We start from the raw sequence: 57,425 nt of genomic DNA, 5'->3' as shown, positions 1-57,425 counted from the left end.
CTGGCAAGCATCCTTGAGCGCGCAGGCACCGCAGGAAGCGGTGCCGCAAGCGGCAGCGTTCGCCTTGGCCTCGGAGGTCTCCGCCACCGGCTCGGCGACGGGCTCGGAGTGTCCGCCGCAGTTGCAGTCGTTACCGCATCCGCTCTGCTGCGGGAGCGCGGCGGCTGCGCGGGTGCCGATGCCTCCACCGAAACCGGCAGTGAGGACGGCGACGACGACGGCGATGATCGCGACGGCAATGCCGAAGACTCCGCCGATGGTCAGTGCTGCGACTCCGCCGATGACCAACATTCCAGCGGCCGCGAGCATGGTCGGACCGGCCACCTTGTTGGCGAGGGCGAACGACTCCTCGCTCCGCAGGGAATCCTCGGTGCGGACACCGGCCCAGCGGTTGCGCGGGAGTTTGCCGATCAGTCCGGCGACAGCAACTCCACCGACGGCGACAGCGAGCACGAATAGCACCACAGCGACAACGATCACCCATACAGGATAGGCGCGAGTGGAGTTGATGGTATGCCCGGGTCGTGCAGGCTCTACCCTGGTTATCGGTATTTCCGTCAGCCAAGTAGATAGCGACCACAGTGACCGAGTCTCCGCAGTCCCCCGATTCACCAGCCGACGCAACTCCGCAGCACCGCTACACCGCGGAGCTCGCCGGCCAGATCGAGCAGCACTGGCAGGACCGCTGGAGTGAGGAAGGCACGTTCAACGCGCCCAATCCGGTCGGTCCGCTCTCCTCGCCCGACGGTGTTCCCGCCGACAAGCTCTTCGTGCAGGACATGTTCCCGTACCCCTCGGGTTCGGGCCTGCATGTCGGTCACCCGCTCGGATACATCGCTACGGACGTCTTCGCGCGCTTCCATCGCATGCAGGGGCGCAATGTCCTGCACACCCTCGGCTACGACGCGTTCGGTCTCCCGGCCGAGCAGTACGCCGTGCAGACGGGTACCCACCCGCGGACGACCACCGAGTCCAACATCGCCAACATGAAGCGCCAGCTGCGACGCCTGGGTCTGGGCCACGACGAGCGTCGTAGTCTCGCGACGACGGATGTCGACTTCTACCACTGGACGCAGTGGATCTTCCTGCAGATCCATGGCGCCTGGTACGACAAGGAAGCCGGCAAGGCGCGTCGTATCTCCGAGTTGGAAGCCGAGTTCGATTCCGGTGAGCGCGCTCTGGAAGACGGACGCGAGTGGGCTTCGTTGGACGTGGCCGCGAAGGCCAAGGTTCTGGACTCGTACCGCCTTGTCTACCAGTCGGATTCGATGGTCAACTGGTGCCCCGGTTTGGGTACCGTCCTGGCCAACGAGGAAGTCACCGCCGACGGTCGTAGTGACCGCGGAAACTTCCCAGTCTTCCGTAAGCATCTCCAGCAGTGGATGATGCGCATCACCGCGTACTCCGATCGCCTGGTCGACGACCTCGAGTACTTGGATTGGCCGGACAAGGTCAAGGCCATGCAGCGCAACTGGATCGGACGCTCGTACGGTGCCGAAGTTACCTTTGCTGCAGGCGAGTACGGCGTCGATGTGTTCACTACCCGTCCGGACACGCTGTTCGGCGCCACCTACGTGACGCTGGCTCCTGAGCACGACTTGGTGGACAAGCTCGTCGCGGACGAGTGGCCCGAAGGTGTCGACGCGCGCTGGACTGGCGGTGCCACGACTCCGGCGGAAGCTGTTGCTGCATACCGTAAGTCGATTGCCGCCAAGACCGACCTGGAGCGCCAGGAAAACAAGGAGAAGACGGGCGTCTTCCTCGGTTCCTACGCCGTCAATCCGGTCAACGGACACAAGGTTCCGATCTTCATCGCCGACTACGTTCTGACGGGTTACGGCACCGGTGCGATCATGGCAGTTCCGGGACACGATCACCGTGACTGGGAGTTCGCGAACGCGTTCGGTCTGGATATTCTCGAAGTTATTGCCGGTGGCAATGTTTCGGAGGCTGCGTACTCCGGTGACGGCCCGCTGGTGAACTCCGACTACCTCGACGGGCTGGACGTTGCCGAGGCCAAGGCGACCGTCATCAGTCGCCTCGAGGAGAGCGGCCAGGGCAAGGGCACCATCCAGTACAAGCTGCGCGACTGGCTTTTCGCGCGTCAGCGTTACTGGGGCGAGCCCTTCCCGATCGTCTACGACGCGGACGGCAACGCACACGCTCTGCCGGATTCGGCTCTGCCCGTAGTGCTTCCGGAGGTCGAGGACTACGCACCGGTGTCCTTCGATCCGGACGACGCCAACTCCGAGCCCTCTCCCCCGCTGAACAAGGCGACCGACTGGGTCAACGTCGAGCTCGATCTCGGTGACGGTCTGCAGACCTACCACCGCGACACCAACGTCATGCCGCAGTGGGCAGGTAGCTCGTGGTACCAGCTGCGCTACATCGACCCCACCAACCAGGACGCCTTCTGCGACCCGCAGAACGAGGCGTACTGGACGGGCCCGCGTCCGGAACTGCACGGCCCCAACGATCCCGGTGGAGTCGACCTGTACGTCGGCGGCGTCGAGCACGCAGTGCTGCACCTGCTGTACTCGCGCTTCTGGCACAAGGTTCTGTTCGACCTGGGCTACGTGTCCTCGAGCGAGCCGTACCGTCGCCTCTACAACCAGGGCTACATCCAGGCATTCGCGTACACCGATGCCCGCGGCGTCTACGTGCCGGCAGATGAGGTCGTCGAGCGTGACGGCAAGTTCTTCTTCGAGGGCGCCGAGGTCAACCGCGAGTACGGCAAGATGGGCAAGAGCCTCAAGAATGCCGTTGCGCCGGACGAGATCTGCGCCGAGTTCGGTGCAGACACCTTGCGTGTGTACGAGATGTCGATGGGCCCGCTGGACACCTCGCGTCCGTGGGCTACCAAGGACGTCGTCGGTGCTGCGCGATTCCTGCAGCGAGTGTGGCGCGTCGTCATCGACGAAGAGACTGGCAAGCCCCGTGTCACCGACGAAGCTCCTGGTGAAGAGACTTTGCGTGCGCTCAACAAGGCGATTTCCGGTGTCATCGAGGATTACACGGCGCTGCGCGACAACACGGCCGCCGCGAAGCTGATCGAGTACAACAACCACCTCACCAAGGCGTTCCCGGGCGGTGCGCCGCGTGCTGCTGTCGAGCCGCTGGTGCTGATGCTCGCTCCCCTGGCGCCGCACCTCGCGGAAGAGCTGTGGTCGCGTCTGGGTCACACGGAATCCCTTGCGCACGGACCCTTCCCGGCAGTCGAGGAGAAGTGGCTCGTCGAGGATACCGTCGAGTACCCGATCCAGGTCAACGGCAAGGTTCGTAGCCGCATCAGCGTCCCGGCGGATGCCGATCGCAAGGCTGTCGAAGAGATTGCGCTGGCCGACGAGAAGATCGTCGCTCTGCTCGAGGGCAACGCACCCCGCAAGGTGATCGTTGTGCCGGGCAAGATGGTGAACATAGTTCTGTAGGGCCTTCGGCCCCTGTGCGCCGTTTTGGTAGTTATCGCTACCGAAACGGCGCACAGTCGTTTCTGGGGATGATTCCCGACGTTGACACCGAGGGGGGAACCTCAAAGGCGGGATCGTCAAGTACGGTGTGGTCGGTATTTCGAAGATGGGAATGGCTCCACGTTCAAGTTCGAACCGAAAATCGTTGCCGTTGCTCATAATCCAAGGCCAGGTTCGAGTTTGTGACGCCAATCAGTCGTTGTCCTGAATGTCCCGCTCCACGGAACATTTGGTAGCGCGTGTTCGATGTGAGGGCTGTGATGCACGTAACACGTTGCCGAGAGCGGTAGCTGTCGTTCCACTGCACTTCCCCGCAAGGCCCCCGTCGGCGGTATTCGACAGGGGGTCAATCGAATTTGTAGGTGTCCCGAAAGGATCTTCCAGCCATGGCGTCTCACGTCCACAGCTCCGGTTCGTCTCCTAGTGCGCCCGAACCGACATCGATACCGGAGCGTTGGACTCCGCGACTGGTGTTCTCTCTGGCGTCGATCGTTCTACTTCTCGAGATGCTCGCGGTGAGCTACATGATGATTTCCACTGCGCTGCCGGCCATCTCGGCGCATTATCAAACGACGCAGGGAGCTTGGCTGCTCACGTCGTTCTTGCTGCTGGGGGCGGTCGCGTCTCCTCTGCTCGGAAAGCTCGCCGACATGTACGGCAAGCGAAAAGTTCTGCTCTTGGCGGTCGCCGGCGCAGCGGTCGGATCCTTCATTTCGGCGGTTGCGCCGAGCTATGCCGTCCTGATTCTGGGCCGGTCATTGACGGGTCTGCTCGTTCCCTGCCTCTTCCTGAGCTACTCCCTCATTCGAGATGTCTTCCCGCCGAAAACTGTTGCGCTGGCAGTCAGTATCGCGACTTCCGGTATGGGTCTGATCGCGATTCCGGCGCCGTTCGTCTCCGGTTGGTTGATCGACAACCACGGGTTCCGGAGCATCTTCTGGTTCTTTGTCGTCGGGCTGGTTCTCCTCGGCGGCATGATCTTCGCTTCGACGGCGGAATCGACTGTCCGACTTCGCGCTTCGCTGGACCTGATCGGCGCGGTACTGCTCGGATCGGGCATCGCCGGAATTCTGATCGGCGTCAGCTTCGGACCGACCTGGGGCTGGAAGAACGGTTCGACACTGGCCTACCTGATCGGCGGCGTCGCACTGTTGGTGGCTTGGGTTGCCTCTGCCCGAGCCATCCGCGAGCCCTTGATCGACCTGCGCTACTTCGGCAAGCGTTCGGTGATGCTCACCGCCGTCGGTGCCGGTTTCTGCTACGGCGCATCGGGAGTCTTCACGATTTTGCTGCCGATGATGGTGATGACCCCCGCAGTTCTCGGCCTGGGATACGGATTCGGCGTGACGGCAGAGGGATTCGCGATCTTCCAGGCGCCCCTTGGCGGCATGGTGGTGGTCGGTGGTTTGATCGTGGGCTTCCTCGTGGGGCGCAACATCCGGCCCCGTCTGCTGATGATCATCGGAATGATCCTCATGGCAGTCGGATTCACGTTGACGGCCACCATTCACGACAACAAGCCTCTGCTCATCATCTTTGCCGGAATCTTCGGTGTCGGTATGGGTATGGGCTACGCCTCCATCCCGAACCTGCTCATCGAGGCAGTGCCGCCGCAGTTGCAGGCAACCACGGCGAGCATGGTTGCGGTCTTCCAGAGCATCTTCCCCGCAGTGCTTCCCGTCATCGCCTTCACGGTCTTGAACTCGCACATCGCGATGGCGATGGAGGGCGCTGTCTTCTACACCGACGAGGGCATGCGTATCGCGTTCCTGATCGGTGCTGCTGCAGCAGTTCTCGGCGCGATCGCGGCCGTGTTCCTGCCGCGAAACATCGTCCAGATCGGCGCAGAAGACGGTGTGCAGCAGGAGACGTCCCTCCTCCCGGCTCACTGATCACACGATGATGTGCGGCTACTGGCCAACGTCCGTAGCCGCACATCGCCGTGGTGCACTTCGACGTCATGCAAGATGAATCTCCTGCAGAGAGATCTCACCCCGCAGCGGACGCTCTGCGACCTGTGCCAGATCAGATACGAATGTGTCCGCGATCGATCGGGTGGTGGTGAGTTGTACCGACAGAACATTGTTCGCTTGACTGCACACAGTTGCGCCGTGCCGGTACGCCACCAGCGCCACTGGATCGACGCGTTGGAAAGTCGCGGTGACGTGTAGGCCGACCTGTGGTGTCACCGGAACGAACGGGCCGTGGTCCGTCTTGATGCGAACTATCCCGATGATCTTGTTGAGACGCTTGATCAACATGGCGTCGGAGATCGTTGCCGGGCAACGGTACGCGATCGACATTCCGGTGACTCCCGGCGATGTCACGGATACCCATGTAGACAGGCTGACGACCTCGACGCCGAGCTTCCACCCCAGCGACGAAATACGTGCGAGAACCGCCGCGGTATCGTGGCATTCGACCACCATGGTGCCCACCCGACTCGTATCGGTGCCCACCCGATCCGCTTCACCCATTTCCTCGACCTCCTCCGCCTAGAGAGGAAGTCCGGGCGCATCGACCCCGATGATTCTCGATCCCCGGAAGAAGTCGAGAAGCTCTGCGTTGCCGTGTGCGCCGATACCGCTTCCGCCCCAGAAACTCTGGGTCGAGTGGTCGTCTAGGTCCAGGAGGCTGGTGCTGTTGATCTTGTTCTCACCGCAATCGATTCGGGTCGCAAGTTCACGAGCGGCGTCGACGTCGGCGCCGAACACGTATCCGGCCAGGCCGGTATCGAGAGCGTTGGCCTCGAGCAGAGCTTCCTCGTCGGTTGATGCTCGGTGCACCGTCAGGATCGGCCCGAAGGTCTCCGATTTGGTCTGCTCCGACGAGATTCCGTGCACCACTGTCGGTGGGAAGAACCATCCGGAATCGTCAGGCACGGGGGTGCTCGAGACGGCCGTGCCGCCCACGCCACGGAGGAACTCGACGGTGTCCCGCATCCGTTGGAGTTGAGGCTCGTTCGCCTGCGGACCCATCGTGGTGTTGGCGTCATCGGTTCGGCCGAGTGCGATTTCGGCCGTGCGGTCGAGTATTGCGTCGACAAGCCGGTCGTGAAGGTGCGGCGGCACGAAGACGCTTCCCGGACTCTCACACCATTGCCCGTTAAGTTTGGTGAACCCGTCGACGAGTGCGGTGGCAGTCAGATCGATGTCGGCGTCGGCGCGGATGATCACGGGGTTGTTGCTGCCGAGCTCGAGTTGAAGAGCCTTGAAATCGGTAGAAGCTGCAGCGGCGATGGAACTACCGGCCGCTCGGCCGCCGGTGAACGCCAGTGCTCGGATTCGTCGATCGGAGGCCAGTAGATGCCCGACGTCCCCGCCTCCGTGAACGAGTTGAAACAGAGCTTTCGGCGCGTCGACTTCGGCGATGGCACGTGAGATCGCCTCGGCAAGCACGTTGGGTCCTGACGGAGCCCAGTTGGAGGGCTTGGCGATGACCGGAGCACCTGCGGCCAAAGCGAATGCGGTCTTCTTGGCGGTGATGAAGCTCGGTGCGTTCCACGGTGCGATCACAGCGGTCGGGCCCCACGCCAGCCGACGTAATTGTGCACCTGACGCCAGCTGCTCGAACCCGGAGGAGTTCTTCAGATGCGTTGCAGCACTGCGGAACAGATCGGGAAGTCCGCCGGCGAAAAGTGTGCTGATCGAAAGCGGAAGGCCGTTGTTCTTGGAGTCCTCACGAGCGATCGCCGCAGTCCGTTCTTCGACAAGTTCAGCCGTTCTCTCGAGTAGGCGCACCCGGTCGGCGACCGATCGACGGGTCCAGACACCCGATCGGTGAAGTTCTGTCGCGGCGGTGATCGCCCTCTCCGCCTGTTCGGTGGAGGACGAGAGTTGGGCTTGCAGTTTCTCTCCGGTGTCGGGATCGGTGAGAAATTCGCCGAGGTCGATAGCCGGTGTTTCGACGTTTCCGTCGATCGTGTTGTTCTGGGGCACGAGTGAGCATGAAGTGGTCATGACTGTCCTTCGTGGCGAAATCGTTTGTAGGTCAGATGTTGTCGAGGTAGCGTTCGCGTTCCCAGTCGGTGACCGCGGACATGAAGGAATCCCATTCGTCCTTGGCGACCGCCGCATAGTGCGATACGACCTCGGCGCCGAACGCCGCGAGTGCGAACTCACTGGCCTCGAGCGCACGCGCCGCTTCGTCCAGTGTGCCGGGCAGCGGTTGTTGCTTCACCTTCTCGAGTGTGTCTGTGTCGCTGTACCCGTCGCGTCGTACCGGTGCGCCGGGATCGAGCTTTCGTGTCAGACCGTCGTTCATCGACGCCAGAACGGCGGCGAGTGCGAGATACGGATTTGCGTCCGCCCCTGGCAGTCTCATTTCGAGACGGTTGGCGGACGGTGCACCGGTGATGAGTCGGCAGGTGGTAGTCCTGTTGTCGAAACCCCAGGTCAAGCCGTTCCCCGAGAAATCGTGGCTGGCTCTGGTGCGGCGCATCGAGTTGATGGTCGGCGTGTAGAACAGCATGAGTTCCGGGCAGTGCTCGAGAACTCCGCCGACGGCGTGCAGCAGCTCGGCGCTCGCGGTGTTTTCTGCGCTTTCGTCGTGGAATGGGAAGGTGTCGTCGCTCCGCATGGACGCGTGAATATGACACGACGAGCCCATGCCGTCGGTGCTCGGACGTGCCATGAAGGTAGCAGTGAGCCCTTCTGCCGCAGCGACGTCGTGGACGACCTGCTTGAATAGCACATGGCGGTCGGCCATCTCGAGGGCGGTTCCGTATTCGAGGTTGATCTCCCACTGGCCCAGGCCGTATTCGACCTGAGAGACCTCCACGGGAATCGCGCTCTCCTCCAACGCGGTTCGTACCTTGCGGAAGAAAGGTTCCATCGCGTTGCCGGCGGTGATGGTGTAATCCGAGGGCACCAGGGTGGTGGGTTCGAGATCCCGATAGCCGCTGCGCCGCAATGCGTCGGGGGCACCTCGGTAGAGGTGGAACTCGAGTTCCGTTGCCGCGTAGACGGTGTGGCCGTCAGCTTCGAGCTTGTCGATCTGTTTGCGCAGGATCGTGCGCGGTGCGATCGGGACCATCTCGCCGGTATGTTCGTCGACCGAGTCAGCGATGACGATGGCAGTGGACTCGAGCCACGACGCGCGTCGCAGTGTTCCCAGGTCAGGTTGCAGGCGGAAGTCATGCCAGCCGGTGTGTCCGCCGGCGTAGTCGACAACGAGTTTGTCCATGCGTTGGCTGGCATCCCAGGCATACACACAGGTGCACACATGCAGACCCTCGTCGATGTTCGCGAGGAAAATTCGCGTCGGGACTCGTTTGCCGATCAACCGTCCGTAGAGGTCGATACCGGCGATGAGGACGGTGTCGATGTCGGACTCGGCGAGCTCGGCCGTGGTGAGCCGGCCTTTCATCGGGCAAGCCATCCGCCGTCGACGGGCAGCTGGACTCCACTGATGTAGGAGGCGTCGTCGGAGAGCAGGAAGGAGACTGCAGCACCCATGTCCTCGGGGCGGCCGACGCGCGGCACCAGGAGCCTGGACTTCATGAAGTCGAGAACTTCGCCGGAGGAGACGTCGATGCCAGGCAGGAAGGCGGTGGGGACCGGCCCGGGGGCGATCGCGTTGACTCGTACGTTGTACCGCGAGAGTTCGACGGCCAGAGCCTTCGTCAGCATCTTCACTCCACCCTTCGACGCGTTGTAGTGGACCTGTGCGAAGCCCTGGGAGGACACGACAACGTCCGCTTCCACCGTCGACAAGTTCACCACAGCGCCGCTGTTGCCGTCGCGGAAGTACGGGGTGGCGATCTGCGTGACGATGAACATGCCCTTGAGATTGACGTCGAGGACGAGGTCCCACTCTTCGTCGGTGAGGTTCTCGAGAGAACTCATCGTGATCAGGCCGGCGTTGTTGACGAGGTAGTCGAAGCGTCCCCATTCGGCGACGGTGGCTTCGAAAGCGGCGCTCACGGCGGCGCGGTCGCGCACATCGGCCTCAAGGGCGAGCGCGGGTGTGCCGTACTGCGATTCGATCAGTGCGACGGTCTCCTTTGCACTTTCGATGTGAAGGTCCACGACCGCGACGCGGGCACCGTCGGAGGCGAGGCGCAGCGCGATGCCGCGGCCGATTCCGGAGCCTGCACCGGTGATCAGGGCAACCTTGTTCTCATGCGTACGTGACATTGTTGTCTTCCATTCTGTGATGATCGATCTGGTGAGAAGAATTGGTCCGACGGGAGGTTGCAGCGTCGACGAGCCACGCGAAGAGCGGATCGATGTCGGCGAAGAATTCGGGGTGCCACTGCACGCCCACCACGGGGCGATCGTCGGCCTGGATGGCTTCGGCGACGCCGTCGAGCGCGCGTCCGACGATCCGAAGCCCGCTCCCCGGGGTGTCCACGGCTTGGTGGTGAAGGCTGTTCACGTGAATGCTGTTGCCGAACAGACTGTGTGGGACGGAACCGGATTCCAGAGCGACCTGTTGCGGTCGGTACGAACGCGGATAACCGAAGAAGCTGTGTGCCTCACCGGCGTCGGTCGGAAGGTCGGCAATCAGAGTGCCCCCGCGGGCGACGTTGACGACCTGGTGTCCTCGACATACACCCAGGATCGGCAGTCCGATTTCCCAGGCTGCATCGACCAGGGCGAACTCGAATTCGTCCCGAGCGGGGTCGATCATCGAGGAGTTTGGTCCGGGGGTGCGGCCGTATCGCCTGGGGTCCACGTCGGAACCACCGCTGAGGACGAGGGCATCGAGATGCTCGACGATTCGGCGCGGATCACTGTGGATGCTCAGCAGGATCGGTTGACCACCGGCAGCGCGGATTTTCGAGGGAAAATCGGTGAAGAACATTTCCATCAACGCGTCGCCGACGACGTTGGGTAGTGACGGCCCGCCGCGGTCGACGCGGCCGGTGACTCCGATCAGGGGCATGGCGGGGAGTGCCTCCGCCGTCATCGTGAATTGGGTCATAGGAGCGAGCATAGAACCATTGAATGGCTTTTCGCTAGAGTTTGGCTTGTAAAGTTGGGGTAACGGGTTCGAAGTGCCGCGCGCTGCTGTATCTATTCAAGGACAGTTGCGAATGGGAGCGTTCGATTTCGTAGGTCAAGACGAAGCGTAAGTGTCGGTCCAGGCACCGAGTAGGGGGTACGAGACGTGCAGATCGACAAGCTGCCGGCCATCGAATTCATGGTCAGTGCACCGACGTTGGGGGAGGATATCGCTCGACGCTTGCGACTGCTCATTCACAGCGGCGCGCTCAGCCCCGGTGATCGCCTGCCATCCGAGCGTGAACTGTCTCAGCAACTCGAAGTCGGTCGAGTCAGTGTGCGAGAAGCGGTCCGAATCCTTCAGGCAATGGGATACATCGAGGTGCGACGCGGTGCAACGGGTGGATCGTTCGTTTCGGAGTTGACCAGGCCTTATGAAGACTGGGTTGGGCAGTTGAAAGCGCGAGAAGCAGACATCGACGAAATCGTCGACCTCCGTATCGGGTTGGAAATGCGCACGGCAAGCCTCGCGGCGGTCCGGCGAACCGATCGTCATCTTCTCGAGTTGCTCGAATCCATTGAGCAATTGGGGGTTTCCGGAAGTCGGGGATCGTTCCGGGCTTGTGACGCCAGGTTCCACGGCGGTATCGCCAGAGCGGCGGGAAACAGCAGGTTGGAGGCCGCTGTGGTCGAGGCTCGCGGCGAAATGTTCGTCCCCGTCGATCATCTCGTGTTCGAAGACCAGGTCGAGGCTTCGAGGGTGGAGCACAAGGAAATCTTCGAGGCGATCAAGCGGGGCGACAGCGCTCGCGCGGCGGAGGCAATGGAACGTCACATTCTGCACGCAAAAGACGAGCTCAAACGCTTGGCGCTGCAGGAAGAAGGCTGACGGGAGCGCGAAGAACGGACGGTTCGTCCCGTTTTTCGCAAGTAAAAGTTTTGTGAATTGGGTCCCGAATCGACTTCAATGGTTCTAACATCGCCCGTATGACCCATACTTCCGTCAATGCTTCACGTGATGCATCCGGCGATGACCGAACTCTTCGAGGCTCGCTGGGTACCGGCTCGATAGTCCTCATGGTCGTTGCCGCAGCTGCTCCCCTGACTGTGATCAGTGGTCTTGTGCCGCTGGGTATTTCCGGTGGCAACGGTGCGGGCTTCCCCATGACCTTCGCCGTGACAACCGGTGTACTTCTGCTCTTCGCCGTCGGGTTCACCGCGATGTCGCGTTACATCCCGGGAACCGGAGCGTTCTATCTCTACATCGGACATGGTCTCGGCCGTGGTGCCGGCGTCGGCAGTGCGATGTTGGCCCTCGTCAGTTACAGCACAGTGCAATTGGCCGTATACGGCTACCTCGGCCCGGCAATGAGTTCGTTGATCACCTCCTACGGTGGTCCGGAGGTGCCGTGGTGGATCTTCTCGCTCGCCTCGTTGGCTCTGGTAGCCGTCCTCGGATTTCGTCATATCGAATTGTCGGGCAAGGTGCTCGGCATCCTGTTGATCGCAGAGGTCGGGATCGTAGTCGTACTCGACGCTTTCATCGTCGCCGACGGTGGTCCGGAAGGCCCGTCGACAGCAATGTTCTCTCCGTCGGAAATATTCTCCGGATCCCCCGGCGTCGCATTGGTATTCGCGCTTGCCGGTTACATCGGGTTCGAGTCGACGGCGATCTTCCGTGACGAAGCGAAGGATCCCGCGCGGACTATCCCGCGAGCGACATACGCCGCCTTGATCCTCATCGGCGGCTTCTACGCTCTCTCCAGTTGGGCGGTTGTGACAGCCTGGGGCGACAAGGGTGCAGTGGACATTGCGGGTACTGACCCCGACGGCATGCTGATCACCACTGCCACCGACTTTGCCGGAACGGTGACAGCCCACCTGATTCAAATTCTGTTGGTGTCCAGTCTCTTTGCCGCAGTTCTGTCTCTCCACAATGTCTTGGCCAGATACATCTTCGTTCTGTCGAACACCGGCGTTCTGCCGGGCGCAGGTGGGCGGACGCACCGCGTGCATGGTTCGCCGCACATCGCGTCAGTGGTGCAATCCTGCTGTGCTCTGGTACTTCTCGGAGCTTGCATCGTCATCGGTCTGGATCCGGTGACACAGATCTTCGCGTGGTTCGCCGGCGTTGCAACGGTGGGGATCGTGGCTCTCATGTTGCTCACGTGCCTTGCGGTGCTCGTCTTCTTTCATCGTACGAAGGTCGATCAGCGATTCTGGCACACCAAACTTGCCCCGAGCTTGGGCCTTGTCGGGCTGATCGGATTCGCGATCGCCATTGCCGGAAACCTTCCGCTCCTACTGGGCGGCAACATTCTGGCCGTGGTGATGACCGGGGTGCTGGTGCTCGCGTTTGTCGGTGGATTCCTCTATGCGCGACGACGGAAGCAAGTGAGCTTCGAACTTCCGTCGTGAGAGGGCTTTCGGTGAAATGATGGGTGCACCCGCACTCGAGAAAGCAGGACTCCCATGACGTTCGCGGATCTGGACGGTGACGAACTGTGGAGTTACCTGACGGAGCGTTCAGGATTGCCCGGCCCGCGCGCGAACCTTGGGCTCATGCTCGAGTTCGCGCGCGGCGCCGATGACGACGACATCCTGCTGGCGGCGGAGTCCGAGGACGAATACATCCGCTGCTGTGGGATCGTCGGGCTCGGATTCATCCTTGTTCGTTCACGCGACAAGGCTGTTCTGAACAGTCTCACGGAGGCAACCACCAGTGCGTCGTGGCGTGCACGTGAAGCTGCCGCGATGGCCGTTCAGGCGATAGGCGACACGGATCCGCAATTATTTCGGGCGATCATCGAGCAGTGGTCACGCTCCGCCCATCCATTGACGCTGCGCGCAGCGGCTGCGGGGATCTGCGAGCCACGGTTGCTGAAGGACAAGACCAACGCTGCGCTGGCCGTTCAGGTGTGCCGAGACGCTACCGAGTGGATCGTCTCGCAACCGGCTGATTCCCGTCGTGACGCCGACACACGGACTCTCCGGCAGGCGCTCGGATACTGCTGGAGTGTCGCGGTTGCGGCGGATCCGGAGAATGCCCTGCCGGCATTCGTCTCCCTGGGGGCGTCGGACGACACCGATGTCGTCTGGATCGTGCGGGAGAACCGGAAGAAGGCTCGCCTGCGCAAGGTGCTCGAAAGCTGACCCGTGGAACAGAGTCGTAGGTTATCCTCAGAATTAGAACCTGTTCTAACTACGAGGGGTAGACCATGGCACCGTCCGCAGAGGTAATCCGCAAGACCGTCGACGCCTACATCGAGACCGTTGCGACGGGCACTGCTGCCCAGGTTGTGGCCCTGTACGCAGAGGGTGCAACGGTTGAAGACCCGGTTGGTACCGACGTGCGCACCACCCGCGAGTCCATTCTCGAGTTCTACTCCGTGATCGAGAATTTCGACCAGGAAGCTCACCTCCAGACCCTCCGCATCGCCGGAAACGAAGCGGCATTCCACTTCTCGCTGATCACCAAGCTCGGCGAGCAGACCCTGACCATCGCACCCATCGACGTCATGACCTTCGACGACGACGGAAAGATCCTGTCGATGCGCGCATTCTGGAACCAGGAAGACATGATCACCGCCTGACATGACGGTCAAGACGATCGACGTCGACGGATTCTGTTGGCAGATCGACGATTCCGGTTCCGGGACAGCTGTGGTCATGTGCCACGGCTTTCCCGGCCTCGGATACAGCTATCGCCATCAGTCGGCAGCGTTGGCGGAAGCGGGTTTTCGGGCGATTGCACTCGACATGCCCGGTTACGGCGGCACTACCCGCCCCGACGCGATCGAGGACTACACCAACGACGCCGTCGCGAACCGGCTGATCGACCTACTCGACGCTCTCGGAATCGACAAAGCGGTGTTCGTCGGACACGATTTCGGCGCTCCGGCCGCGTGGACGACAGCGCTTCGTCACCCCGATCGCGTTGCGGGACTGGTCTCCTTGGCGGTTCCCTATGCGCCGGACAGATTCCCGGCCAAGCCCTCGGCCATCTACGCCGCCTTGGCGCGCAAGCACTTTCTGCACATTCACTATTTTCAGGAACCGGGTGTCGCGGAGCGCGAACTCGACGCCCGTCCACGTGAATTCCTTCAGCGGCTCTTCCACGCCTTGTCCGGGGCTTACCGGTACCTCGATGTGTGGAAGAACCCCTCCGAAGGAAACGGCTATCTCGACGTACTTCCCGAGGCGCCGGCGTTGCCGTGGTCGTGGCTCACCGAGGATGATTTGGATGTCTATGTAAAGGCCTTTACTGCAACAGGTTTCACCGGTGGCTTGAACTGGTACCGAGCGTATGACGCCAATTGGGAACGCAGCGCGGATCTGGACGGAGCGCACATCGAGGTCCCGACGCTCTTCGTTGCGGGCGCGGAAGACCCGGTCATCGCGATGAGCGGTCCCAAGGCATTGGACCGAATGAAGGACACCGTCCCCGATCTGCGGGGTGTACATCTCCTCGGCGGTGCGGGGCACTTCGTACAACAAGAACACGCTGCCGAGGTCAATGAACTTTTGATCTCTTTCCTTCGGTCGCTCTAGGCGAAACCGGGCCGAAGGTCTAGCGTTGCGCAGATGCGCACCAGGATCTTCGATCGCGGTATTCGGGTAGGTATCACCGGTGCTCTTGTTGCCGGTTCGCTTCTGGCTCTGGGCGTGTCCGGTGCCGCCGCCGCTCCGCCTTGCCCTGGATCGTCACCCGCCATACTCAGCGCCCAGATTCCGGGTGCGGCCCTCGAGGGTGTCACGGTGGACGGGCAAGGGCGCCTGTATACGACCGACCTGGTGAGTGGGCGGATCTTCCGCGTCGACGGGCCTGGTCAGGCCGCAGTTCCGATCGCGACGGTTCCCGGCGGTGCGGGCGCACTCGCGTGGAGCCCGGACGGTTCACTGCTGGTGGGTACCGGAGCAAACGCCGGCGTGCTGATCGGCGATCTGACGCGTGCTGCGTCGGTCGCGCGGGTGGACGTGAACTCGGGCGCCGTGACGCCGATAGCCGGTGGTCTGAGCGCTGCAAACGGCCTTGCCGTCGCGCACGACGGGACGATCTACGCCACCAACGATTTCGGTTCGCTGATCGGAAAGGTCAGCCCGAATGGTTCCGTCGACCCGGCGTGGGCAACCTTCCCGAGTGCAAACGGCGCTGCCCTGAGCGCCGATAATCGCTGGCTCTACGTTTCGCGCACGTTCGCAAACCCGGGTGTCAGCCGCATCTCCGTGGACAATCCGGGATATTCGGAGTCGTTGGTCGATCTCGGTGGTTTCGAAACCTTTTCTGCCCCAGATGGTTTGACCTTGGACTCGCGAGATCGCGCAATTATTCCCACGGACATCAGTGGTGAGGTGTGGCGGATCGACGGACCCGGCCAGTACTGCTCGCTCACCAGCGGACTGCAAGCGTCGAGTGTGTTGACCTACGGGCGTGGCAATTCCGGGTTCGCGGCCGGGCATCTCTACCGCGCCGGGTTCGACGGAAAGATCTTCGAGATTCCGGCCGGCTTCGACGCGGGCGCCCAGGCCGCAACCCCCTGACGCGACACCCTGACGCGACTTGCCCACTACTGATGCCGGGACTGCCGGAATCGTCCATACTGGTCTGCATGGCGGAAACGAGTGAGATCGACGAGGCCGAAGTGGCCCTTCCCGCGATACCGCAGCCGTTGCTGACCCCGCTCACGGAAGCTGCGATCTTCCTGGTTTTCACCATCGACGAGGGTGGTGAGCAGGCAGTTCACGACGTTCTGGCGGATATTTCCGGGCTGCAACGCTCGATCGGATTCCGGGTTCCCGCCGGTGGCTTGGCTGCCGTCGTCGGCATCGGTTCGGATGCGTGGGACCGACTTTTCGACGGTCCACGGCCGGCGGAATTGCATCCGTTCGTCGAGTTGACCGGTGACAAACACCACGCCCCGCGCACGCCGGGCGATCTGTTGTTTCACATCCGGGCCCGTCAGATGGACCTGTGCTTCGAGTTCGCCACGGTCGTGACCAACAGGTTGGCCGGGGCCGCGTCGGTGATCGACGAGGTCCACGGGTTCAAGTATTTCGAGCAACGCGACCTCATGGGTTTTGTCGACGGTACCGAGAACCCGTCCGGGCAGGCCGCTTACGTCGCGGTCACCGTCGGTGACGAGGATCCGGATTTCGCAGGCAGCAGTTACGTCATCGTCCAGAAGTACCTCCACGACATGTCGGAGTGGAACTCCCTGCCCGTCGAGGAGCAGGAGAACGTCATCGGACGCTCCAAGCTCGAAGATCTCGAGATGGACGACGACACCAAGCCGGCCAACTCCCACACCGCACTCACCGTCATCGAGGACGAATCCGGTGAGCAGATCCAGATTCTGCGGGACAACATGCCGTTCGGCCACGTCGGTTCCGCTGAGATGGGTACCTATTTCATCGGTTACTCGGCGTCGCCTACGGTCACCGAGCAGATGCTCACCAACATGTTCATCGGGAATCCCGTCGGCAATTACGACCGCATTCTCGATTTCTCCACCGCCGTCACCGGAATCAATTTCTTCGTTCCGACGGCGGACTTTCTCGACGATCCCCCGGACTTGCCGACCAGGCTCGTTCCCGAAGCGACGTTCACAGCGCCCATCTCTGACGGTTCTCTCGGAATCGGCAGCCTCAAAAGGAGTGCCCAGCAATGACAAACCTGCACCGCGACCTAGCACCCATTTCGGCAGCAGCCTGGGCCGAGATCGAAGAAGAGGCGAGCCGTACCTTCAAGCGTCACGTCGCCGGTCGTCGTGTCGTGGATGTGGAGGGACCGTCGGGTGACGATCTCGCGGCCATCCCACTCGGGCATCAGGTGCCGATCAATCCCTTGGCCGACGGCGTCATCGCACATGCTCGTCAGTCCCAGCCGATCATCGAACTGCGGGTCCCTTTCACCGTCAGCCGTCAGGCCATCGACGACGTCGAACGCGGCGCCAAGGACTCCGACTGGCAGCCCGTCAAGGACGCGGCCAAGCAGATCGCGTTCGCCGAGGACCGCGCCATCTTCGAGGGATACCCCGCAGCCAGCATCACCGGCGTGCGGGCCAGCGGTTCCAACCCGGAACTGAAGCTACCCATCGACGCCAAGGACTACCCGGAAGCCATCAGCCAGGCGATCACGTCGCTGCGCTTGGCCGGTGTCAACGGACCGTACTCACTGCTCTTGAATGCAGATGCGTTCACCGCGATCAACGAGACCTCCGATCACGGCTACCCCATCCGCGAGCACCTGCGACGCGTCCTCGACGGCGAGATCATCTGGGCCCCGGCCATCGACGGCGCTTTCCTGCTGTCGACGCGTGGCGGTGACTACGAATTGCACCTCGGCCAGGACCTGTCCATCGGCTATCTCTCGCACGATGCGAACTCCGTCGAGCTGTACTTCCAGGAATCGATGACGTTCCTCATGTACACCAGCGAAGCTGTTGTCTCACTTGCGTGAGACCTTTCGAAACCTCTGATACCAGGGTGGGCGAGGCAGTTCGCCGATGTCCTGGAGATGGGCGACAAAGGCCTGGGCATCCGCATGCGAAGACGACTTCGGTCGTCCGTCCGCCCACGCTGTGAACAACTGAAGATAACGATCGCCGAGAGTGTGGCGCACGACCGGAAGGTGGTGCGCCACTTCTCCTGCGCGCTTTCGGAGCAGCGCCGCCGAGACAACGGCGGCTTCGTCTTTGTCGAAGCCTTCGGGCAGTTCGCCACCCGCCACCAGTGCGCGAATCAGCGCCTCTTGACGCTCACCGAGCGTGCTCATGTGCGTGACCAATCGGTGCCCGCGGTGATGCGATCCAGACCAGCTGCGTCGGCGATGGCATCGAGCTCGTCGAGCAATTCCAGTGCCGGCGGATAGTTTCCGTCGCGCTCGAGCATGATGGCGGGATGGTGACCGGCGGCGGTGAACTGCGCAAGGAGTTCCAGCACGGCTTCGGGTACCGGATCGGTGTGCGTGTCGTGGTATTTGCCGTCGCTGACGCTGCCACCGGCGATGTGGCAGTATGCGATTCGCTCGAGTGGTAGCCGGCTCAGCTCGGCCCAGGGATCACGCCCTCGGTTGAGGGCATTGGCATAGACGTTCGCGATGTCGAGAACCAGCAGGGCTCCGGTGCGCTCGACGATTTCCGCGAGAAACTCCCCTTCGGTCAACTCGTCGTCCGGCCAGTCGAACAGGGCGGCAACGTTTTCGACGGCGAACGGCACCGGTAGACCGTCCTGAGTCCGGGTGATGTTGCGTACCAGGGCGTCGACGGCTTCGTAGGTGCGCGGAAGTGGGAGCAGGTGGCCGGCCTCGATGCCGCCTGCACGCACGAATGCGATGTGCTCGCTCGCCAAGGGAGCGCCCAGTAGCTGAGCTGCATGCGCAAGGTGATCGATCCGTGCCTGATCTACCGCCTCGGCCCCGCCAAGTGAGAGCGAGATTCCGTGCGGGATCACCGGAACTCCGAGCGAGCCGAGGTGCGGCGGTATCTCGTTTCCGACGGATTCGGCAATGACTTCGCAGAATGCCAGGCCGTCGAGCTGCGCGATGATTCCGGAGACCTCGGGGCGCCAACCGATTCCCAGGCCGTACAGGGTCATTCGAATCACCTCCCGTGTGCAACTGCTAACGGCGACTATAGACGGATCAGGCGGGCAGCCAGTTGGGTCCCGGACCGTTGCCTTCTTCGAAGATCAGCCACGTTTTGGTCGAGAGAACCCCGTCGAGTCCCTGGAGTTCTTCGAGAACGGTGTGGCGTAGTTCCTGGTTGTCCGGGGCACGGACCAGCACCAGAACGTCGAAGTCGCCGCCGAGGAGGGAGAAGTGCTCGACAAACGGCAGGGCCTTCAAGGACGCCGCCAGACCTCGCCACGAGTGCTGCCGGATCGAGAGTGCCACGTACGCCGAGGAGCCGAGTCCGGCCTTCTCATGGGCGATCCGCGTCGTGAATCCGGTGATGATTCCGGCGTCCTCGAGCCTTTCGATGCGGACGTAGGCGTGAGCGCGGGATATGTGCGCCTTTTCAGCCAGTGCACGCATGGAGATGCGACTGTCTGCGACCAGTTCGGCGATGATGCGGCGGTCGATCGCATCGAGAGCGTGCGGTTCGGTGGCCATCTGTCCATTCCTGGTTCGGTAGTCGAGTCGGTTGATGGACATATTGCTGCCCGAATCCTCATGATAGGCCGTTTGTCTTGAATCCTCGACGCTTGCTGCCATTACGTCGCCGAAGTGCGAATACTGATGGACACAACGTCTTCTGGAGGTAGAAGTGACACTTGTCGAGCCCTTGGGGGAACTGCGGTATCAGAAGTTCCTGCCGGCCGATTCTGCGGTGCAGTACCTCGACCCTGCCGGAGAACTGACGCGCAGCGAGGCCCGCTACGCAAAACCGAGCGACGATCGCCTGATCGCGATGTATCGAAAGATGTTCCTGGGCAGGCGTTTCGACCAGCAGGCTACGGCACTGACCAAACAGGGGCGCCTGGCCGTGTATCCGTCCTCGCGAGGGCAGGAGGCATGTCAGATCGCGGCAGCGATGAGTCTGGAGCCGAGTGACTGGCTCTTCCCCACCTACCGGGATTCGATGGCGTTGGCCGCCCGGGGTGTCGATCCGGTGCAGATTCTGAGCATGCTCGCCGGCGACTGGCACTGCGGATACGACCCGGTCGCACTGCGCAGTGCGCCGCAGTGCACCCCGCTGGCAACGCAATTGCTGCATGCAGCGGGGGTGGCCTACGGGGAGTCTCGACGGGGCTTGAACACCGTCGCCTTGGCGCTCTGTGGTGACGGCGCCACCAGTGAGGGCGATTTCCACGAGGCGCTGAACTTCGCCGCCGTCTTCAAAGCGCCGGTGATCTTTCTGGTGCAGAACAACGGATTTGCGATTAGCGTGCCACTGTCGCGCCAAAGCGCAGCACCGACATTGGCGCACAAGGGCGTCGGCTACGGGATCGGCAGCGAGCAGGTAGACGGCAACGATCCCGTCGCGATGATGGCCGTCATGGACGAGGCAGCGCGCTTCGTTCGCAGCGGAAACGGACCGGTGATCGTCGAGGCACACACTTATCGCATCGAGGCACATACCAATGCCGACGACGCCACCCGCTACCGCGACAGCGCCGAGGTGGAAGCCTGGCTCGGGCGAGATCCGTTGCCGCGTCTCGAAAAGTATCTGCGCGCACACGATCTGATCGACGACGCGTTCGTGGAATCGCTGACTGCAGAGGCAGAAACCGCGGCCGCCACACTGCGCGCCGGCATGAACGTCGACCGCCCGCACGATCCGCTCGATCTGTTCCGGTACGTCTTCGCCGAGCAGACACCGCAATTGCGTGAGCAACAAGCCCAACTCGAAACCGAACTTGCTGCCGAAGCCGCTGACACAGGGGGACACTGACCATGCCCATGCTCACGATGGCTCAGGCCCTCAACACCTCGCTACGCGACTCTCTGGCTGCGGACGACAACGTTGTCGTCTTCGGTGAGGACGTCGGCACCCTGGGCGGCGTTTTCCGCGTCACCGACGGCCTCACCCGCGACTTCGGCGACGACCGATGCTTCGACACTCCCCTCGCCGAGTCCGGCATCATCGGATTCGCAATCGGCATGGCCATGGCCGGTTTTCGTCCGGTCGTGGAAATGCAGTTCGACGCGTTTGCCTATCCGGCGTTCGAGCAGATCGCCTCCCATGTGGCGAAGATCCGCAACCGCACCAAGGGCGCGCTGTCGATTCCGATAGTCATTCGTGTTCCTTTTGCCGGCGGTATCGGCGGGGTGGAGCATCACTGTGATTCCAGTGAGGGCTACTACGCGCACACACCCGGACTGAAGGTTGTGGCGCCGTCCACGGTGGAAGATGCGTACTCGCTGCTACGTTCGGCAATCGAGGACCCCGACCCCGTGATCTTCCTCGAGCCCAAGAAGCTGTACTTCGCGCGAGCAGATGTCGAACTGACCGCACGTGAGCCGATCGGTCGCGCCGTCGTCCGTCGCCCCGGTCGTGACGCGACGCTCATCGCCTACGGTCCGTCCGTGGACGTTGCACTGAGGTCCGCCGAGGCCGCTGCAGCCGAGGGCCGGGACATCGAGGTGATCGACATCCGCTCGATAGTGCCGTTCGACGACGAGACGGTCACCGCATCGGTGCGAAAGACCGGACGCTGCATCGTCATCCAGGAAGCGCAGGGTTTTGCCGGTGTGGGTGCAGAAATTGCTGCCCGCGTGCAGGAACGGTGTTTCCACCATCTCCATGCCCCGGTGCTCCGGGTCGGCGGCTTCGACATCCCCTACCCCGCTCCCAAGCTCGAGCGTCACCACCTGCCCAGCATCGACCGGGTCCTGGACGCCGTCGACCGTCTGCAGTGGAACGACGCCCCGGACACCCGTTGGGCGGTGACGGCATGAGCAATCAGGTATTCATGCTCCCCGATCTGGGTGAAGGTCTGGCCGAGGCCGACATCGCGGAGTGGCACGTCAAGGTCGGCGACGTGGTCACCATCGATCAGATCGTCGTCGAGGTCGAGACCGCGAAAGCTGCTGTGGATGTGCCCATCCCGTTCGCCGGAACCGTGATCGAACTCCACGGCAAAGCCGGAGACACCCTGAAGGTGGGCACACCGCTGATCACTGTGAGTGGTGGCGAGAGTGTCGACGCGGTCGTTTCGGCCAACCACGAGCGCTACCGCGAAGAGGAACGCGCCGGTTCGGGCAACGTCCTGATCGGCTACGGCACCAGCGAGGATGCACCTCTGCGCCGCCGCAGAGCGGCTCCGTCGGTACGCGTGATCTCGCCGATCGTTCGTAAACTGGCCTCTGACAACAGTATCGACCTAACCACGATTTCCGGTTCGGGCGCCGGCGGAGTCATCACGCGCGCCGACGTCGAGGCCGGGTCGAACACCGGCACGGAATTGGAAACGTCACACGCGGCCGACCAGCGGATCCCGATCAAGGGACTACGCAAGGTGGTTGCCGACAAGCTGTCCACCAGCCGCCGTGAGATCCCGGACGCAACAACCTGGGTTGACGTCGACGCCACCGAACTCTTGGCGGCGCGAGCCGAGATCAACAAGTCACTGCCCGATTCCGACAAGATCAGCCTGATGGCGCTCCTGGCTCGGCTGACGATCGCTGCGTTGGCGCAGTACCCCGAACTGAACTCGTCGGTCGATACTGCTCGAGGCGAGATCGTCCGACACGCCCGCACCCACCTGGGGATCGCCGCGCAGACACCGAAGGGATTGATGGTACCGGTCATTCGAAATGCGGACGCCCTGAGCACCGTCGAACTCGCACAAGCACTTCGGGTGACCACCGACCTTGCCCGCGACGGCAAGCTCGAACCCGCCCGCCTGACCGGCGGCACGTTCACGCTCAACAACTACGGGGTATTCGGGGTCGACGGATCGGCTCCGATCATCAATCACCCCGAGGCGGCAATTCTGGGGATCGGACGCATCATCGACAAGCCGTGGGTCGTGAACGGCGAGTTGACCGTTCGTAAGGTCACTCAGATCTCGTTGAGCTTCGACCACCGCGTCTGTGACGGGGGCGAAGCCGGCGGATTCCTGAGGCTGTTCGGTGACTACATCGAGAACCCGATCCGCGTCCTGGGAAGGCTCTGATGACCAAGGCTCCGATGACAACTGCAGAACCCCACAGCGACGTCGTGATCCTCGGTGGAGGATCGGGCGGCTATGCCTGCGCCATCCGCGCCGCCCAACTCGGATTGTCGGTCACGCTGATCGAAGCGGACAAGGTCGGCGGAACGTGCCTGCACCGCGGATGCATCCCGACCAAGGCACTGCTGCATTCCGCCGAGGTGGCCGATTCGGCACGCACCAGTGAGCAATTCGGTGTCCGGGCATCTTTTGCCGGCATCGACGTCGCGCAGGTGCACGACTACAAGAACGGGACAGTCGAGCGGCTGTACAGCGGTCTGCAAGGCTTGTTGGCGCAACACAAGATCACCATCGTCAACGGATACGGGACGTATGTCGGTGGGCGAAGCATCGACGTCGACGGAACCCGCTACACCGGAACATCACTCGTTCTGGCCACCGGCTCGTATCCGCGGGAACTCCCCGGCATCGAACTCGGCCGACGGATCGTCACCAGCGACCAGGCACTCGAACTCGACCGGGTGCCCACCAGCGCAACGGTACTCGGTGGCGGTGTCATCGGCGTCGAGTTCGCAAGCCTCTGGCGCTCGTTCGGCGCCGAAGTAACGATCGTCGAGGCACTCCCCCGACTGATCGCCGCCGAGGACCCGTGGTCGTCGAAGCAGCTCGAACGGGCCTATCGTAAACGCGGAATCGTGTGCAAGACAGGTACGAAGATGGTTTCCGCGAAAGAAGCAGCCGATTCGGTCCGCGTCCAACTGGGCGACGGAACGATATTCGACACCGACCTACTGTTGGTCGCCGTCGGCCGCGGACCCCGCACGGACGGTAGCGGTTTCGCAGAAAACGGAATCAACCTCGACAAGGGGTTTGTCGTCACCGACGAACGCCTTCGCGCGTCCGTGGACGGTGTGTACGCGGTCGGTGACATCGTGCCCGGTCTTGCATTGGCGCACCGAGGCTTCCAGCAGGGAATCTTTGTGGCCGAACAGATTGCCGGCAAGGATCCGATACCGGTCGCCGAACATCTGATTTCTCGCGTGACGTACTCACATCCCGAAGTTGCATCGGTCGGACTCGACGAAGAGGCGGCGCGCACGCAGCACACCGACGTCTCCACCGTCATCTACGACCTGGCAGGTAACGGCAAGAGTCAGATCCTGCGAACTACCGGTGGAATCAAAGTGATTCGAAGCGGAACGAAAGGCCCTGTTGTCGGAGTTCACCTGGTGGGAGACCGCGTCGGCGAACTGATCGGTGAGGCGCAGTTGGCCGTTGCCTGGGAAGCACTTCCCGATGAAGTGGGGCGTTTCATCCACGCGCACCCCAGTCAGAACGAAGCGTTGGGCGAGGCCATGCTCGCACTCGCGGGAACACCACTGCACGCCCACAACTGACCCGAAGACAGAAAAGGAGATTCAATGAGTATCGACGACGAACTGCGCTGGGACGGTGAACTGACCGTCACTCGCCATGATCGGGAGACCGGCACGACTTTCGTGATTCGAATCGACTCCACCCGTCTGGGACCGGCGTCGGGTGGCACGCGGGCCGCTCACTATCCCTCGATCGGCCACGCTCTCGCGGACGCCGGGAAGCTCGCCGGTGCAATGACTTTGAAGATGGCTGTCTCCGACCTGCCGATGGGTGGCGGGAAGTCGGTGATCGCACTGCCAGCACCGCGCAATCAGATCGACGCCGCAACCTGGTCTCGTATCCTCGGCATCCACGCCGAGAACATCGACAAGCTCGAAGGAAACTACTGGACCGGTCCCGACGTCAACACCAACTCTTCCGACATGGATCAGCTCAGTCGCACCACCAGATACGTCTTCGGGCGTTCGGTTGACAACGGTGGCGCCGGTTCCAGCGCGCACGCCACCGCTCTGGGTGTGTTCGAAGCGATGAAGGCCACGGCGCGTCGCCGAGGACTCGGAACACTCGACGGCCGAACGGTACTGGTACAGGGGCTCGGCGCCGTCGGCGGCGACGTCGTCCGTCTCGCAGCGCAGGCTGGCGCACGTCTGCTGGTTGCCGATACGGACCCGCAGCGCCTCGAGGCGGCTTCTCTCGCGGGGCACACGGTCGTTCCTGCCGGCGAGGTCCTCCGAACACCGTGTGACCTCTTTGCCCCCTGCGCGATGGGAGGCATCATCGATTTCGCTGCGGCTGCGTCGATTCCGACTCTGGCCGTGGCGGGCGCAGCAAACAACATCTTGACCGATGCCGCTGCCGGTGAGGTTCTGCGAGACCGCGGGGTTCTCTGTGCCCCTGATTTCGTCGCGAACGCAGGCGGAGCCTTTCACCTCGTGGGGCGAGAAGTCCTGGGGTGGAACGAAGACGACGTCGTCGAACGAACCCGCGGGATCGGTCGAACCTTGGACGAGGTGTACTCGTTGAGCGAGGAACGTGGCATCACTACCGAGGCCGCAGCGCTTATGCTCGCCCGGGCGCGGCTATCCCCCGCATCCACCGCCGCCGCCACATCCGCCGCCCCCGCTGCAGCTGCTGCCTCCCCCGCCTGAACCGCCACCGTCCGAACCCCCGCTACTTCCGCTGCCGTCGGCACCGATTCCGGCGGCGGAGGCCAAGGCGGGATTGATCATCAGCATCGCCGAACCGGCGAAGAGAGCAGCGGACATTCCCGCCAAACGCGGTCCGTAGGCGGAGAAGGCAGGCTTGTTGCGCGGGGACAGGTAGGCGTGTGCCGTGGTCAGTTCCGAACGTGCCGCCTTGCCAGAGGTGGTTCGATCGAAGTTGAGCCCGAGCAGCGGGATGCTGAACCCGGTGACGAGTACGGCGAGAATCAGAAACTCGACGGGCTTGTCGTTGTGCAGTCCGAAAGCAATGCGGACGATACCCACGGCCACCAGGATCTTCAGCGGAACTGTGGAGAGAAAGATTGAACGCCTGGCGCTGTCGGAGGTCAGGTATCCCCGGTCCGCCAAAGAGTTTCGTAGGCGAGCTGTTTCCACCGTCATACGCTCGGCGAGTTGCCGCCGACGATGGGGTAGAGCCTGCTGGGCCAGGCGCTGGTACACGGTGAGGGTGTACCAGTCCAGGGTCTCGTCGCCAGGGCCCGACGGGCGCAGGACAGCGCCGTCGGTGGTGATCAGGTCAGCGCTACGCAGGATTGCCAATGATGCTGCGATGGCGCGTGACTCGCCGGTGAGCATTCCGACTTCCGGAGGCGTCAGTTGCTCGGCGGAATACCCGTGCTCGGTTGAGTACCCGTGCCGGCGTGCCTGGATCATCAGACGCCACCCCAGAGTGAGAACCATGAGCGTGGCCGAAACGGCTATGTAGCCGTAGAGGAAATCCTCGCTGGGGATCCCCCAAGTGTCGACTGCATGCGTGCTCATCCCCCACACCCCCCGCCGCCGCAACTGCTCCCACTGCCGCCACCGCCGTCCGAACCGGATGATCCGGATGAGGAGCCACAACTGTAGTAGCTCGAACTTCCGCCACCCGGGCTGTACGCGGCGCCCGCAGCTACCGCTCCCGCCAGCGCCGGATCGATCAGAACCAGAGCGCCCGCACCGAAGAGCGCCGCCGACAGCCCGGCGAGCGAGGGACCGTAGCTCGTGTACGCGGGCCGCAGTTTCGGTGAGAGGTACGAGTTTTCGTGCTTGAGGCGTCGAAGCTCGCTGTCTCCCAAAGCTGTCCGACGACGCTTGATGCGAAGAAGTGGAATCATCAGAGCGAGAACGATGATGGTGAGGAGCAGGAACCCGACCGGCTTACCGCCGGCGATTCCGGCGACGAGACGGACTACGCCGAGAGCAATGACCGCCACGATCGGAACGGTCCGAAGGGCAGCGGTCAGACCGTCCTGCTGGCGTTGCAAATATCCCTCGTCGATCAACGTCGTACGTAGTTGTGCGAGTGCGACGTTCAGCCGTCCCATCAGACGCACCTGCCGCAGCGGGACCTTTCCGTTGCCGAGCCGCTTGTGCACCGTACGGGTGAACCAGTCGAGACGATTCTTGTCCTCCGCAGTGAGTGCCAGCTTGGTCTTGCCTTCGGTGCTGATCAGCTCGGCGCTGCGCAGAATAGCCATCGACGCCAGCACCGCTTGGTAGTCACTGGTCAAGGCACCGATCTCGGGAGGAGTGAGCGGCCGACGGAGAGCGTCGACGACCACCGGTGACCGGCGCGCAGTCATTCGGCTGTACAGCGAGAGTCCGATCGCGACGGCAGCCGCCACCAGGTACCACTGAAGGAAAGTCTGGCTGGGGATCCCCCATGTATCCGTATGATCATGCATCGCACACCACCTCTCGATGAACTCCTGAGACAAGTCCAGTCTCTTTGTCCGACAACTGATGTCAGTATCGGGCCAGTGCCCGGAAAAGCGATATCCGGATGGCCATCGTCACCATTCCGTTACCGCCGAACTGGGGATTTACCGGCCGGTAGGTCGAAGCACGATCTCCGTGGGGTGTGCGTCGGACGGTGTTTCGACGGCAGTGAGTACGGCACGCGCCACAGTGGAGGCTTTCAGGAAGCGCTCAGGGTCGTACTCGTCGCCCTCACCCGCGACGATGTCGCGCTGCATGTCGGTGTCGATCCGTCCGGGGTGAATGGAGGTGACCCGCAGTGCCGGCTCTTCCAGGCGCAACGCATCTCCGAAAGCGCGCAGGGCGAACTTGCTGGCCGCATACGAGCCCCAACCGGCGTTGGCGCGCAGTCCGGCACCCGAATTGATCAGTACGACGTGGCCACCGGCTGCCCTGAGGGCAGGAAGGAGGACACGCGTGAGTTCGGCGACGGCGATGACGTTTGCCTCGAGGGTGCGTCGCCACTGATCGACCGAGGATTCCTCGATGGTTCCGATGTCGGCCACGCCGGCGTTGTGTACCAGCACGTCGAGCGTCGTGATGGACGAGGCGGCGGCGGCGACGGCGTCGTAGTCCGTGAGGTCGAGGGGTAGGGGCGTCGATCCGGGCAGTTCGGCGCAGATCGGCTCGAGGGCTTGTGCGGATCGTGCACCGAGCAGCAGGTCGTGTGTCGGCGCCAGTTCGCGTGCGATGGCAGCTCCGAGGCCGCGACTGGAACCGGTGATCAAGGCAGTAGGACGCATGGTGCGAGCCTATCGAGTGAGGATTGTTCGGCCAGACGAACTTGTGTATTTGTTTACCCACATATTAGAGTTCGACCATGACGACACCCGACGCGAAGAACTTCCGCCGCCTGGGAATTGCCGCCCTCGCCGCCCTGCTTCTGTCCAGCTGTTCTGCGGTGAGTTCTGGCTCCGACGACGACCGCCCGGTGGTGCTCACCACGTTCACCGTGCTGTCGGACATCGCCCAGAACGTTGCCGGCGATCATCTTCGCGTCGAGTCGATCACCAAGGCGGGGGCCGAAATTCACGGCTACGAGCCGACGCCCGGAGACATTCGGCGGGCGAGCGAAGCCGATCTGATCCTCGACAACGGCATGAACCTCGAGGCGTGGTTCGCGAAATTCGTCAACGGACTGGACGTGCCACACGTCGTGGTCAGCGACGGCGTCGAAGGCATTCCGATCGCCGGCGACGCGTATGCGGGCAAGCCCAATCCGCATGCATGGATGTCTCCGTTGAATACGCAGATCTACGTCGACAACATGGTGACTGCTTTCAGCGACCTCGACCCGGACAACGCCTCGGCATTTGCGGAGAACGGCGCGAAGTACAAGACGGAACTGCAAGCAGTGCAGGACGGCCTGGTCAGTGGCCTGGCGGCATTGCCCGCAGGTCAGCGCGCACTTGTCAGTTGCGAGGGTGCGTTCTCCTATCTGGCCAGGGACGCGGGACTCAGCGAGGCGTACATCTGGCCGGTCAATGCCGAGCAGCAGGCGACGCCGCAGCAGATCATCGCCGCGATCGACTTCGTCCGAGCCAATTCCGTTCCCGCCGTCTTCTGCGAGTCGACGGTCTCGGATGCCCCCATGCAGCAGGTTGTCGGGGCGACCGGCGCGAAGTTCGGCGGAACGCTGTACGTCGATTCGCTGTCCGAAGCCGACGGTCCCGTGCCCACCTACCTGGACATGATTCGCCACGACACCGACGTCATCCTCGGCGGTCTGACCGGCGGTAAATCATGAACGAAGCCATTCGCGTCGAAAACGTCAGCGTTCACTACGGCGAGGTCCACGCACTGGACCACGTCGATCTGACGTTGAACTCGGGTAGCGTCTGCGGACTGATCGGCATGAACGGTTCAGGAAAGTCGACTCTGTTCAAAGTGATCATGGGGATGATCAAGCCGGACAACGGTTCTGTCAGAATCGCCGGTCTCGACGCAGCCACTGCGCGCAAGAGCGGCCGCGTCGGATACGTGCCGCAGAGTGAAGACGTCGACTGGACCTTCCCGATCAGCGTCCGTGACGTCGTGATGATGGGCAGGTACGGTCACCTCGGATTCTTGCGACGTCCGCGGCGTGCAGATCGCGAGGCGGTGGCAGAGGCCCTCGAGCGGGTGGAACTCACCGAATTTGCGGATCGTCAGATCGGTCAGCTCTCGGGTGGTCAGAAGAAGCGCGCGTTCGTCGCACGCGGCATCGCGCAGGACGCGTCGATACTGTTGCTGGACGAGCCGTTTGCGGGCGTCGACAAGCGTTCCGAGGCAACGATTTCTACGCTGCTACGAGAGTTGGCTTCCGACGGCCGGTCGATCTTGGTCTCGACCCACGATCTCCACGCTGTGCCGAAACTCTGCGACGAGGCGGTACTGCTCATGCGCAAGGTCCTGGTGCATTCCGACCCGGACACCGTGCTGCAACCGGAAAACCTCGCCCTGGCTTTCGGTCTCGACGTGATGGACAGGACCTGATCGATGAACCTCGTAGAACTCCTACTTGATCCTCTCCAGTACGGATTCATGGCGCGCGCGTTGGCCGTTGCGGTTGTGGCAGCGATTGTCTGCGCGGTGCTCAGTTGTTGGTTGGTGCTCATCGGGTGGTCGTTGATGGGCGATGCCGTCTCGCACGCCGTGCTGCCGGGTGTTGTCCTCGCTTACGTCGTCGGCGCTCCATTTGCGATCGGGGCCTTGATCTTCGGGTTGATCGCCGTAGCGCTGATCGGACTGATCCGTAACACCAGCCGCGTCAAGGAAGACGCCGCGATCGGTATCGTCTTCACGACTCTCTTTGCGTTCGGTTTGGTTCTCATCTCGGTGACCCCCAGCCAGACCGATCTCAACCACATCATTTTCGGCAACCTGCTGGGGGTGAGCTCGTCAGATCTCCTGCAGGTCGCGATACTCGGCGCGTTGGCGTTGAGCATTCTGTTGATCAAGCGTCGTGATCTGACGTTGTTCGCCTTCGACCCGATCCATGCGAACGCGATAGGTCTTTCGCCCAAGCGCCTGGGTGCGCTGCTACTCGGCGTCCTCGCACTCACGTCCGTTGTGGCGTTGCAAGCCGTCGGCGTCGTGCTGGTGGTGGCGATGCTGATCATCCCCGGCGCGACGGCCTACCTCCTCACCGACAAGTTTTCGCGGATGCTGGTGATAGCTCCCGTCGTTTCCGCAGTCTGCGCGATTGCCGGTATCTACGTCAGCTACTACCTCGACACGGCCTCCGGTGGCATGGTCGTCATGACGCAGGGCATCGTGTTCGCTCTGGTGTACCTGTTCAGCCCCTCGCAAGGGGTGATCGCGAAATGGACTTCGCAGCAGCGTAGGACCCGAGCGGAATACAGCGCCGCGGGGCGTACGAGCCTTCCTGATCGTTCGTCCAGTTAACAATCCGCTACCAAATCGGGTAGGTTCGTACGGGCATTCGTCACCACAACATTCCGGCCGCAACGATGCCGGCTGCAAGACGATCGGTGGTGGCGCCTTGAACACCGATGGGTTCTTCGATGACGCAGTTCCGAGCGCGACGCACGTGGCTGGTTCTCGGCGTCGTTGTCGCGGTCATCGCTCTCGCCGGATCCGGGCTGCTCAGCCCACGAACTTCGGTTCTGGTGGACGATATCGCCCAGCTCGTCGGCGGAGCCACCGCAACTGCGGTCTGTTGGTGGACATCGCGGCGCTATCACGGCGTCGAGCGTCGTTGGCGAACTCTGATGGCTCTGGGTATGGCCGGCTGGACTCTCGGGATGTTCTTCTGGGCGTTCTACCGCTCGGTTCTCCACGTTCCACTTCCGTCGCCGTCGATCGCGGATATCGGTTTCTTCATGTTCCCGGTGTTCGCCGTGCCGGCGCTTCTGTCGTTGGTGCGTCAGTCGCCCCGGCGTGAGGCGATCGGTCCGATCCATCTCTGGCTCGTGCTGACGCTCGACGGCCTTGTCGTTGTCGGTGGATTGTTCATCCTCACGTGGACGACGGCCCTGGGCGCCGTCGTTCATACCGGTCCGACGGGATCTCTCGGGTTTCTTGTCGCGGTGATGTATCCGATCACCGACTTCGTTCTGATCGCCATGGTCTTGCTGATGGTCATCGGACCGAAGGCCGTAGCAGAGATCCGTGAACCGCTGACGTTCCTCGGGTGCGGGTTGGTGATGCTCTCCCTTTCGGACAGCCTGTACGCGTACTTGGTGGCGATCGGCGCCGAGAGTATGCCGACGATCGCCGATGCCGGGTTCATCGCGGGGCCGCCGTTGATCGCCTTGGCGGCGCTGACGAAGCGAACCGAGCCTCGGAACCGCAACGCGCCACAGCAGTGGCGAAGCGATCGGACTCAGTTGCTGCTGCCGTATCTGTTGATCGCGGTGATCGCGACGATCGTGACTGTTCAGGCGCTGATCGTCGGCAACCTCGATGCCGTGGTCGTGATACTCGGCGTCGGCGTTTTGGTTCTCGCGCTGGTGCGCCAAATACTCACGCTCCTCGAGAACGACGCGCTCCTCCAACAGATCTCCGCTGCCCAGGACGAGCTGAGGTACCGAGCACATCACGACCCACTCACCGAGCTTGCAAACCGGGCCGCGTTCGACGAACACTTTGCGAGCGCCATCGAAAACTATCGCCAGACGAACTCCGATTGGGTGCTGATGCTTGTCGATCTGGACGACTTCAAACAGATCAACGATCGATACGGGCACCCGGCCGGCGACCGGTTACTGGTTGCTCTCACAGCACGTCTGCGCGAAGCGGTTCCCGAGGGTGCGTTTGTCGCCCGATTCGGTGGCGACGAGTTCACAGTGCTCCTGCAGGGCACGATCGACGACGCCGTCGTCGTGGCTCGCCGGATCGTCGACGCGCTCAGGTCCGATCAGACGGCAGACACATCGGTGTCGGTGGGTGCGAGCGTTGGTGTCGCGCATTTCGAGTCCGCGCAGTTCGAGTTCGGGGACGAACCGCTCAGCGCGCACACTCTTCTTCGCCAGGCCGATGCGGCGATGTACGAGGCGAAGAGAAGTGGGAAGGGCGCTGTCGTTGTCTACGGCGACCGCCGCAAATGGTTATCGCCGTAGTAGTGCGAAAATCGTTGCCGGTGAACCCGATCCGGCTTTGTTGATCGCACCACCGACAAGGATGCTGGCCCCGGTGGTTGGCAGGGCGGCAAGATTGTTCAAGTTCTCCAGGCTGATTCGATGCTTGTCGTACAGGATTGTCGAGACGGGGTAGGTTTCGTCGTTTCCGAGGTCGGGACCGAACGTGTCGGTTCCCAATGCTCCGCGGGTGCCCAAACGGCCGGTGTCTATCAGCCACCGCGCCGCGTCCACCGAGAAGCCGGGCTGGTGGGTGACGCCCTCGGCATCGGAGTTGGCATATTCTTCGCTACCCCAGCGCGATTCCCATCCGGTCCAGAGAACTACGGCCGCTCCATCGGGGATCTTGCCGTTGCGCGTTTCCCATTCCTGCAGGTCCGCGACCGTGAGCGCATAGTCCGAATCGGCGGCAGCCTTGTCCCGGATGTCGATCTTCACTGCGGGGAGGAAGAGGTCCGCCGGATCGAGTTGGTCGGCTGTGAGGCCGCCTTCCTGGAAGTGTGCGGGTGCGCCCCAATGCGTGCCCGTGTGCTCACCTTCCTTGACGTACTGGAGGTAGTAGCCGTCGTCTGCGATGGTGGCCGCTGTGTCGAGAGTGAACTCGGGGTCGCCTGGAAAAACCGGCGTCGTCGCCGGGTCGTTCACGTGTGAGAGCGAAACAACCGACAACTGTTCGTTCAACGGGCTTGTTGCGTCTTGACTGCTTCCGGAACTGCTACCCATGTCGATCACCTGAGGTCCCGCTACCAGCGCCAGACCTGTGGCTGCGCGCTGAAGTAACTGCCGTCGTTTCATCGATCCCCCACCAATTTGTCCGAATTGAGAGTGTTGCAATCACTTTCGCTCCTTGAACACTAGGACAGAACCTTAGGCTGCTGCGGACCACGACGACCACTCCACATCGCGGACAGCTATGACCTGTCCGTGCGGTCGGTGATCTACGTACTGCGGATACTTTGCGGCCAAAGCATCGATCGCGCTCTCGGACTCCTTGGTGCCGGGGTCGAGAACCTCCGCATGTCCGTCGACGCGGACCCACCAGAGCGCGGACCAGTCGTCGTCGTAATGATCGACCAGCAGGCTTGCGCGCCCCGTCTCGGTGATGTTCCGGAGCCTGCGAAGAGCGGTCGTGGTTTTCGGTTTGTGGTCGACACAGGAATAGACGGTGCCGCCGACCAAGACGAATACCAGCGGCACGATGTGCGGAACGCCGGCCGCATCTGCCGTTGCCAGGTGAGCCACCCGCGCGGCTTCAAATCGTGCTCTCGGGTCGTCCATATTCACAGCGTAAGGGGATCAAGGGTTGCCGCGAGCCGCTGCTGACGGAACAGTGGTCTCATGGAACCGGATGAAGCGCTTCGGGAGATCGCCTACTGGCTCGAACGATCACGCGCTGAAACGCACCGCGTCAAGGCCTATCGCCGAGCTGCGGAGGTCTTTTCAGGATTGTCCGACGAGCAGAAGGAGTCTCGCCGGAAAGCCGACAGTTGGAAGGCCCTCACCGGCATCGGGCCGAAGACTGCGACGATTATCGCTCAGTCGTACGACGGCATCCCCGAGTATCTCGAGGAACTGCGGGGGCAGGCTGAGCCCATCGGCGACAGCCCATTGCGACAAGCGCTGCGCGGCGACCTCCACACCCACTCCGACTGGTCCGATGGTGGAAGCCCCATCGAAGAAATGATGCGACGCGCAGCAGCACTCGGCCATGACTACTGCGCCCTCACCGACCATTCGCCTCGCCTCACAGTTGCCAACGGGCTGTCCGCGGAGCGCCTACGGTCTCAACTCGACGTGATAGCCGGGTTGAATGCCGAATTGGCTCCCTTCCGCATTCTCACGGGAATCGAGGTGGACATCCTCGAGGACGGTTCACTCGACCAGGATCCCGATCTGCTCGACGAACTCGACATCGTGGTGGCGAGCGTCCACTCCAAGCTGCGGTCCGAACGTGAGGCGATGACCCGCAGAATGCTTGCTGCAGTGCGAAACCCGCGTGTCGATATTCTCGGACACTGCACCGGGCGTCTTGTCGAGGGTGCTCGCGGAACCCGGCCCGAGTCGCAGTTCGACGCGGAGAAAGTGTTCGAGGCCTGCCGCGAATCAGACACAGCCGTTGAGATCAATTCCCGACCGGAGCGTCGTGACCCGCCTTCGCGTCTGATCGAGTTGGCCCGCGATCTCGATTGTCTTTTCTCCATCGACACTGACGCCCATGCCCCCGGTCAGCTGGCTTGGCAGGGCTACGGCTGTGACCGGGCCGAAAAGTGCGGCGTCGAAGCCGATCGGGTGATCAATACCTGGACCGCCGACAACCTTCTGGAGTGGGCGGGCAATTGAGAGCATGCCGGAATGGGTCACCGAGGCGTGTGCTCGGTGACCTCCGGGTTCAGAGTCGTGTGGTGGAGCGGCGGGGTTTCCGGTCGGGGTCGATGCCCGGTGGTGGGATGAACCAGGGCAGGTGATCGGTGCCCATTCGGATTTCCCATTTGCCGGTGAATCCGGGTTTTCGGTGCATCAGGGTGTGGTGGGTTCGGCAGAGTAGGACCAGGTTGTCCATGACGGTTGGTCCTCCTTTGGCCCAGTGTTGGATGTGGTGGGCGTCGGTCCAGGCGGGGACGCAGTCGCAGCCGGGGAAGGCGCAGCCTTTGTCGCGGGCGATCAGGGCGGTGCGTTGTGCTGCGGTGACAAGCCTTTTGAGTGGGGTGACGTCGAGTGAGGCACCGTTTTCGTCGAGGAGGACGCTGGAGAGCATGCAGTCGCAGGCGATCATGCGGGTGCGGCCGACGCTCAGTGGTCCCATCCAGGGCATGTGGCCGACATCGAGATCTTGTTTGTCGAGATCGTGAAAGTCGAGATCGAGCATGCCGGGATCGTCGTCCTCGGACGGGGCAGGTGTTGAGCCATCACCCGTTGTGGCGCATTCACGGTGGTAGGCCAGGTCTTTGGCGTTGATATGCACGTTCAGGTGTGGGCGTTGGCCGCCGTCGATGCCGGTGGCAGCGTTGTCGAGGTAGCGCCGGATGAGTTCTGCCATGGCGTCTGCGTTGCGTGTGGCGGCGGGTCGTTTGTCGGGTGTGCCGTCTTCGGCGGGGGTGGGCATGGAGAGGTTGGAGAGGGCGGAGAGAAGCATTTCGCCGGTCACTCCGTCGAAATCGCCTCGGACGGCGACTCTTCCGTTGAGGGTGGGGGAGATGCGCAGTTCGTTGCGGTCGGTGTCTTCGCTTGGTGGTGGGTCGTCGGATTCGAACATGTGCTCGAGGACGCTGATGGCGTAGCGCAGTTTGACGGTGGTTGCTTCGGTTCCCGATGCTGCGGCGAGGAGTGTGTCGCGGCAGTACGGTAGTGCGGCGTCGGGCATTGCCTTGGGTGGGGATTCGCAGAACGCCACGATCAGTGCTGCGTGCTCGAAAGTGAGGTCACCGGCATCGAATTGGTCTTCGATCTCGGGAAACGACCGTAGCGCTTTGCCCAGGGCTGCGATTCTTCTGCCGGTGGAGATCTGCAGCATGGTGTGGTTCGCGAGCCATTGTCCGGTGCCGCGGTAGCAGAGTACTTGTTCGTCCGGGTTCAACGTCAGGGTGTCGACGGCGGCCACTCGAATGGCTTCCAGGCGAAGGATTTCCGCTGACGCGGTGATGGCGATCTCGCGGACGTCGCTGGGGTGAAGCCGCCACAATCGTCCGCGCACACCCACGGCGGAGTTGTTGACCACGTCGGTGACGGCATCGTCGGTGATGTTGATCGTCATGAGAACCCCCCGTTCCACCTCCCATCATACTCGAACATACTTTCGAGTCAAGGGCTTTTTCGAGAAGGTGAGGTGGGCCCGGACGTCGTGATTCTGTTGTTCGAGAGCAGATTCCGTCGCTAGAGCATCAGCGCCGGATCTGTAGTCAGTTCGATGTTCAGCCACGGTTCGTAGGGGAGATCGGCGAGGCTGGTGGCGAACGAGCGTCGTACTGCGTCTTCACCGTCGATGTCCCAGCTGTGTGGCGCGACCATGAACGTCGCTTCGACATACAGCTTGCGACCCACCTTGCTCATGGTGAGAGTCGGTTCGTCCAAACCGAATTCGTCGCGGACGACGGCGATGGCTTCGTGCACGCGGGCCTGAACGTTTTCGCCGGGAGCACCTTCGAGGAGTTCGATCAGTGCGGTTCGCAGAAGTGCGTACGGTTGCGGGACCAGCATCGCACAGCCGAGGAGGACCAAGACGGAGTCGACATATCGGTCGGCGTCGGAAAAATCGGTGCGGCCCAGGATCATTGCGACGACAGCACCGACCGCGACCAGCGCGCTGAAGGCAGCCGACGCTCCCCATTGCCTGGCTTCGGCGACGAGCAGATCAGATGTGCGGTCGACTTGTCCGACGTAGCGCCAGATGATGATCGACACCACTGCGCTGACAGCGCCGTATGCCACCAGAGACCCCGCGGTGACGTCGGCTCCGCCCGCGAGGATGACACGAACTGCCTCGACTGCGGCGTAGGCGAGCGTCGCCAGTAGTGCCATGCCCTGGACAGCGATGACGACCGGGATCAATGCCTCCTTTCCGAACGGGAAGCGTGCGGTGGGGCCCGAGTCGGCTATCCGCGAGACCCGCAGTGAGATCGCCGTCAACACCATTCCGATGAGGGCGTACACACCGTCGAGCAGGATCACCTGGGACTGCGAGATCCAGCCCCAGAATGCGGCGAGCACAGCCAACGCCGTTGCGACCACGAGCGAGTACCGCAGGGCCTTGCGTTCGCGGGTAGCGCTGTCTTCCTTGGTGCCCATGAATTCCAAACCGCCTGTCCGTTTCGATATTCCTTCACGTAGGAATACCAGCAACGACGCGCAGGCACGGGATCAGTGGACCAATTGCGCTGCCAGATCGAGAAAGTCCTCGGCGTTGATGTCGAACTCGTCGGAGAAGGACACATCGGGATTGCCCCTGGCTCCGAATTCGAGTGGTCGAGCTATGAAGGCTGTGCGGAATCCGAGAGCTTTGGCCGCCCGGATGTCATATTTGTGACTGGCAACCATCATGATCTCGGCCGGGTCGTACCCGAGATATCGAGCAGCCAGGTGGTAGATCTTCGGATCTGGTTTGAAGACGCCGGCCATTTCGGCAGTGAAGACGGCATGCCATGGCAGATTTCCGTGCCGGGAGATGCTGACTGCGGCATTCACGTCGGCGTTGGACAAGGCAGCGATTGTGTACTGCTGGCGCAGGGTTGTCAGGCCGGCGACAGTGTCGGGCCACGGGTCCAGGAATTTCCAGGCGGTGGTGAGTTCTTCCTGTTCGGCATCGGAAAGTTCGATGCTCTCGCGGGCCAACAGCTTGCGCAGAGCCTCGCGGTACACCGAATGTACTGTCACCCATTCGCCTGTGGAGTCGTCGGCCTCGGATGTGTTCGCGAAGTACTCAGCGCGCCAGAGATTGACGAATCTTGGCCAGTCCACGTCGGCGTCGGTGATTCGACGGGCCTCTCGGCACAGTGTGCTGTGAAAATCGGTCGCTGTGCCCTGGACGTCGAACAGCAGTGCTTTGATCTTCTCGCGCACTAGGCCTCCACTCCGAGATCACCTGACGGACTTCCTTCATTATTGCGGCCGCGGCGCCGGATTCGTGCTCGGTGAGCGCAAAGGCTCGACGCGTCGCAAAATAGACATCTATGGCCGACCGCGGATTTACCCCGACTCAGCTCGCCGCCCGAGCTGCCTACTTGCTGCGCGGAAACGACCTGGGCACGATGACCAGCGCTGCCCCGAAGCTGTATCCCCACATGTGGAGCTGGGACGCCGCGTTCGTGGCGGTAGGTCTGGCGCCGCTCAGCGTCGAACGGGCGGTAGTAGAGCTCGATACCTTGCTCTCGGCTCAGTGGAAGAACGGAATGATTCCGCACATCGTGTTCGCGAACGGTGTCGACGGCTACTTCCCCGGCCCGACGCGGTGGGATGTCAATGCGTTGGCAGCGCATGCTCCTTTGGGTACCGCTACATCGGGAATCACCCAACCCCCCGTTCACGCGATCGCGGTGCAGCGGATTCTCGATCATTCGCGTCGGCACGGACGTACGACGCGTGCGGTCGCGGAAGAGTTCCTCGACCGGCGCTGGAGCGATCTGGTTCGGTGGCACCGGTGGTTGGCGGAGGCCCGCGATCTCGACGGCAACGGCCGTATCGCGCTCTATCACGGGTGGGAATCTGGGATGGACAACTCTCCGCGGTGGGATCTGGCGTACGCGAATGTTGTTGCGGGACAAGTTCCTGCGTATCAGCGTGCTGATCTCGCTGTGGTGACGGACCTGTCTCAGCGGCCCACGGATAACGAATACGACCGCTACCTTTGGCTTCTCGAAGAGATGAAGGCCGTGCGGTACGAGGATTCTCAACTCGCCACTGCCATGAGTTTTGCCGTCGAGGACGTGTTTGTCAGTGCGGTTTTCTCGATGGCATGCGACGTCTTGGCAACTATCGGTGAGGAGCATTCGCGGCCGAACTCCGACGTCCGTGATCTGCGCGGTTGGGCAGATCGATTCCGGCAGGGCGTGATTGCCACCACCGATGAACGATCAGGTGCAGCAAAGGATTTCGATCTTCGCACCGGGCGATGGGTTCATACCGAGACCATCGCGATGTTTGCGCCGTTGCTGTGCGGCGGCCTGAGCCGCGATGCCGAGCGCGCTCTGTTGCGCACTTTCGAGGGGCCCAAATTCTGTGGTCACCCGGACATGCGGTTTGCTGTCCCACCGTCGACGTCTCCGGTTTCCGGCGATTTCCGTCCTCGGGAGTATTGGCGTGGCCCGGTGTGGCCGGTGATCACGTGGTTGTTCTCGTGGGCGTTCGCGCGTCGGGGGTGGGCCGAGAGATCGCACGTCTTGCGTTCGGAGGGGTTGCGGCAGGCCAGCGATGGCAGTTTTGCCGAATACTACGAGCCTTTCACCGGTGAGCCGCTGGGCAGTATGCAACAGTCGTGGACCGCTGCGGCTGTTCTCGATTGGCTCGGTTGAGTGAACATTCCCTGAATTAGGGGACAAAACGGACTAGTCGACCTTAGTCTCGGGAAATGGTCGAGCGACGGATCGTCAGGACATTGGGCAAGCTCACCCCGATCGCGATGGCAGCTGCCATCGCGATCACGGCACCTGGCCTCGCCGCTGCCGACGCTCCCCGTGGCCCGGACGTCTCTTCGTGGCAACACGTGGACGGAACCGGAATCGACTGGTTCCAGGTCAAGGCGTCAGGGCACGAGTTCGCGATGGTCAAGGCCACCGAGTCGCTCAACTACGTCAATCCGTACTTCATCCAGGATTGCCTGGTCATGCGTGCTGCCGGCGTCTCGCGCGGGGCCTACCACTACGCAGACGTTCGCCAGTCCCCCGAAGCCCAGGCCGCCTTCTATTCGGCGATCGTCCTGGGTATCAACGGACCTGGTGACCTCCCGCCCGTTCTGGATCTCGAGGACGCGAAGGGACTGCCCGCCGGGCAGGTCATCGACTGGACTCATCGCTACTTGAATACAGTCCAGGCACTTACCGGGCGGCAGCCCATCATTTACACGTATCCCAACTTCTGGCGTACTCAGATGGCCAACACCACCGAGTTCAACCACTACCCGCTGTGGATCGCCGATTACAACGGGCAGAACGCACCGGGGCCGCTACCCGGCGGTTGGTCCAACTGGACTTTCTGGCAGTACACCAGCACCGGACGCATCCCAGGAATCACCGGAAACACAGATATCAACGTCTACAGCGGAGCCCAGGGCGATTTCGATCGCTACGCCAACAGTGTGGGGTTCGGCAGCAGCTAGGTTGCGGCGGGGCCGTTGGCTCCGTGGCGCCCGTTTCGGGCCCTTTCGCCCTCGAGGCATTTGTCGCGAGGCATGTGGAAGGGCTCTTTTCGACGCCTTTGCCTCGCTTGGCTGGTTAGTCCGGTTGTTGCTCGTCAGTTACGAGAATTCTGCCGAACGGTAGCCACAGTCGCAGAATTTTCGACTAACTGAGCAGGATCAAAAGATAGCTGTGGCAGAAAATGAGCAGAACTGCTCTGCCTGAAAAGCTACAAAACGGACTTGAAGTTGGGTCTGAATCGAAGGCGGCCGCCCGGTTTCGGGCGAAGTTGGTGCCTCGCAATCCAACTATCGGAGCCTCGGGATGCTTCGTTACCGGCAGCAGTCGCTGGGTGTGGTCTGGATCAATTCGATCAATTTCGACGGGCTCGCACGCGTGATCGGACTCCATGCAGGACGGGGTTTCCGAACGTCGTTCGAGGGTCTGTGGCGCATCCAACAGGCCTTATCCATATTGGGCATTTGTCCAGATTCCATATCTTCCTCGAGGTTGGTCGTCACCCGATCTGGTCAGCGGAAACGTTGAATGTCATCGCGTTCGCCGCGGTGCCGCACTCCGAGGGCTGAATTGTCCGCTCGGACAACACTGCTCCTCGAAGCTTGTCCGATCTACGAACAAAAACGTCGATCGGTCTGCTTTGTCCGACTTTCGATGGGCAAGCTCCCGGTTATCTGTTATCTTGTTCCTGATAACTGGAAGGTTGCTCTCGATTTGCGCGGATTTCGAGGGCCAAGGTCCTGTTCAGGGCGGCTCTTCCAACACGCAGGTGTTTCCGAAGAGGAGCTCGAATGACAGGACCGGCAACAGCGTCCGGTGTGAGGTCGATCAGCCGAAAACAGGCGCATCGACCCGAACCAACCGATCAACCGGGAGTTCGCGCCAGCGCTCTCGCATCTCCGTCCATCGAACATCGATCAGGCACATCCTGGGGAGTAAGAAATGCCTAACGACATACCGCCGACAAGGTCGGCCATATTCACCGCAGGGCTCCCGCCCTGGGTGCGAGCGTGGACGGTGGTATGGACCGCCATCGCGATGATTCTCGGTATCTCCGGCGCGACGGCAGTGGTTGCGTCAGCGCAGCCGGCCGCGACGCTCGGCGGCCCCGTTCAGGCTCAGGCGCCGGCTCGCGCCGCTGTTCTTCCGGATGAACAGCCTGCAAAAGGCTGCGCATTCAGCGCCCCCGGCACCGGTCCGTTCTCGCAGAACATCTGCTGGATCGATATGTCGACGCTCGATGCGGCAACGGCTGCTTCTGCGGCCGGGCAGTCGATGGAAATCCAGCTCACCGACGGTTACAAGATCAACTTCAAGGCCTTCCTCACTGACTCGGTTGCAGGAAAGAATCACCAGGGGATCGAAACGAAGGCATTTCCCACGTTGCACTATGCAGCGTTGGGAACTTCCGCGTACACGGGTGTGCCGACGACGATCAAGCCGGCGATCTACCAAACCTCAGCCACCGCTGGTCAGTCCGGTGGAACAGTCTCGCTGAAGAACATCGTGATGACGGGGCCGAATGGCGCCGTCAACAACTACGGGCTCGTAGCAGCCGACGCTGAGTCGACAGACGCGAATATCAATACTACGAACGACCGTGAATTCCTCACTTTCAATTCGGACAAGCCTCTACGGCAGATCGCACGTACCGTCGGTGACGACAGTGATCCTGCCTACCCCGGAATTCGGGCCTGTGACGGTGGGCTGACGGGTATGCCAGCCAATACCGTCCGATGCGATTCGTGGAACAACGTCAATGGCCAGGGGCGCACGCCCGGAACGCTAGTCGTTGCATCGACTGCTCCGACAAGTTTCGCAGCCACTTTCGGAAATACCGTTCAGGCGACCTCGCGTCAGGGCCTGGCGTTCGGTGTGCTGCTGTCGAAGGTCAAGATCGACAAGGACCTCACGCGCGTCACCCCCGGTGACGATTTCACTATCGGCATGAGCACCGGACACCACGCTGATGCAGGCGCCGCTGCAGCAACCGAGATCAAGAGCACCACGACCGGTGCGACTGATACGACGGCATCGACTGGCTGGCGGACGCTCCTCGCAGATACCACGCCCACCCCTGTCACGTTCTGGGAGAAGCCAACTACCTCGGCGACCAAGACCGCGAACTATGCGACATCGTGGGATTGCCAGGTAAACGGCGTGACCCAGGCCCTCAGGGTCGGTGACGTTGCGCAGGCAGCACTTACACCGGGTGACAACGTGTATTGCAAGGTCAAGAACACCCCGGTTCTCGTGAAGAAGTCGTCGTCACCACCTACCGGTGAGACTGTCAATATCGGCCAATCAATCACCTACACTCTGAATTTCGAGAATCCGGGCACTGCGCCGGCAACGATCGACTACACGGACTACCTCGCCGACGTCATTGATGACGGAACGGTTGCGGTCGGTGCTGCAACCGGCGGACTCACCGCCGCATTGAACGGCGCCGACAAGATCAAGGTCGGCGGCACGTTGCCGGCCGGCGGCAAGGGGACAGTCACATACACCGTCACTGTCAAAGACGGCGGCAACAAAGTTCTGAACAACTATCTGGTTCCGGGGACTACAACTCCCCCCACAACATGTGATCCTGCAACCAATCTCTGCACGACGCATCCCATGCCTGGTTTCACGCTGACCAAGACGGCTGATCCGGTTTCCGGTTCGACGGTTCAGGCCGGCGACACCATTACGTACACCGTCACCGGTGCCAACACCGGCAGGACGGCCCTGACTCCCGCGACGATCACCGATGATCTGAGTGCGGTTCTCAACAATGCTGCTGTCGTTCCGGGCTCGCTGAAGGCGACCATCGACGGTGCTCCTGTTGCTGCTCCGACTCTTTCGGGCAGCACTTTGTCGTGGTCCGCGAATCTCCCGGCCGGTAAGTCTGTTGTTCTGACATACCAGGTGAAGGTCAATGCCGGCGTTGCCGCGGGAACGGTTCTGAACAACAAAGTCACCGGTACTGCGAAGCCGCCGACCGGTCCGGACATCACTCCTCCTCCGGTGGAAACGAATCACTCGGTTCCAGGTTTTACGCTGGCGAAGACTGCCGATCCGATCTCCGGTTCGACGGTTCAGGCCGGCGAGTCGATCAAGTACACCGTCACCGGCACCAACACCGGCAAGACGAAGCTTGATCCGGTACAGATCAATGACGATCTGGGTGCGGTCCTCAATAATGCTGCTGTCGTTCCTGGTTCGCTGAAGGCGACCATTGACGGAGCTTCCGTGGCTGTTCCGACTTTGTCGGGTACGACGCTCTCGTGGACCGGCGTGCTCGAAGCCGGCAAGTCGGTTGTCCTGACCTACGAGGTGAAGGTCAACGACGGTGTCGCTGCGGGTACGGTCTTGAACAACAAGGTCACGGGTACTGCGAAGCCGCCGACCGGTCCGGATATCACTCCGCCGCCGGTTGAGACGAATCACTCGGTTCCCGGTTTCACTGTCGCGAAGACTGCGGATCCTGCGTCGGGTACCGGCGTCAATGCTGGTCAGACGATCACGTATACGGTGACCGGTACGAACACCGGTAAGACGACGCTCAATCCTGTTGTGTTGACTGATGATTTATCGAAGGTTCTCGACAACGCGACGTTGGTGGACGGTTCGCTGAAGGCGACTGTTGACGGTGTCGACGGTGCTGCTCCGACGCTCTCGGGCACCACGCTCACCTGGACCGGTGGATTGGAAGCCGGTAAGTCGGTTGTCCTGACCTACCAGGTGAAGATCAATGCCGGTGTTGCCGGTGGCACGTTGATCAACAACAAGGTCACCGGTACTGCGAAGCCGCCGACGGGTCCGGAGATCACTCCTCCGCCGGTGACGACGGAGCATCCGGTTCGGTCTCCGAAGATTGCTGTGGTGAAGTCTTCTGATCCGGTGTCGGGTTCGAATGTTGTTGCCGGTCAGGACATCAAGTACACGCTTTCGTTCTCGAACACCGGTAACGGTGCGGGTGAGGTGGCGTACTTCGATGATTTGCGTCAGGTTGTGGACAAGGGTGCATTGAGTGGTTTGGCTGCTGATGCTCCGTTGGTTGCGACGATGGTCGGCAGTGATGGTTTCTCGGTGACGGGGACCTTGGCGGCCGGCGAAACGAAGACGGTGACGTATTCGGTGAAGGTCAATGCCGATGTGGTCGGTGGGGTGTTCGTGAACAACTTCGTTGTTCCGGGGACGACTCCTCCGGTTGATCCTCCGGAGGTGTGTGATCCGGTGACGCAGCTGTGCACGACGCATCCGGTGGTCTCTCCGAAGATTGCTGTGGTGAAGTCTTCTGATCCGGTGTCGGGTTCGAATGTTGTTGCCGGTCAGGACATCAAGTACACGCTTTCGTTCTCGAACACCGGTAACGGTGCGGGTGAGGTGGCGTACTTCGATGATTTGCGTCAGGTTGTGGACAAGGGTGCATTGAGTGGTTTGACTGCTGATGCTCCGTTGGTTGCGACGATGGTCGGCACGGATGGTTTCTCGGTGACGGGAACCTTGGCGGCCGGCGAAACGAAGACGGTGACGTATTCGGTGAAGGTCAATGCCGATGTGGTCGGTGGGGTGTTCGTGAACAACTTCGTTGTTCCGGGTACGACTCCGCCGGTTGATCCTCCGGAGGTGTGTGATCCGGCGACGCAACTGTGCACGACGCATCCGGTTCAGGTTCCGGGGTTCACGGTCGCGAAGGCTGCGGATCCGGTGTCGGGTACCAATGTTGCTGCGGGTCAGACGATCACATACACGGTGACCGGTTCCAACACGGGTAACACGACTCTTGATCCGGTGGTGTTGACCGATGATCTGTCGAAGGTTCTCGACAACGCGACGTTGGTGGACGGTTCGCTCAAGGCAACTGTCGACAGTGTCGACGGTGCTGCTCCGACCCTGTCGGGGACGACGCTCTCGTGGACTGGTGTGCTCGAGGCCGGTAAGTCGGTTGTTCTGACCTATCAGGTGAAGATCAACGACGGTGTTGCCGGCGGGGTTCTGATCAACAACAAGGTCACTGGTACTGCGAAGCCGCCGACGGGTCCGGAGATCACTCCTCCGCCGGTGACGACCGAGCATCCGGTGAAGGTTCCGGGGTTCACGGTCGCGAAGGCTGCGGATCCGGTGTCGGGTACCAATGTTGCTGCGGGTCAGACGATCACGTATACGGTGACGGGTGCGAATACGGGTAACACGACTCTTGATCCGGTGGTGTTGACCGATGATCTGTCGAAGGTTCTCGACAACGCGACGTTGGTGGACGGTTCGCTCAAGGCGACTGTCGACGGTGTCGACGGTGCTGCTCCGACCCTGTCGGGCACCACGCTCACCTGGACCGGTGCATTGGAAGCCGGTAAGTCGGTTGTCCTGACCTACCAGGTGAAGATCAACGATGGTGTCGCCGGTGGCACGTTGATCAACAACAAGGTCACCGGTACTGCGAAGCCGCCGACGGGTCCGGAGATCACTCCTCCGCCGGTGACGACCGAGCATCCGGTGGATGGCACACCCGCGATCGAGGTACTGAAGTCCTCTGTTCCGTCCACCACGAACCGTGTGGTTGGCGGCCAGGAGATCACGTACACGCTCACGTTCAAGAATGTGGGCACCGCGGATGGTGAGGTCAGCTTCTACGACGATCTCACCGACGTTCTCGACGATGCAGTAATGACGAAGGATCCGGCTACCACTTCCACGCTGGTTGTTTCGGGTGTCGTCGACAACGTCTTCACGGTCACCGGAAAGCTGGCCAAGGGCGAGACCGCGACAGTGACGTACACCGTCAAGGTCAATCCTGAGATCGGAACGTTGTCAGGTCCCGGATTCACTCCGGGTGTCCTGAACAACTACCTGGTGGTTGGTGGCGAGAACCCGCCAGTGGACTGTGTCCCGGGCGACGCTCTCTGCACCGAACACCCGATAGACCCGCCGGAGACCACCACTACGGTGCCGCCGACGACCACCACGACGCCGCCGGTCACGACGGAGCCCTGTGTTCCTCCGACGACGACCACGCGGATGGTTCCGACGACAACGGTTGCGACGACGACGGCTAGCGCGATCACTGCCGGTGACGCTGATGTGACCGGTACGGAGGAATCCACCACCGCGGAGGAGACCACCACAGAGGAGACCACGACAGAAGAAGTTGTCGCGGAAGAGATTGTGGATCCGTGTGGCGTGACGACAACGACGCCGCCGACGACAACGCCGCCGGTCACAACAGTTCCGCCGACCACGACGGTTCCGAACACGACGGTGCCGGTTACACCGACGATCATCATTCCCCCGATCGTCGTTGTGCCTCCGATCGTCGTACCGCCGACGGTTCCGGGTCAGCCGGTTCCGAGCACGGTTCCGGGACAGCCGAAGCCGCCGACAGCAAACCCGGGTCAGCCGGGTCAGCCGAAGCCGTCTGCTCCTCAGGGCGGGACGATCAACTCGGGTGGTGGCGCTGGTGAGAGTGGCGTGAACACCGGGTTGCTCGCAGCAGGTGGATTGGTTCTGCTGCTGGCGCTGGGAACGGGTGTTGTTCTCCTGACGCGTAAGCGTCGCGAGGACGGTGACAACTGATTCTCTTGAGAATCTGAGGTAAACGACGTGGGGCAGATCGCAGAGTATGCGATCTGCCCCACAGTCGTTTTCGTGTGTGTTACGAGCCGAGCCGAGATCCGTCCTTCTTCCAGGCTGCAACTACCGACGGGCGAGGCTGGGCGGAACCACCGTCGGGCCAATGGGATGCGGGGCTTTCTATGCTGGCGTCGTCGGTCTCGCCGGGGTGCTGGACGCAGACGATGACGCGCTTCTCGTCCACGATGGGGCCGCAGGTTTCGGCGCCGACGGGAACGGTGAGGAACTGCTTTGTCTCACCGCGGTTTTCGCCTTCGAGGACAACGCTGAACAGCCCGTCGTTGGACTTGAGTGCGTTGCCGTCGGTGGAGATCCACAGATTGCCGTGCGGGTCGAAGGCAAGGTTGTCCGGGCATGAGATGGGGCTGACCTTGCTCTTGTCGAACCCGCCGAAGTAAGTATCGGCTGTGGCCGGATCTCCGCAGACGAGAAGAAGATTCCAGCCGAAGGTGGTGCCGGCGTGGTCGTCGGTGATTTCGAGGACCTGGCCGTTCTTGTTATTGTTCCTCGGGTTCGCCTCGTCGGCCGCGGCGCCACCGTCGACTCCGCGCTTGGTGTTGTTGGTCAGTGCGACGTAAACCTTGCCGCTCTTCGGGTTTGCCTCGAAGTCCTCGGGGCGATCCATCTTCGTTGCCCCGACCTTGTCACCGGCCTGGCGGGTGAAGACGGCGACCTCTTCGGCGCTCATACCGTCTACCAGCGATTCGCCCTTGCCGTCTTCGCCGGTGCGCAGGATGGCTACCCACTCGCCGGTTCCGTCGAACTTGCCGTCCGACGGAAGTTTGCCGCTGCCGTCGATCTCGCCGGCGGAGTTTCCGCTGAGCTTTGCGACGTACAGTGTTCCGGCGTCGAGCAGAGTCATGTTGTGGCGCATGGCTGCTTGACTCTTGCCGTCCTGCATCTTTCGGCTGGAGACGAACTTGTACATGTAGTCGAAGCGCTCGTCGTCGCCGCTGTAGGCGACGACGGTGCCGTCCGCCGTGATGTAAATGGTGGCGGCTTCGTGCTTGAAACGTCCGAGCGCTGTGTGCTTGATCGGAGTCGACGACGGATCCCAGGGATCGATCTCGACGACGTATCCGAATCGGTTGACCTCGTTGGGTTCTGCGACCAGATCGAACCGCTTGTCGAATCGTTCCCACTTGCGCTCGGAAGCGGCACCGGCAAGACCGTAGCGCTTCAGTCGCGCTGCGACCGTGGGATCGGTGACACCCTCGGCGTTCGCGAAGTACTGGTTGAAGTTCTCTTCGCCGGAAAGCACTGTGCCCCAAGGTGTGACGCCGCCGGCGCAATTGTTGAGGGTGCCGAGCACTTTGGTTCCCGTGGGATCGGCACTCGTCTTGAGGAAGTCGCTGCCTGCAGCGGGGCCGGTCACGACAAATTCCGTGGTTCCGGTGATGCGGCGGTTGTTCGATCCGATCTCCGGTACGAGCTTGCCGTTGTCGGATTCGCCCTTGACCTGCACGACCGACAGTCCGTGGCTGGCCAGGCCGATCTTGAACTGCTCCTCGGTCGGGTTCTCCGCATCGTAGCCGCGGAACATCGCCGGCTCGGTGGAGTATTCGTGATTGACCACGAGTAGGTAGGTGTTGGGCTGCCCGTCGACCGGGAGCAATCCGGCGAAGTCGTTGTTGAATCCGAACTGCAGTTCCTGCGCTGCCGCAGTCTGCTTGTCGAAGTCGAAAGCCGGGGCGCCGGCGAGAACGGCGTCACCCCAGCGAATCACGACGGCTTGATCGTATCCGTCAGGGACGGTGACCTTGTCTTCCTTGTTGGGCGCGACAGCGCTGAAGTTCGTCCCCGCTGGTGTCGATCCGCTGCTGCTGCCGCTCGTCGATCCGGTTCCCGGTTCGGCACTTGCGGATTCGTCCGAACAGGCGACGAGGGCGCTGCCCGCTCCCACCGCGAGCACTGCCATGCCGCTGCCCCGGAGCAAGCCGCGACGACTCAGCGCTGTGCGTGCGATGTCGCGGAAGTACTCGCCGCCCGAGGTGTTGGGGACCTCGTGAGAGCACGCGTTTCCGCACTTGTACTGGCAGGTGATCGACGCGCGTGCAGACACGCCGTCGTGTTTGACGAACAAGGCCAAAGGCTTGATAGCCACCGTGAACTCCCGAGATTCGATGTACGGACTTCGGGAACCGTAGAAGCTCTAAGCAAGGGTAAAGGAACGTAAAAATGAACGGCAAAACAACGAGGTGACCCTTACCCGCGGTTTACGACGCGTCCCCGCGGGGACGTCGCATGACATTTGTCATCGCTGATCCGTGACGGTGTCACCGCAGGTGATGACGCAGTGCACTGTTTTCGGCTCTGACTTCCCGCGAAGCTTGGATGCATGAGAGAACCACATGAGGGAAGCCTCCTGACGGACCTGATGGACATCGGACCCGCACCCACGATGGGCCGCGAACTTGTTGTGATCGTCGTGAATATTGCGATCATCGGAGTGCTGTTCGCGATCATCGGCTCCAATCCCGTGTTCTGGATTCTTGTTGCCGCTCTCGCTGTCTATGCGGGTATCCGATTCGTGATCGGACTGCGCGGCTGGAACCGAGCGGAGGCGCAGCGATGAAGGGCGATCCCGTGATCGACGTAGTCGGAATGTCGCGGCGTTACGGCTCCGGTAAGGAGGCGTTCGATGCTGTTCGCAATCTGGATCTGAGTGTTCAGGAAGGCGAGCTGTTCGGCCTCCTCGGAACCAATGGTGCCGGCAAGACGTCCACTCTCGAAGTGATTCAGGGTCTTTCACGATCCAGTGCCGGAACGGTGCGCGTTCTGGGCATGGATCCGGTGCGCAACCGCAAGCAGATTCGCCCGTCGCTTGGCATCATGCTCCAGAAGGGTGGCTTGCCCCAAGACCTGACTGCTCGTGAGAGTTTGGCGATGTGGGCCGGAACCTGCTCGAATCCGCTGCCCGTGGACGAGGTGCTCGAGCGCGTGGACATGCGTGACCGTGGTGATACCCGCGTGAAGTTCCTCTCGGGAGGTGAGGCGCGGCGACTGGATCTGGCGTGCGCGATCATCGGCCGGCCACTCGTCCTGTTTCTCGACGAGCCGACTACTGGTTTGGATCCCGAAAGTCGACGTAACACTTGGCAATTGATCGCTGACTTGAAAGCGTCGGGCGTCACCATCATGTTGACGACGCATTACCTGGACGAAGCCGAGTCCCTGTGCGACCAGTTGGCGATCATGCACCGAGGATCGGTGGTGCGCAGCGGAACCGTGGCGGACGTCGTCGCGGATCATCCTGCCCAGATCAAACTGCACCGTCCCGGTCTTCCGCTCCCGGCCCTGGCCGGCGCCGAGGTACGCGTCGAAAACGATCTGGTGGTGATCACCACTCGCACAGTGCAGGAGACGCTGACGGAACTGCTGCTGTGGGCACAGCACAACAACATCCTGCTGACCGGCCTGGATGCCCGCGCGGCATCCCTGGAGACCGTATTCCTCTCCATTGCAGACCAATTCGATCATCACGCAACTCTCGAAGGAGCGTCGGCATGAACCGCATAGCAACCCTGTCTCGTTCGGAGTTCACGCTCCTGGGACGAAATCGACTGTTGCTCTTCAACGCAATCGTCCTCCCGTTGATCTTTCCCGTGGGGATGCTGTACCTGTCGCGCGATGGCGGGTTGTCCGACAAGTCGGTGTCGGCAGGCCTCGAGGTGTTTGCACTCTTCCTGCTCGTGTTCGTGGTCTTCTACAACCTCCTGTCGGTGTACGCGACGCGTCGTGACGAGTTGGTTCTCAAGCGACTACGGACCGGGGAATGCAGCGACGCCGAGATCCTCGCGGGCCCGGCAGTGCCGTCGTGGGTTCTCACCGGCCTGTTGACGGTGGTGATCGGAATCGCCGTGATGGTTCTGGGCGGTAGTGCTCCGGTCAATCCGGTCCTGGTGCTGGTCGCGGTGATCGGCGGCGCCGCGCTCTTCACGGCGCTGGCGTTGATCACTTCGGCTGTCACGCGAAATGCAGAGGCGGCGCAGATCACCTGCATGCCGATTCTGATTCTGGCGACGGCAGGTATGTCCTCGATCAGGAATGTCGTGCCGGACAACGTTGCTCGCATTCTCGATTTCACTCCGCTGGCCGCAGTAGTGGACCTTCTCAATCTCGGATGGCTGGGGCGGACCACTGGCGAACTGGCTGATCTGGGCGATGCGCCCGGTGCGGCAGCGGGATTTGTCGACACCTTCGGTTCGGCTGCGCAACCGCTGTTGGTCATGCTGGCGTGGATCGTCGGTTCGGTTCTGATCGCGAACGTCCACTTCCGCTGGGAACCGCGTTCGTAGAACTCTGAGAAGGTAGTGGGCATGATCGCGCAGAACTTCGGACGCTGGAATCCGAGACGGACGTGGCGAACCGCGTCGAACGTCGACAAGGTTCGCCTCTACACGCGGCAATCGTTCATCATGGTCGCAGTGGTTTTCGGTGGCTTCGGTGCGGTCACCGAGATAGTTGCGGATCGGTACCTGTCGGGTGTCTTCCTCGGAATCAGTGCCGTTGCGTGCGTCATCGCCGTGTCTCGGATGCCTGATCTGGGCGGAGTCGTGGCCAAGCCCGTCCAGATTCCTCTTGCCGTGATGACGTTGTCGGCGTTCTGCTCGGCGGGAATTGCCTTGGGAAGCAATGGCGAGAACGGCCCGTACTTCTGGCTGGCGGCAATCCTTGTCGTGCCCCTTGCGGGGTTGACGTCGTTGCGCTGGCTGATCGTGGGCTCGGTGGCCGCCGGGGTTGTACTGGGACTGCTTGCGGGTCCGGAAAGCGGCGTGTCTGTCGGAATCGTCGCCGCCTTCATGGGGCTGACCGTCTACATGTCGGTGTGGCTGCTGCGGATGGTCACCGAATTGGACGAGGCACGCGGAGCCGCTGCCGCTCTGTCCGTCGCCGAGGAACGGTTGCGATTTTCACGCGACCTCCATGACGTCGTCGGGCGGGCACTGTCTGCAATTGCGGTGAAAAGTGAACTTGCAGCTACTCTTTCACGACGCGGCGACGATCGTGCCGCCGCGCAGATGGACGAAGTACGCGAACTTGCGCAAGATTCACTCGACGAAGCGCGCGAGTTGGTTCGGGGATACCGGTCCATCGCCTTGGCGTCCGAGCTGGCCGGTGCGCAGTCTCTGCTCGAGGCCGCCGGAATCTCCACCGCGATACGTGGATCGGCAGATCAGCTGCCGGTGGAACTGGCCGAAGCTGCCGCCTGGGTCGTCCGCGAAGGAGTGACCAACATTCTCCGGCACTCGAGTGCCGAGAATTGCAGCATCGAGGTGTTCGCGGACGGCGTCGTGATCGCCAACGACGGCGCACGGATCGCAGAGCCGAACAACGGAACCGGCCTGAACGGATTGCGCGAGCGCGTCGGCGCCGTCGGAGGAATTGTCGAAACCGTGCAGGACGAAGATCGCTTCACCCTCACCGCCCACTTTCCGTCCCGAACGAAGGAGTCTCGGTGACCGAGCCGATCAAGGTACTGCTGGCCGACGACGAGAACCTGATCCGCTCGGCTCTGGCCATGATGTTGTCGCTCGAGGACGACATCGTTGTCGTCGCGGAAGCCGAATCCGGCGAGGATGCCGTGGTCGCTGCTGCAAAACATCAACCTGACGTAGCCGTGCTCGACCTTCAAATGGCAGGTATCGACGGCATCGAGACGGCGCAACAGATTGCGCAGACGGTCTCGGGGTGCGTCTCGATCATCGTGACGAGCCACGGGCGTCCCGGGTATCTGAAGAAGGCACTGTCAGCAGGCGTCCGAGGATTTCTGCCGAAGACGACGCCTGCGGCGACGCTCGCCGAGGTGGTCCGCAGCGTCCACGCGGGCGGGCGGTACGTCGATCCGTCGTTGGCTGCCGAGGCAATCGGCGCCGGCGACTCACCGCTTACTCCGCGCGAGGCGGACGTACTCGAATACGCGGCCGACGGAGCATCCATCGAGCAGATCGCTTCCCGGGCACACCTCTCGGCAGGAACCACCCGGAACTATCTGTCGTCAGCTGTCACCAAACTCGGTGCTGCCAACCGGCACGAAGCAGCGGTGATCGCCCGCCGGCAGGGGTGGATTTAGGGCCTTCGGCCCCGTGCGCCTTTCTGGTTGCGGGCACTACCAAAAAGGCGCACAGGGCCGAAGGCCCCGCAATGTCGAGAATCCCCGACTTGCTTCGTCCCTGTAGTGAAGTGCGACCAGAATGGGTGGCACCGACACAGAGGAGATTCACGATGGCCAAGTACTTGCTGCTCAAGCACTACCGCGGCGCTCCGGCTGCAGTCAACGACGTGCCGATGGACCAGTGGACGCCGGACGAGATCACTGCCCACGTGAAGTACATGCAGGACTTCGCGGATCGGCTCGAGAAGGCGGGCGAGTTCGTCGACGGTCAGGCTCTCGCTCCTGAGGGCACCTTTGTCCGATACGACGGTGAGGGTCGCCCCCCGGTCACCGACGGTCCGTTCGCGGAAACCAAGGACCTCATTGCCGGCTGGATGGTGATCGACGTCGACAACTACGACCGTGCCGTCCAATTGGCCGGCGAGCTCTCGGCCGCGCCCGGCGCAGGCGGGAAGCCGATTCACGAATGGCTCGAACTGCGCCCGTTCCTGACCGAGCCGCCGACCATCACGGACTGAAACCTGTCATGGACGACGCCCTGCTTCGGAGTCTGACTCCGAGCGTGCTCGGCATCCTCGTCCGCCGCGGAGCAGATTTCGCGTCGGCCGAGGACGCCGTGCAGGACGCTCTGCTCGAGGCGGTCAGGGTCTGGCCGGACAACCCGCCGCGGGACCCGAAGGGCTGGCTGGTCACGGTGGCCTGGCGGCGGTTCCTCGACGGGATCCGGTCGGATGCGGCTCGCCGTAAGCGGGAGTTTCTGGCTGACGAGCAGCCAGGCGAGCGGCCGGTCAGCGGGTCGGTGCCGGGCGTGGACGACACACTCCAGCTCTACTTTTTGTGCGCGCACCCGTCGTTGACGCCGTCGTCCGCCGTCGCACTCACGCTGCGCGCTGTCGGCGGGCTGACCACCCGCCAGATTGCGCAGGCCTACCTGGTGCCCGAGGCGACTATGGCTCAGCGCATCAGCCGAGCCAAGCGCACGGTCTCCGGCGTCCGGTTCGAGCAACCCGGCGATGTCGCCACCGTCCTGCGTGTCCTCTATCTGGTCTTCAACGAGGGGTACTCCGGCGACGTCGACCTGGCTGCCGAGGCCATCCGGCTCACCCGGCAGTTGGCGGCCGCGATCGATCACCCCGAAGTCGCAGGGTTGCTCGCACTGATGCTGCTCCATCACGCTCGTCGAGCCGCGCGAACTGCCGCGGACGGCAGTCTGGTTCCGCTAGCCGAGCAGGATCGCAGCCGGTGGGACACCGATTCGATTGCCGAAGGAGTCGCAATCCTCCAGTCAGCTCTCGCTCGCGACCGACTGGGTGAGTTCCAGGCCCAGGCCGCCATTGCCGCACTCCATGCCGACGCTTTCACAGCAGACGGGACCGATTGGGTGCAGATCGTGGAGTGGTACGACGAACTCGCAGCCTTGACCGACAGCCCGATCGTCCGGCTCAACCGAGCGGTGGCCGTCGGCGAGGCAGACGGACCACGCGCCGGATTGGCAGCTCTTGCAGCGCTGGACGATTCACTTCCACGCCATGCCGCAGTCGAGGCCTATCTGCGTGAACGCGACGGAGACCTCGAGTCGGCGGCGAGGTTGTATGCCGATGCAGCGCACAAGGCATCCAACCTCGCCGAACGCGACCATCTGATGCTTCAGGCGTCCAGGATCAACGCCCGTCGATCTCCTGCAAGCGCCCCTGAGTCAGAGAACCTGTGAGAGGAACGCTTGCAGTCGATCTGTTTCGGGATCGTCGAAAAGCTGTTCCGGAGTACCGGTTTCGACAACGGCACCGCGATCCATGAACAGCACCTTGTCGGAAACGGAACGCGCGAAACCCATTTCGTGCGTCACGACGACCATGGTCATGCCGGACTTCGCGAGATCGGCCATCAATGCCAGAACACCCTTGACCAGTTCGGGGTCGAGAGCTGACGTCGCCTCGTCGAAGAACATGACCTCGGGCTTCATCGCCAGGGCGCGGGCAATGGCGACGCGCTGCTGCTGACCACCCGAAAGGTTGCCGGGCCGCGAGTCGGCCTTCTCCCTGAGCCCCACCAGATCCAGCTGCTCGAGCGCGAGCGCCCGAGCTTGCTCCTTCGACAAACCCTTGAGCTTGTTCGGCCCGAGTGCGATGTTCTCGGCGACGGTCTTGTGTGGGAACAGGTTGAAGTGCTGGAACACCATGCCGATCCGCTGGCGTAGCTCGTCGGGGTTGTCCTTCAGGACGGACTTCCCGTCGAGCAGCACGTCACCCTGCTCGGGCTCGTGCAGACGGTTCAGCACGCGCAGGAGCGTCGACTTGCCCGAACCGGAGGGCCCGATGACGGTGACGGTGTTTCCGGCGTCGACGTGCAGGTTGACGCCGCGAAGCACCTTGTTGGTGCCGAAGGACAGATGCAGGTCCTTGCCGGTGAGCGATACGGACTTCAGTTCAGAGCTGGTGGTCATGTCCTCAGCCCCTTTCCACGACGATTGCCTGCTCGAGCGGATCCAACGTGCCTGAAGTGTCGGCGCGTCCGGTCCGGAGTCGGTTGTCGATGTAGTTGACGAGGTGCGTCAGCGGGATGGTCAGAGCAAGGTAGAACAAGCCTGCCGCAACGAGCGGGGACAGGCTGCCGGTCTGGGCGTTGAGATCACGTCCGACGGCAAAGAGTTCCCGCTGGGTGACGAGGAGACCGAGGAAGTAGATCAGCGACGAGTCCTTGATCAGCGAGATGAACTGGTTCATCAACGCCGGCAGAACGCGTCGTACACCCTGCGGGATGACGACCAGCGACATGGACTTTCGGTAGCTGAAACCGAGGGCACGTGAAGCCTCGAGCTGCCCGGACTCGACGCTCTGGATTCCGGATCTGAAGATCTCACCGATGTATGCCGACGCGAGCAGGGACAGCGCCGCGACACCGAGCCAGTACGGATTGCTACCGGTGATTCCCTTGACGATCGGTCCGACGCCGAGCCCGATGATCAAGATGATGACGACTGCGGGCAGGCCACGGAAGATGTCGGTGTAGACGCGGGCCGGCCAGCGCAGCCAACGGGTGCGCGAGATACCGGCGACAGCGAGCAGCATGCCGAGGATCGTGCCGATGATGCCGGACGCGAGCGCAAGGATCAGGGTGTTGGGAAGACCGGTCTTGAGGAGATCGGGGAATGCCTTCTTGTACAGATCCCAGTCGAAGAACGTGTCCTTGAGCTGTTCGAGCGTCGACTTCGGTTGGTACGACGCGGTATCGCCACCGTCGCCGTTTGCTGCGTTTTCCGCGGCAATGGCTGCGAAGTCGGGCAGTTCCGGAGTGGCCGCGGCCTTGGATCCGGGCTTCCAGCCTTCAGGGAGTTGGCGCGGTACCCAGTCGGCGTACAGCTGAGACCAGGTTCCGTCGTCGATGACTGCGTCGAGGCCGGAGTTGAGGGCGTCGATCAGCGGCTGGTTTTCCTTGTTCACCGCCCAGCCGACGAAGTTGTTGACCGAGAAGGTGTTCTGGATGATCGAGGTCGGGTCACCGGGAGCGATTGCACCTTCGGCCTGCTGAGACGGAGCTACCCAGGCGTCGATCTGTCCGGACTTGAGGTTCGCGTACGCCGTGGCGTAGTCGGGAAACTTCACGGGATCGAGCTTGAGCGTGTTCACGACGTAGTCGTCCTGCACGGTTCCCTGCACGACGCCGATGCGCTTGGAGGCATCCAGGTCTCCGAAGCCGGTGATCGGGCTGCCGTTAGGCACGACGAGGGAGAAGTATCCGAAGTCGTAACCGTTGGTGAAGCCGACGGTGTTGCGACGGTCGTCCGTGGTGGTGATGGACGACGAGCCGACGTCGAAGCGTCGACCGGCAACCTGGGCGAGAAGCCCGGCGAACTCGGTGCCGACGAACTCGACCTTCAGGCCCAGCTTGTCCGCGACGGCCTTCAGCAGCTCGTTGTCGTATCCGGTGTACTGATTCTCGGAGTTGACGCAGATGCTCGGGGGCGCGTCACCGAGCGTGCCGACCGTGATGACCCCGGGTTTGATCAGATTCAGCTTCGAGGTGTCGATCTGATCGACCGGGGTGACGGTGGCCGTGGTGTAGCGGTCTTCGGCGCCCGCACCCGCTGCCGCGTCCAGATTGGTGGGCGCCGCGGTTGCAGCTCCCACTCCTGGAGGTGCACACAGGTCTGTGGGGGCTGCCGACGAATCCGAGCCACTCGAGCACGATGACAGAGTCAGCGCCAGGAGGGCAGTGAGGAGCAGTGCCACCACCAGGCGGATCTTCGCTGCGACGGAAGAAAACATGCGTGCAGCGTAAACCTAAGGGTAGCCATTTCTCCGTGTAGAACTGTTGACAGTTTTCGGACAAGGGGCCGTTGCGCTGCGGGCATGCCTTCAAATCAGCGTGATTTTAAGTATCGCCAGGTCGGGGAATCTC

At 62.2% G+C, this 57,425-nt stretch carries 50 protein-coding genes (1 of these 50 running past the window's edge); 30 read left to right on the top strand and 20 right to left on the bottom strand.

The window, feature by feature from the left end; all coding sequences use genetic code 11:
* Positions 1-480, bottom strand: partial view of an SdpI family protein gene (locus AOT96_RS10255; protein ID WP_065351680.1) — the 5' portion only. It extends 12 nt beyond the left edge of the window; the window shows 480 of its 492 coding nt (coding positions 1-480); the start codon lies at positions 478-480; its stop codon lies beyond the left edge, outside the window.
* A gap of 101 nt (positions 481-581) precedes the next feature.
* On the opposite strand from AOT96_RS10255, the gene leuS reads away from it, so the two are divergent.
* Both leuS and AOT96_RS10245 read left to right on the top strand, forming a co-directional pair.
* The gene (leuS, locus tag AOT96_RS10250) at positions 582-3,428 is read left to right on the top strand and encodes a leucine--tRNA ligase (RefSeq protein WP_065351679.1); all 2,847 of its coding nucleotides are present in this window, start codon (positions 582-584) and stop codon (positions 3,426-3,428) included.
* 425 nt (positions 3,429-3,853) lie between these two features.
* A complete protein-coding gene (locus tag AOT96_RS10245) occupies positions 3,854-5,359 on the top strand; it encodes an MFS transporter (RefSeq protein ID WP_065351678.1) in 1,506 nt (501 codons plus the stop codon).
* A gap of 66 nt (positions 5,360-5,425) precedes the next feature.
* On the opposite strand, the gene AOT96_RS10240 is transcribed toward AOT96_RS10245, so the two are convergent.
* From AOT96_RS10240 to AOT96_RS10220, 5 genes are read right to left on the bottom strand one after another with little or no spacing between them, the layout of a single operon-like run.
* Entirely contained in the window at positions 5,426-5,944 is a 519-nt protein-coding gene (locus tag AOT96_RS10240) for a hypothetical protein (RefSeq protein ID WP_065351677.1), read from the bottom strand.
* An 18-nt stretch (positions 5,945-5,962) separates the two neighbouring features.
* Complete coding sequence (locus AOT96_RS10235; RefSeq protein WP_065351676.1) at positions 5,963-7,426, bottom strand: aldehyde dehydrogenase family protein; 1,464 nt, start codon at positions 7,424-7,426, stop codon at positions 5,963-5,965.
* Positions 7,427-7,457: 31 nt separating this feature from the next.
* On the bottom strand, positions 7,458-8,834 hold the full coding sequence (locus AOT96_RS10230) for a glutamine synthetase family protein (RefSeq protein ID WP_030537473.1): 1,377 nt from the start codon (positions 8,832-8,834) through the stop codon (positions 7,458-7,460).
* Positions 8,831-9,604, bottom strand: coding sequence for an SDR family NAD(P)-dependent oxidoreductase (locus tag AOT96_RS10225; RefSeq protein WP_021332597.1), 774 nt, complete (start codon positions 9,602-9,604; stop codon positions 8,831-8,833). The genes AOT96_RS10230 and AOT96_RS10225 overlap by 4 nt, the downstream gene beginning before the upstream one ends.
* Positions 9,588-10,394, bottom strand: coding sequence for a gamma-glutamyl-gamma-aminobutyrate hydrolase family protein (locus tag AOT96_RS10220; RefSeq protein WP_231917426.1), 807 nt, complete (start codon positions 10,392-10,394; stop codon positions 9,588-9,590). Before AOT96_RS10220 ends, AOT96_RS10225 begins: the two co-directional genes overlap by 17 nt.
* A gap of 186 nt (positions 10,395-10,580) precedes the next feature.
* Here AOT96_RS10220 and AOT96_RS10215 point away from each other — a divergent pair, with 186 nt between their 5' ends.
* From AOT96_RS10215 to AOT96_RS10180, 8 genes are all read left to right on the top strand, one after another.
* Entirely contained in the window at positions 10,581-11,303 is a 723-nt protein-coding gene (locus tag AOT96_RS10215) for a FadR/GntR family transcriptional regulator (protein WP_021332595.1), read from the top strand.
* A gap of 98 nt (positions 11,304-11,401) precedes the next feature.
* On the top strand, positions 11,402-12,832 hold the full coding sequence (locus AOT96_RS10210; protein WP_051720950.1) for an APC family permease: 1,431 nt from the start codon (positions 11,402-11,404) through the stop codon (positions 12,830-12,832).
* A gap of 54 nt (positions 12,833-12,886) precedes the next feature.
* The gene (locus AOT96_RS10205; protein ID WP_065351674.1) at positions 12,887-13,567 is read left to right on the top strand and encodes a hypothetical protein; all 681 of its coding nucleotides are present in this window, start codon (positions 12,887-12,889) and stop codon (positions 13,565-13,567) included.
* 65 nt (positions 13,568-13,632) lie between these two features.
* The gene (locus AOT96_RS10200) at positions 13,633-14,007 is read left to right on the top strand and encodes a nuclear transport factor 2 family protein (protein ID WP_003942502.1); all 375 of its coding nucleotides are present in this window, start codon (positions 13,633-13,635) and stop codon (positions 14,005-14,007) included.
* Between the two features lies 1 nt (position 14,008).
* Entirely contained in the window at positions 14,009-14,965 is a 957-nt protein-coding gene (locus AOT96_RS10195) for an alpha/beta fold hydrolase (RefSeq protein WP_065351673.1), read from the top strand.
* Between the two features lie 33 nt (positions 14,966-14,998).
* A complete protein-coding gene (locus AOT96_RS10190; protein ID WP_054827735.1) occupies positions 14,999-15,955 on the top strand; it encodes an SMP-30/gluconolactonase/LRE family protein in 957 nt (318 codons plus the stop codon).
* 68 nt (positions 15,956-16,023) lie between these two features.
* Positions 16,024-17,082, top strand: a complete 1,059-nt coding sequence (locus tag AOT96_RS10185) for a Dyp-type peroxidase (RefSeq protein WP_042447536.1) — start codon at positions 16,024-16,026, stop codon at positions 17,080-17,082.
* Complete coding sequence (locus AOT96_RS10180) at positions 17,079-17,873, top strand: family 1 encapsulin nanocompartment shell protein (protein WP_003942478.1); 795 nt, start codon at positions 17,079-17,081, stop codon at positions 17,871-17,873. Before AOT96_RS10185 ends, AOT96_RS10180 begins: the two co-directional genes overlap by 4 nt.
* On the opposite strand, the gene AOT96_RS10175 is transcribed toward AOT96_RS10180, so the two are convergent.
* The 3 genes from AOT96_RS10175 to AOT96_RS10165 are packed head-to-tail and all read right to left on the bottom strand — an operon-like array spanning position 17,862 to position 19,526.
* Positions 17,862-18,188, bottom strand: coding sequence for a hypothetical protein (locus AOT96_RS10175; protein WP_007729071.1), 327 nt, complete (start codon positions 18,186-18,188; stop codon positions 17,862-17,864). The genes AOT96_RS10180 and AOT96_RS10175 overlap by 12 nt on opposite strands.
* Entirely contained in the window at positions 18,185-19,009 is an 825-nt protein-coding gene (locus AOT96_RS10170; protein ID WP_065352813.1) for a DUF692 domain-containing protein, read from the bottom strand. The genes AOT96_RS10175 and AOT96_RS10170 overlap by 4 nt, the downstream gene beginning before the upstream one ends.
* A 46-nt stretch (positions 19,010-19,055) precedes the next feature.
* A complete protein-coding gene (locus tag AOT96_RS10165; protein ID WP_042447206.1) occupies positions 19,056-19,526 on the bottom strand; it encodes an Lrp/AsnC family transcriptional regulator in 471 nt (156 codons plus the stop codon).
* 154 nt (positions 19,527-19,680) lie between these two features.
* On the opposite strand from AOT96_RS10165, the gene pdhA reads away from it, so the two are divergent.
* Genes pdhA through AOT96_RS10140 form a run of 5 tightly spaced genes read left to right on the top strand, consistent with a single transcriptional unit; the run spans position 19,681 to position 25,557 of the window.
* Entirely contained in the window at positions 19,681-20,808 is a 1,128-nt protein-coding gene (gene pdhA / locus AOT96_RS10160; protein ID WP_065351672.1) for a pyruvate dehydrogenase (acetyl-transferring) E1 component subunit alpha, read from the top strand.
* A 2-nt stretch (positions 20,809-20,810) separates the two neighbouring features.
* Positions 20,811-21,815, top strand: coding sequence for an alpha-ketoacid dehydrogenase subunit beta (locus tag AOT96_RS10155; protein WP_065351671.1), 1,005 nt, complete (start codon positions 20,811-20,813; stop codon positions 21,813-21,815).
* A complete protein-coding gene (locus tag AOT96_RS10150) occupies positions 21,812-23,035 on the top strand; it encodes a dihydrolipoamide acetyltransferase family protein (protein WP_065352812.1) in 1,224 nt (407 codons plus the stop codon). The genes AOT96_RS10155 and AOT96_RS10150 overlap by 4 nt, the downstream gene beginning before the upstream one ends.
* Positions 23,035-24,429 carry a dihydrolipoyl dehydrogenase gene (gene lpdA, locus AOT96_RS10145; protein WP_231917425.1) on the top strand — a complete coding sequence of 465 codons (1,395 nt, stop codon included), beginning with the start codon at positions 23,035-23,037 and terminating at the stop codon, positions 24,427-24,429. The genes AOT96_RS10150 and lpdA overlap by 1 nt, the downstream gene beginning before the upstream one ends.
* 24 nt (positions 24,430-24,453) lie before the next feature.
* Entirely contained in the window at positions 24,454-25,557 is a 1,104-nt protein-coding gene (locus AOT96_RS10140; protein ID WP_065351670.1) for a Glu/Leu/Phe/Val dehydrogenase family protein, read from the top strand.
* On the opposite strand, the gene AOT96_RS10135 is transcribed toward AOT96_RS10140, so the two are convergent.
* The 3 genes from AOT96_RS10135 to AOT96_RS10125 form a co-directional block, all read right to left on the bottom strand.
* A complete protein-coding gene (locus AOT96_RS10135; protein WP_065351669.1) occupies positions 25,489-26,394 on the bottom strand; it encodes a TIGR04222 domain-containing membrane protein in 906 nt (301 codons plus the stop codon). The genes AOT96_RS10140 and AOT96_RS10135 overlap by 69 nt on opposite strands.
* The gene (locus AOT96_RS10130; protein ID WP_065351668.1) at positions 26,391-27,299 is read right to left on the bottom strand and encodes a TIGR04222 domain-containing membrane protein; all 909 of its coding nucleotides are present in this window, start codon (positions 27,297-27,299) and stop codon (positions 26,391-26,393) included. Before AOT96_RS10130 ends, AOT96_RS10135 begins: the two co-directional genes overlap by 4 nt.
* A gap of 138 nt (positions 27,300-27,437) precedes the next feature.
* Entirely contained in the window at positions 27,438-28,115 is a 678-nt protein-coding gene (locus tag AOT96_RS10125) for an SDR family oxidoreductase (RefSeq protein WP_007729052.1), read from the bottom strand.
* A 77-nt stretch (positions 28,116-28,192) separates the two neighbouring features.
* Between AOT96_RS10125 and AOT96_RS10120 the strand changes: the two genes are divergently transcribed.
* From AOT96_RS10120 to AOT96_RS10105, 4 genes are all read left to right on the top strand, one after another.
* Positions 28,193-29,119, top strand: coding sequence for a metal ABC transporter substrate-binding protein (locus AOT96_RS10120; protein WP_007729050.1), 927 nt, complete (start codon positions 28,193-28,195; stop codon positions 29,117-29,119).
* On the top strand, positions 29,116-29,847 hold the full coding sequence (locus tag AOT96_RS10115) for a metal ABC transporter ATP-binding protein (RefSeq protein WP_003942501.1): 732 nt from the start codon (positions 29,116-29,118) through the stop codon (positions 29,845-29,847). Before AOT96_RS10120 ends, AOT96_RS10115 begins: the two co-directional genes overlap by 4 nt.
* 3 nt (positions 29,848-29,850) lie before the next feature.
* Positions 29,851-30,759, top strand: coding sequence for a metal ABC transporter permease (locus tag AOT96_RS10110; protein ID WP_065351667.1), 909 nt, complete (start codon positions 29,851-29,853; stop codon positions 30,757-30,759).
* Between the two features lie 119 nt (positions 30,760-30,878).
* Positions 30,879-32,435: a GGDEF domain-containing protein gene (locus tag AOT96_RS10105; protein ID WP_007729043.1), complete on the top strand. Its 1,557-nt coding sequence runs from the start codon at positions 30,879-30,881 to the stop codon at positions 32,433-32,435.
* On the opposite strand, the gene AOT96_RS10100 is transcribed toward AOT96_RS10105, so the two are convergent.
* Both AOT96_RS10100 and AOT96_RS10095 read right to left on the bottom strand, forming a co-directional pair.
* A complete protein-coding gene (locus AOT96_RS10100; RefSeq protein ID WP_007729041.1) occupies positions 32,424-33,176 on the bottom strand; it encodes a cyclase family protein in 753 nt (250 codons plus the stop codon). The genes AOT96_RS10105 and AOT96_RS10100 overlap by 12 nt on opposite strands.
* Positions 33,177-33,320: 144 nt before the next feature.
* Complete coding sequence (locus AOT96_RS10095; protein WP_030537452.1) at positions 33,321-33,731, bottom strand: TIGR03668 family PPOX class F420-dependent oxidoreductase; 411 nt, start codon at positions 33,729-33,731, stop codon at positions 33,321-33,323.
* 60 nt (positions 33,732-33,791) lie between these two features.
* On the opposite strand from AOT96_RS10095, the gene AOT96_RS10090 reads away from it, so the two are divergent.
* Positions 33,792-34,793, top strand: coding sequence for a PHP domain-containing protein (locus AOT96_RS10090; RefSeq protein WP_065351666.1), 1,002 nt, complete (start codon positions 33,792-33,794; stop codon positions 34,791-34,793).
* Between the two features lie 49 nt (positions 34,794-34,842).
* Here AOT96_RS10090 and AOT96_RS10085 read toward each other — a convergent pair whose 3' ends face one another.
* From AOT96_RS10085 to AOT96_RS10075, 3 genes are all read right to left on the bottom strand, one after another.
* A complete protein-coding gene (locus tag AOT96_RS10085) occupies positions 34,843-36,204 on the bottom strand; it encodes an HNH endonuclease signature motif containing protein (protein ID WP_065351665.1) in 1,362 nt (453 codons plus the stop codon).
* 119 nt (positions 36,205-36,323) lie between these two features.
* Complete coding sequence (locus AOT96_RS10080) at positions 36,324-37,235, bottom strand: cation transporter (protein ID WP_065351664.1); 912 nt, start codon at positions 37,233-37,235, stop codon at positions 36,324-36,326.
* Between the two features lie 72 nt (positions 37,236-37,307).
* A complete protein-coding gene (locus tag AOT96_RS10075; RefSeq protein ID WP_007735269.1) occupies positions 37,308-38,006 on the bottom strand; it encodes a haloacid dehalogenase type II in 699 nt (232 codons plus the stop codon).
* Between the two features lie 110 nt (positions 38,007-38,116).
* Between AOT96_RS10075 and ggh the strand changes: the two genes are divergently transcribed.
* From ggh to AOT96_RS10060, 3 genes are all read left to right on the top strand, one after another.
* Positions 38,117-39,454 carry a glucosylglycerate hydrolase gene (gene ggh / locus AOT96_RS10070; RefSeq protein ID WP_042449890.1) on the top strand — a complete coding sequence of 446 codons (1,338 nt, stop codon included), beginning with the start codon at positions 38,117-38,119 and terminating at the stop codon, positions 39,452-39,454.
* Positions 39,455-39,561: 107 nt separating this feature from the next.
* Positions 39,562-40,257: a glycoside hydrolase family 25 protein gene (locus AOT96_RS10065; RefSeq protein WP_370334015.1), complete on the top strand. Its 696-nt coding sequence runs from the start codon at positions 39,562-39,564 to the stop codon at positions 40,255-40,257.
* A gap of 979 nt (positions 40,258-41,236) precedes the next feature.
* Positions 41,237-46,855, top strand: coding sequence for a DUF7927 domain-containing protein (locus AOT96_RS10060; RefSeq protein ID WP_231917424.1), 5,619 nt, complete (start codon positions 41,237-41,239; stop codon positions 46,853-46,855).
* A gap of 79 nt (positions 46,856-46,934) precedes the next feature.
* Here AOT96_RS10060 and AOT96_RS10055 read toward each other — a convergent pair whose 3' ends face one another.
* On the bottom strand, positions 46,935-49,016 hold the full coding sequence (locus tag AOT96_RS10055; RefSeq protein WP_065351663.1) for a PhoX family protein: 2,082 nt from the start codon (positions 49,014-49,016) through the stop codon (positions 46,935-46,937).
* A gap of 234 nt (positions 49,017-49,250) precedes the next feature.
* On the opposite strand from AOT96_RS10055, the gene AOT96_RS10050 reads away from it, so the two are divergent.
* The 7 genes from AOT96_RS10050 (at position 49,251) to AOT96_RS10020 (ending at position 54,738) form a co-directional block, all read left to right on the top strand.
* Positions 49,251-49,487: a hypothetical protein gene (locus tag AOT96_RS10050; RefSeq protein ID WP_228401538.1), complete on the top strand. Its 237-nt coding sequence runs from the start codon at positions 49,251-49,253 to the stop codon at positions 49,485-49,487.
* Positions 49,484-50,422: an ABC transporter ATP-binding protein gene (locus AOT96_RS10045; RefSeq protein WP_054828431.1), complete on the top strand. Its 939-nt coding sequence runs from the start codon at positions 49,484-49,486 to the stop codon at positions 50,420-50,422. The genes AOT96_RS10050 and AOT96_RS10045 overlap by 4 nt, the downstream gene beginning before the upstream one ends.
* Positions 50,419-51,210 (top strand): ABC transporter permease, encoded by a 792-nt coding sequence (locus tag AOT96_RS10040; protein ID WP_003946064.1) that lies wholly within the window; start codon positions 50,419-50,421, stop codon positions 51,208-51,210. The genes AOT96_RS10045 and AOT96_RS10040 overlap by 4 nt, the downstream gene beginning before the upstream one ends.
* 21 nt (positions 51,211-51,231) lie before the next feature.
* On the top strand, positions 51,232-52,374 hold the full coding sequence (locus AOT96_RS10035) for a sensor histidine kinase (RefSeq protein ID WP_007735262.1): 1,143 nt from the start codon (positions 51,232-51,234) through the stop codon (positions 52,372-52,374).
* Positions 52,371-52,985 (top strand): response regulator transcription factor, encoded by a 615-nt coding sequence (locus AOT96_RS10030; protein WP_003946002.1) that lies wholly within the window; start codon positions 52,371-52,373, stop codon positions 52,983-52,985. The genes AOT96_RS10035 and AOT96_RS10030 overlap by 4 nt, the downstream gene beginning before the upstream one ends.
* Before the next feature lie 152 nt (positions 52,986-53,137).
* The gene (locus AOT96_RS10025; protein ID WP_003945999.1) at positions 53,138-53,545 is read left to right on the top strand and encodes a YciI family protein; all 408 of its coding nucleotides are present in this window, start codon (positions 53,138-53,140) and stop codon (positions 53,543-53,545) included.
* 8 nt (positions 53,546-53,553) lie between these two features.
* Positions 53,554-54,738, top strand: coding sequence for an RNA polymerase sigma factor (locus AOT96_RS10020; RefSeq protein WP_065351662.1), 1,185 nt, complete (start codon positions 53,554-53,556; stop codon positions 54,736-54,738).
* Here AOT96_RS10020 and AOT96_RS10015 read toward each other — a convergent pair.
* The gene (locus tag AOT96_RS10015) at positions 54,724-55,470 is read right to left on the bottom strand and encodes an amino acid ABC transporter ATP-binding protein (protein WP_003946070.1); all 747 of its coding nucleotides are present in this window, start codon (positions 55,468-55,470) and stop codon (positions 54,724-54,726) included. The two genes, AOT96_RS10020 and AOT96_RS10015, sit on opposite strands and share 15 nt — an antisense overlap.
* 4 nt (positions 55,471-55,474) lie before the next feature.
* The gene (locus AOT96_RS10010; RefSeq protein WP_003946057.1) at positions 55,475-57,292 is read right to left on the bottom strand and encodes an ABC transporter substrate-binding protein/permease; all 1,818 of its coding nucleotides are present in this window, start codon (positions 57,290-57,292) and stop codon (positions 55,475-55,477) included.
* Positions 57,293-57,425 lie beyond the last annotated feature (133 nt).

The organism is Rhodococcus sp. 008, assembly GCF_001682295.1.
Taxonomy (GTDB): domain Bacteria; phylum Actinomycetota; class Actinomycetes; order Mycobacteriales; family Mycobacteriaceae; genus Rhodococcus_F; species Rhodococcus_F qingshengii.
The sequence above is the reverse complement of the archived record's forward strand: the minus strand, read 5'-3'. Positions and strand labels throughout refer to the sequence as shown.

Excerpts from the sequence above, each read along its gene's own strand:
- AOT96_RS10245 (WP_065351678.1), top strand. The coding sequence starts at position 3,854 with ATGGCGTCTCACGTCCACAGCTCCGGTTCGTCTCCTAGTGCGCCCGAA.
- AOT96_RS10240 (WP_065351677.1), bottom strand. The coding sequence starts at position 5,944 with ATGGGTGAAGCGGATCGGGTGGGCACCGATACGAGTCGGGTGGGCACC.
- AOT96_RS10235 (WP_065351676.1), bottom strand. The coding sequence starts at position 7,426 with ATGACCACTTCATGCTCACTCGTGCCCCAGAACAACACGATCGACGGA.
- AOT96_RS10230 (WP_030537473.1), bottom strand. The coding sequence starts at position 8,834 with ATGAAAGGCCGGCTCACCACGGCCGAGCTCGCCGAGTCCGACATCGAC.
- AOT96_RS10225 (WP_021332597.1), bottom strand. The coding sequence starts at position 9,604 with ATGTCACGTACGCATGAGAACAAGGTTGCCCTGATCACCGGTGCAGGC.
- AOT96_RS10220 (WP_231917426.1), bottom strand. The coding sequence starts at position 10,394 with ATGACCCAATTCACGATGACGGCGGAGGCACTCCCCGCCATGCCCCTG.
- AOT96_RS10210 (WP_051720950.1), top strand. The coding sequence starts at position 11,402 with ATGACCCATACTTCCGTCAATGCTTCACGTGATGCATCCGGCGATGAC.
- AOT96_RS10205 (WP_065351674.1), top strand. The coding sequence starts at position 12,887 with ATGACGTTCGCGGATCTGGACGGTGACGAACTGTGGAGTTACCTGACG.
- AOT96_RS10200 (WP_003942502.1), top strand. The coding sequence starts at position 13,633 with ATGGCACCGTCCGCAGAGGTAATCCGCAAGACCGTCGACGCCTACATC.
- AOT96_RS10195 (WP_065351673.1), top strand. The coding sequence starts at position 14,009 with ATGACGGTCAAGACGATCGACGTCGACGGATTCTGTTGGCAGATCGAC.
- AOT96_RS10190 (WP_054827735.1), top strand. The coding sequence starts at position 14,999 with ATGCGCACCAGGATCTTCGATCGCGGTATTCGGGTAGGTATCACCGGT.
- AOT96_RS10185 (WP_042447536.1), top strand. The coding sequence starts at position 16,024 with ATGGCGGAAACGAGTGAGATCGACGAGGCCGAAGTGGCCCTTCCCGCG.
- AOT96_RS10180 (WP_003942478.1), top strand. The coding sequence starts at position 17,079 with ATGACAAACCTGCACCGCGACCTAGCACCCATTTCGGCAGCAGCCTGG.
- AOT96_RS10175 (WP_007729071.1), bottom strand. The coding sequence starts at position 18,188 with ATGAGCACGCTCGGTGAGCGTCAAGAGGCGCTGATTCGCGCACTGGTG.
- AOT96_RS10170 (WP_065352813.1), bottom strand. The coding sequence starts at position 19,009 with ATGACCCTGTACGGCCTGGGAATCGGTTGGCGCCCCGAGGTCTCCGGA.
- AOT96_RS10165 (WP_042447206.1), bottom strand. The coding sequence starts at position 19,526 with ATGGCCACCGAACCGCACGCTCTCGATGCGATCGACCGCCGCATCATC.
- AOT96_RS10155 (WP_065351671.1), top strand. The coding sequence starts at position 20,811 with ATGCCCATGCTCACGATGGCTCAGGCCCTCAACACCTCGCTACGCGAC.
- AOT96_RS10150 (WP_065352812.1), top strand. The coding sequence starts at position 21,812 with ATGAGCAATCAGGTATTCATGCTCCCCGATCTGGGTGAAGGTCTGGCC.
- lpdA (WP_231917425.1), top strand. The coding sequence starts at position 23,035 with ATGACCAAGGCTCCGATGACAACTGCAGAACCCCACAGCGACGTCGTG.
- AOT96_RS10140 (WP_065351670.1), top strand. The coding sequence starts at position 24,454 with ATGAGTATCGACGACGAACTGCGCTGGGACGGTGAACTGACCGTCACT.
- AOT96_RS10135 (WP_065351669.1), bottom strand. The coding sequence starts at position 26,394 with ATGAGCACGCATGCAGTCGACACTTGGGGGATCCCCAGCGAGGATTTC.
- AOT96_RS10130 (WP_065351668.1), bottom strand. The coding sequence starts at position 27,299 with ATGCATGATCATACGGATACATGGGGGATCCCCAGCCAGACTTTCCTT.
- AOT96_RS10125 (WP_007729052.1), bottom strand. The coding sequence starts at position 28,115 with ATGCGTCCTACTGCCTTGATCACCGGTTCCAGTCGCGGCCTCGGAGCT.
- AOT96_RS10120 (WP_007729050.1), top strand. The coding sequence starts at position 28,193 with ATGACGACACCCGACGCGAAGAACTTCCGCCGCCTGGGAATTGCCGCC.
- AOT96_RS10115 (WP_003942501.1), top strand. The coding sequence starts at position 29,116 with ATGAACGAAGCCATTCGCGTCGAAAACGTCAGCGTTCACTACGGCGAG.
- AOT96_RS10110 (WP_065351667.1), top strand. The coding sequence starts at position 29,851 with ATGAACCTCGTAGAACTCCTACTTGATCCTCTCCAGTACGGATTCATG.
- AOT96_RS10105 (WP_007729043.1), top strand. The coding sequence starts at position 30,879 with ATGACGCAGTTCCGAGCGCGACGCACGTGGCTGGTTCTCGGCGTCGTT.
- AOT96_RS10100 (WP_007729041.1), bottom strand. The coding sequence starts at position 33,176 with ATGGGTAGCAGTTCCGGAAGCAGTCAAGACGCAACAAGCCCGTTGAAC.
- AOT96_RS10095 (WP_030537452.1), bottom strand. The coding sequence starts at position 33,731 with ATGGACGACCCGAGAGCACGATTTGAAGCCGCGCGGGTGGCTCACCTG.
- AOT96_RS10090 (WP_065351666.1), top strand. The coding sequence starts at position 33,792 with ATGGAACCGGATGAAGCGCTTCGGGAGATCGCCTACTGGCTCGAACGA.
- AOT96_RS10085 (WP_065351665.1), bottom strand. The coding sequence starts at position 36,204 with ATGACGATCAACATCACCGACGATGCCGTCACCGACGTGGTCAACAAC.
- AOT96_RS10080 (WP_065351664.1), bottom strand. The coding sequence starts at position 37,235 with ATGGGCACCAAGGAAGACAGCGCTACCCGCGAACGCAAGGCCCTGCGG.
- ggh (WP_042449890.1), top strand. The coding sequence starts at position 38,117 with ATGGCCGACCGCGGATTTACCCCGACTCAGCTCGCCGCCCGAGCTGCC.
- AOT96_RS10065 (WP_370334015.1), top strand. The coding sequence starts at position 39,562 with ATGGCAGCTGCCATCGCGATCACGGCACCTGGCCTCGCCGCTGCCGAC.
- AOT96_RS10060 (WP_231917424.1), top strand. The coding sequence starts at position 41,237 with ATGCCTAACGACATACCGCCGACAAGGTCGGCCATATTCACCGCAGGG.
- AOT96_RS10050 (WP_228401538.1), top strand. The coding sequence starts at position 49,251 with ATGAGAGAACCACATGAGGGAAGCCTCCTGACGGACCTGATGGACATC.
- AOT96_RS10045 (WP_054828431.1), top strand. The coding sequence starts at position 49,484 with ATGAAGGGCGATCCCGTGATCGACGTAGTCGGAATGTCGCGGCGTTAC.
- AOT96_RS10040 (WP_003946064.1), top strand. The coding sequence starts at position 50,419 with ATGAACCGCATAGCAACCCTGTCTCGTTCGGAGTTCACGCTCCTGGGA.
- AOT96_RS10035 (WP_007735262.1), top strand. The coding sequence starts at position 51,232 with ATGATCGCGCAGAACTTCGGACGCTGGAATCCGAGACGGACGTGGCGA.
- AOT96_RS10025 (WP_003945999.1), top strand. The coding sequence starts at position 53,138 with ATGGCCAAGTACTTGCTGCTCAAGCACTACCGCGGCGCTCCGGCTGCA.
- AOT96_RS10020 (WP_065351662.1), top strand. The coding sequence starts at position 53,554 with ATGGACGACGCCCTGCTTCGGAGTCTGACTCCGAGCGTGCTCGGCATC.
- AOT96_RS10015 (WP_003946070.1), bottom strand. The coding sequence starts at position 55,470 with ATGACCACCAGCTCTGAACTGAAGTCCGTATCGCTCACCGGCAAGGAC.
- AOT96_RS10010 (WP_003946057.1), bottom strand. The coding sequence starts at position 57,292 with ATGTTTTCTTCCGTCGCAGCGAAGATCCGCCTGGTGGTGGCACTGCTC.